The organism is Streptomyces sp. NPDC060000, from assembly GCF_042737375.1.
Taxonomy (GTDB): domain Bacteria; phylum Actinomycetota; class Actinomycetes; order Streptomycetales; family Streptomycetaceae; genus Streptomyces.
In genome coordinates, this window is the sequence record NZ_JBHWUU010000004.1 from 1 (window position 1) to 57,236 (window position 57,236).

General features: G+C 69.8%; 49 protein-coding genes and 2 pseudogenes (1 of these 51 running past the window's edge). 28 read left to right on the plus strand and 23 right to left on the minus strand.

The window, feature by feature from the left end:
* Positions 1–79 precede the first annotated feature (79 nt).
* On the minus strand, positions 80–445 hold the full coding sequence (locus ACFWBB_RS03685) for a DUF6479 family protein (protein WP_385266453.1): 366 nt from the start codon (positions 443–445) through the stop codon (positions 80–82).
* 147 nt (positions 446–592) lie between these two features.
* On the opposite strand from ACFWBB_RS03685, the gene ACFWBB_RS03690 reads away from it, so the two are divergent.
* Together ACFWBB_RS03690 and ACFWBB_RS03695 are read left to right on the plus strand one after the other, a co-directional pair.
* Positions 593–1,021 carry a four-helix bundle copper-binding protein gene (locus ACFWBB_RS03690; RefSeq protein WP_385266455.1) on the plus strand — a complete coding sequence of 143 codons (429 nt, stop codon included), beginning with the start codon at positions 593–595 and terminating at the stop codon, positions 1,019–1,021.
* 198 nt (positions 1,022–1,219) lie between these two features.
* The gene (locus ACFWBB_RS03695) at positions 1,220–2,398 is read left to right on the plus strand and encodes an acyl-CoA dehydrogenase family protein (RefSeq protein ID WP_385266457.1); all 1,179 of its coding nucleotides are present in this window, start codon (positions 1,220–1,222) and stop codon (positions 2,396–2,398) included.
* Positions 2,399–3,050: 652 nt separating this feature from the next.
* On the opposite strand, the gene ACFWBB_RS03700 is transcribed toward ACFWBB_RS03695, so the two are convergent.
* From ACFWBB_RS03700 to ACFWBB_RS03720, 5 genes are all read right to left on the minus strand, one after another.
* Positions 3,051–4,160 carry an NADH:flavin oxidoreductase/NADH oxidase gene (locus ACFWBB_RS03700; protein WP_385266459.1) on the minus strand — a complete coding sequence of 370 codons (1,110 nt, stop codon included), beginning with the start codon at positions 4,158–4,160 and terminating at the stop codon, positions 3,051–3,053.
* A gap of 75 nt (positions 4,161–4,235) precedes the next feature.
* The gene (locus ACFWBB_RS03705; protein WP_385266799.1) at positions 4,236–4,493 is read right to left on the minus strand and encodes a hypothetical protein; all 258 of its coding nucleotides are present in this window, start codon (positions 4,491–4,493) and stop codon (positions 4,236–4,238) included.
* Positions 4,494–4,807: 314 nt separating this feature from the next.
* Positions 4,808–5,209, minus strand: coding sequence for a RidA family protein (locus ACFWBB_RS03710; RefSeq protein ID WP_385266462.1), 402 nt, complete (start codon positions 5,207–5,209; stop codon positions 4,808–4,810).
* 46 nt (positions 5,210–5,255) lie between these two features.
* Positions 5,256–5,909, minus strand: coding sequence for an SDR family oxidoreductase (locus ACFWBB_RS03715; RefSeq protein WP_385266465.1), 654 nt, complete (start codon positions 5,907–5,909; stop codon positions 5,256–5,258).
* Between the two features lie 52 nt (positions 5,910–5,961).
* Positions 5,962–6,393 (minus strand): VOC family protein, encoded by a 432-nt coding sequence (locus ACFWBB_RS03720; RefSeq protein WP_385266468.1) that lies wholly within the window; start codon positions 6,391–6,393, stop codon positions 5,962–5,964.
* Between the two features lie 119 nt (positions 6,394–6,512).
* Between ACFWBB_RS03720 and ACFWBB_RS03725 the strand changes: the two genes are divergently transcribed.
* From ACFWBB_RS03725 to ACFWBB_RS03735, 3 genes are all read left to right on the plus strand, one after another.
* Positions 6,513–7,181, plus strand: a complete 669-nt coding sequence (locus ACFWBB_RS03725) for a GntR family transcriptional regulator (RefSeq protein WP_385266470.1) — start codon at positions 6,513–6,515, stop codon at positions 7,179–7,181.
* 196 nt (positions 7,182–7,377) lie between these two features.
* A complete protein-coding gene (locus tag ACFWBB_RS03730) occupies positions 7,378–8,007 on the plus strand; it encodes a hypothetical protein (protein WP_385266473.1) in 630 nt (209 codons plus the stop codon).
* Between the two features lie 175 nt (positions 8,008–8,182).
* Positions 8,183–8,722 carry an enoyl-CoA hydratase/isomerase family protein gene (locus ACFWBB_RS03735; protein ID WP_385266476.1) on the plus strand — a complete coding sequence of 180 codons (540 nt, stop codon included), beginning with the start codon at positions 8,183–8,185 and terminating at the stop codon, positions 8,720–8,722.
* A gap of 259 nt (positions 8,723–8,981) precedes the next feature.
* Here ACFWBB_RS03735 and ACFWBB_RS03740 read toward each other — a convergent pair whose 3' ends face one another.
* From ACFWBB_RS03740 to ACFWBB_RS03750, 3 genes are all read right to left on the minus strand, one after another.
* Complete coding sequence (locus ACFWBB_RS03740) at positions 8,982–9,995, minus strand: NADP-dependent oxidoreductase (protein WP_385266479.1); 1,014 nt, start codon at positions 9,993–9,995, stop codon at positions 8,982–8,984.
* Positions 9,996–10,653: 658 nt separating this feature from the next.
* On the minus strand, positions 10,654–11,079 hold the full coding sequence (locus ACFWBB_RS03745; RefSeq protein ID WP_385266482.1) for a TetR/AcrR family transcriptional regulator: 426 nt from the start codon (positions 11,077–11,079) through the stop codon (positions 10,654–10,656).
* A gap of 146 nt (positions 11,080–11,225) precedes the next feature.
* Positions 11,226–11,693 carry a winged helix-turn-helix transcriptional regulator gene (locus tag ACFWBB_RS03750; RefSeq protein WP_385266485.1) on the minus strand — a complete coding sequence of 156 codons (468 nt, stop codon included), beginning with the start codon at positions 11,691–11,693 and terminating at the stop codon, positions 11,226–11,228.
* Positions 11,694–11,797: 104 nt separating this feature from the next.
* On the opposite strand from ACFWBB_RS03750, the gene ACFWBB_RS03755 reads away from it, so the two are divergent.
* Complete coding sequence (locus ACFWBB_RS03755; RefSeq protein WP_385266487.1) at positions 11,798–12,298, plus strand: PaaI family thioesterase; 501 nt, start codon at positions 11,798–11,800, stop codon at positions 12,296–12,298.
* A gap of 219 nt (positions 12,299–12,517) precedes the next feature.
* Here ACFWBB_RS03755 and ACFWBB_RS03760 read toward each other — a convergent pair whose 3' ends face one another.
* The gene (locus ACFWBB_RS03760) at positions 12,518–13,198 is read right to left on the minus strand and encodes a CGNR zinc finger domain-containing protein (RefSeq protein ID WP_385266490.1); all 681 of its coding nucleotides are present in this window, start codon (positions 13,196–13,198) and stop codon (positions 12,518–12,520) included.
* Here ACFWBB_RS03760 and ACFWBB_RS03765 point away from each other — a divergent pair.
* The 4 genes from ACFWBB_RS03765 (at position 13,086) to ACFWBB_RS03780 (ending at position 17,147) form a co-directional block, all read left to right on the plus strand.
* Positions 13,086–13,676 (plus strand): TetR/AcrR family transcriptional regulator, encoded by a 591-nt coding sequence (locus ACFWBB_RS03765; protein WP_385266493.1) that lies wholly within the window; start codon positions 13,086–13,088, stop codon positions 13,674–13,676. The two genes, ACFWBB_RS03760 and ACFWBB_RS03765, sit on opposite strands and share 113 nt — an antisense overlap.
* 976 nt (positions 13,677–14,652) lie before the next feature.
* A complete protein-coding gene (locus ACFWBB_RS03770; protein ID WP_385266495.1) occupies positions 14,653–15,468 on the plus strand; it encodes an oxidoreductase in 816 nt (271 codons plus the stop codon).
* 74 nt (positions 15,469–15,542) lie between these two features.
* Positions 15,543–15,890 carry a hypothetical protein gene (locus ACFWBB_RS03775; RefSeq protein ID WP_385266498.1) on the plus strand — a complete coding sequence of 116 codons (348 nt, stop codon included), beginning with the start codon at positions 15,543–15,545 and terminating at the stop codon, positions 15,888–15,890.
* 423 nt (positions 15,891–16,313) lie between these two features.
* On the plus strand, positions 16,314–17,147 hold the full coding sequence (locus ACFWBB_RS03780) for an alpha/beta fold hydrolase (protein WP_385266500.1): 834 nt from the start codon (positions 16,314–16,316) through the stop codon (positions 17,145–17,147).
* Between the two features lie 113 nt (positions 17,148–17,260).
* Here the strand turns inward: ACFWBB_RS03780 and ACFWBB_RS03785 are convergent.
* Together ACFWBB_RS03785 and ACFWBB_RS03790 are read right to left on the minus strand one after the other, a co-directional pair.
* Positions 17,261–17,332 (minus strand): annotated as a pseudogene (locus ACFWBB_RS03785) (TetR/AcrR family transcriptional regulator); the annotation flags it as partial.
* A 130-nt stretch (positions 17,333–17,462) separates the two neighbouring features.
* Entirely contained in the window at positions 17,463–17,588 is a 126-nt protein-coding gene (locus ACFWBB_RS03790; protein WP_385266503.1) for a hypothetical protein, read from the minus strand.
* A gap of 267 nt (positions 17,589–17,855) precedes the next feature.
* Between ACFWBB_RS03790 and ACFWBB_RS03795 the strand changes: the two genes are divergently transcribed.
* From ACFWBB_RS03795 to ACFWBB_RS03805, 3 genes and pseudogenes are all read left to right on the plus strand, one after another.
* Positions 17,856–18,329 (plus strand): winged helix-turn-helix transcriptional regulator, encoded by a 474-nt coding sequence (locus tag ACFWBB_RS03795; protein WP_385266802.1) that lies wholly within the window; start codon positions 17,856–17,858, stop codon positions 18,327–18,329.
* 97 nt (positions 18,330–18,426) lie between these two features.
* Positions 18,427–18,654, plus strand: a pseudogene (locus ACFWBB_RS03800) (DUF2236 domain-containing protein); the annotation flags it as partial.
* Positions 18,655–18,708: 54 nt separating this feature from the next.
* Positions 18,709–20,940 carry a tetratricopeptide repeat protein gene (locus ACFWBB_RS03805; RefSeq protein ID WP_385266506.1) on the plus strand — a complete coding sequence of 744 codons (2,232 nt, stop codon included), beginning with the start codon at positions 18,709–18,711 and terminating at the stop codon, positions 20,938–20,940.
* 138 nt (positions 20,941–21,078) lie between these two features.
* On the opposite strand, the gene ACFWBB_RS03810 is transcribed toward ACFWBB_RS03805, so the two are convergent.
* The gene (locus tag ACFWBB_RS03810; protein ID WP_385266805.1) at positions 21,079–21,435 is read right to left on the minus strand and encodes an NUDIX domain-containing protein; all 357 of its coding nucleotides are present in this window, start codon (positions 21,433–21,435) and stop codon (positions 21,079–21,081) included.
* 364 nt (positions 21,436–21,799) lie between these two features.
* On the opposite strand from ACFWBB_RS03810, the gene ACFWBB_RS03815 reads away from it, so the two are divergent.
* The gene (locus ACFWBB_RS03815) at positions 21,800–22,936 is read left to right on the plus strand and encodes a hypothetical protein (RefSeq protein ID WP_385266508.1); all 1,137 of its coding nucleotides are present in this window, start codon (positions 21,800–21,802) and stop codon (positions 22,934–22,936) included.
* A 44-nt stretch (positions 22,937–22,980) separates the two neighbouring features.
* A complete protein-coding gene (locus ACFWBB_RS03820) occupies positions 22,981–23,988 on the plus strand; it encodes a TauD/TfdA family dioxygenase (protein WP_385266511.1) in 1,008 nt (335 codons plus the stop codon).
* A 262-nt stretch (positions 23,989–24,250) separates the two neighbouring features.
* Here the strand turns inward: ACFWBB_RS03820 and ACFWBB_RS03825 are convergent, their stop codons facing one another.
* The 7 genes from ACFWBB_RS03825 to ACFWBB_RS03855 all read right to left on the minus strand — a co-directional run bounded on the left by ACFWBB_RS03825 (position 24,251) and on the right by ACFWBB_RS03855 (position 38,197).
* A complete protein-coding gene (locus ACFWBB_RS03825; RefSeq protein WP_385266514.1) occupies positions 24,251–25,993 on the minus strand; it encodes a hypothetical protein in 1,743 nt (580 codons plus the stop codon).
* Positions 25,994–26,039: 46 nt separating this feature from the next.
* Positions 26,040–27,767, minus strand: coding sequence for a hypothetical protein (locus ACFWBB_RS03830; protein ID WP_385266517.1), 1,728 nt, complete (start codon positions 27,765–27,767; stop codon positions 26,040–26,042).
* A complete protein-coding gene (locus ACFWBB_RS03835) occupies positions 27,767–28,678 on the minus strand; it encodes a hypothetical protein (protein ID WP_385266520.1) in 912 nt (303 codons plus the stop codon). Before ACFWBB_RS03835 ends, ACFWBB_RS03830 begins: the two co-directional genes overlap by 1 nt.
* Positions 28,679–28,735: 57 nt before the next feature.
* Positions 28,736–32,164 carry a hypothetical protein gene (locus tag ACFWBB_RS03840; RefSeq protein ID WP_385266523.1) on the minus strand — a complete coding sequence of 1,143 codons (3,429 nt, stop codon included), beginning with the start codon at positions 32,162–32,164 and terminating at the stop codon, positions 28,736–28,738.
* Between the two features lie 3 nt (positions 32,165–32,167).
* Entirely contained in the window at positions 32,168–34,351 is a 2,184-nt protein-coding gene (locus tag ACFWBB_RS03845; RefSeq protein WP_385266525.1) for a hypothetical protein, read from the minus strand.
* Positions 34,351–36,903, minus strand: a complete 2,553-nt coding sequence (locus tag ACFWBB_RS03850; protein WP_385266528.1) for a DUF6603 domain-containing protein — start codon at positions 36,901–36,903, stop codon at positions 34,351–34,353. Before ACFWBB_RS03850 ends, ACFWBB_RS03845 begins: the two co-directional genes overlap by 1 nt.
* 736 nt (positions 36,904–37,639) lie before the next feature.
* Entirely contained in the window at positions 37,640–38,197 is a 558-nt protein-coding gene (locus ACFWBB_RS03855) for an NUDIX domain-containing protein (protein ID WP_385266531.1), read from the minus strand.
* 90 nt (positions 38,198–38,287) lie between these two features.
* Here ACFWBB_RS03855 and ACFWBB_RS03860 point away from each other — a divergent pair, with 90 nt between their 5' ends.
* From ACFWBB_RS03860 to ACFWBB_RS03880, 5 genes are all read left to right on the plus strand, one after another.
* Positions 38,288–38,983, plus strand: a complete 696-nt coding sequence (locus ACFWBB_RS03860) for a class I SAM-dependent methyltransferase (protein ID WP_385266533.1) — start codon at positions 38,288–38,290, stop codon at positions 38,981–38,983.
* A 22-nt stretch (positions 38,984–39,005) separates the two neighbouring features.
* A complete protein-coding gene (locus ACFWBB_RS03865) occupies positions 39,006–40,658 on the plus strand; it encodes a phytoene desaturase family protein (protein ID WP_385266536.1) in 1,653 nt (550 codons plus the stop codon).
* 54 nt (positions 40,659–40,712) lie between these two features.
* The gene (locus ACFWBB_RS03870) at positions 40,713–41,822 is read left to right on the plus strand and encodes an NAD(P)H-dependent flavin oxidoreductase (protein WP_385266538.1); all 1,110 of its coding nucleotides are present in this window, start codon (positions 40,713–40,715) and stop codon (positions 41,820–41,822) included.
* Positions 41,819–43,372 carry an acyl-CoA synthetase gene (locus ACFWBB_RS03875; RefSeq protein WP_385266541.1) on the plus strand — a complete coding sequence of 518 codons (1,554 nt, stop codon included), beginning with the start codon at positions 41,819–41,821 and terminating at the stop codon, positions 43,370–43,372. The genes ACFWBB_RS03870 and ACFWBB_RS03875 overlap by 4 nt, the downstream gene beginning before the upstream one ends.
* 140 nt (positions 43,373–43,512) lie before the next feature.
* Entirely contained in the window at positions 43,513–45,009 is a 1,497-nt protein-coding gene (locus tag ACFWBB_RS03880; RefSeq protein WP_385266543.1) for an acyl-CoA synthetase, read from the plus strand.
* A 115-nt stretch (positions 45,010–45,124) separates the two neighbouring features.
* Here ACFWBB_RS03880 and paaK read toward each other — a convergent pair whose 3' ends face one another.
* Positions 45,125–46,426, minus strand: a complete 1,302-nt coding sequence (paaK, locus tag ACFWBB_RS03885; RefSeq protein WP_385266545.1) for a phenylacetate--CoA ligase PaaK — start codon at positions 46,424–46,426, stop codon at positions 45,125–45,127.
* A 178-nt stretch (positions 46,427–46,604) separates the two neighbouring features.
* On the opposite strand from paaK, the gene ACFWBB_RS03890 reads away from it, so the two are divergent.
* On the plus strand, positions 46,605–47,474 hold the full coding sequence (locus ACFWBB_RS03890; RefSeq protein WP_385266548.1) for an alpha/beta fold hydrolase: 870 nt from the start codon (positions 46,605–46,607) through the stop codon (positions 47,472–47,474).
* A 62-nt stretch (positions 47,475–47,536) separates the two neighbouring features.
* On the plus strand, positions 47,537–49,045 hold the full coding sequence (locus tag ACFWBB_RS03895; RefSeq protein WP_385266550.1) for an esterase/lipase family protein: 1,509 nt from the start codon (positions 47,537–47,539) through the stop codon (positions 49,043–49,045).
* Positions 49,046–49,100: 55 nt separating this feature from the next.
* Here the strand turns inward: ACFWBB_RS03895 and ACFWBB_RS03900 are convergent, their stop codons facing one another.
* Positions 49,101–50,705, minus strand: coding sequence for an acyl-CoA synthetase (locus tag ACFWBB_RS03900; protein ID WP_385266553.1), 1,605 nt, complete (start codon positions 50,703–50,705; stop codon positions 49,101–49,103).
* Positions 50,706–50,878: 173 nt separating this feature from the next.
* On the opposite strand from ACFWBB_RS03900, the gene ACFWBB_RS03905 reads away from it, so the two are divergent.
* The 6 genes from ACFWBB_RS03905 (at position 50,879) to ACFWBB_RS03930 (ending at position 56,160) form a co-directional block, all read left to right on the plus strand.
* The gene (locus tag ACFWBB_RS03905) at positions 50,879–51,679 is read left to right on the plus strand and encodes a crotonase/enoyl-CoA hydratase family protein (RefSeq protein WP_385266556.1); all 801 of its coding nucleotides are present in this window, start codon (positions 50,879–50,881) and stop codon (positions 51,677–51,679) included.
* A gap of 152 nt (positions 51,680–51,831) precedes the next feature.
* A complete protein-coding gene (locus ACFWBB_RS03910; RefSeq protein WP_385266558.1) occupies positions 51,832–52,773 on the plus strand; it encodes a Zn-ribbon domain-containing OB-fold protein in 942 nt (313 codons plus the stop codon).
* On the plus strand, positions 52,770–53,819 hold the full coding sequence (locus ACFWBB_RS03915; RefSeq protein ID WP_385266561.1) for a thiolase domain-containing protein: 1,050 nt from the start codon (positions 52,770–52,772) through the stop codon (positions 53,817–53,819). The genes ACFWBB_RS03910 and ACFWBB_RS03915 overlap by 4 nt, the downstream gene beginning before the upstream one ends.
* A complete protein-coding gene (locus tag ACFWBB_RS03920; protein ID WP_385266563.1) occupies positions 53,816–54,982 on the plus strand; it encodes a thiolase domain-containing protein in 1,167 nt (388 codons plus the stop codon). Before ACFWBB_RS03915 ends, ACFWBB_RS03920 begins: the two co-directional genes overlap by 4 nt.
* A gap of 83 nt (positions 54,983–55,065) precedes the next feature.
* Positions 55,066–55,308, plus strand: coding sequence for a DUF397 domain-containing protein (locus ACFWBB_RS03925; RefSeq protein WP_328483758.1), 243 nt, complete (start codon positions 55,066–55,068; stop codon positions 55,306–55,308).
* 354 nt (positions 55,309–55,662) lie between these two features.
* Entirely contained in the window at positions 55,663–56,160 is a 498-nt protein-coding gene (locus ACFWBB_RS03930; protein ID WP_062646030.1) for a hypothetical protein, read from the plus strand.
* Positions 56,161–56,167: 7 nt separating this feature from the next.
* Here the strand turns inward: ACFWBB_RS03930 and ACFWBB_RS03935 are convergent, their stop codons facing one another.
* Positions 56,168–57,236 carry the 3' portion of an N-acetylmuramoyl-L-alanine amidase gene (locus ACFWBB_RS03935; protein ID WP_385266566.1) on the minus strand. It continues 863 nt past the right edge of the window, so 1,069 of the gene's 1,932 nt are visible here — the last part of the coding sequence; its start codon lies off the right edge, out of view; the stop codon is at positions 56,168–56,170.

A 57,236-nucleotide genomic window follows, 5' to 3' on the forward strand; every position in this document is an offset into this window, starting at 1 on the left:
GGCTCGCCCCGCTCGGCTCCTCCCGTGTGGCGCGCCGCCGACCGGATCCGGTCGCCCTCGGCCTGCCCGCTGGTCCGGGTCAATGAGAACCCAGGCCGCCTCCGCCGAAGGAACCGCTGCTGCCGGGGCTCCAGCGCCGCCGTTTCTTGTCCGCACTGGACCGGGTCTGCATGTTGGTCAGTTCGTACGGTGTGAGGGGACGGCCGCCCTCCGGCATTCGGGGCACCTCGTCGGGTTCCCGGTTCTCCCGTATCTCGTGCACCGCGCCGCCCGGCGGCAGGTGCGGCTGCTCTTCGGGGCGCGGCCGGGCCGGCTCGCGCGACTTCACCCGCGTGCCCAGCCAGAAGCTGCCGCCCAGCACGGCCACGAGGGCCATCCCGACCGCGAACATTCCGAGACTGAGCAGACCGCTCGCGGCGGCCAACTCCATGCTTGGGCTACTCATATCACCTCAATACCCCACCAATGGGTCACGAATCGGCCCTGCATGGTCCGTGACTCTCCGTCGGCGGCTTCTCGCGCGGGGCGACCGGTGATACGCCTGGCGCGGCTCGACGGGTTTCGTGCCGCCATGCCCGGCTACCCGTCGGATATGACTTCGGCGACATCTCAGACGTATCAGGGGCATCAGGCGTATCAGGGGCATCAGACGTATCAGACATCGCAGCAGGAGCTCTTCCGGTTCCTGGAGGACCGTTTCGCATGCGCCCAGGCGTGCACGGAGTGTGCGCGAGAGTGTGCGCTGCGCGCCGGACTCGTGGAACCGGGCGGGACCGCGCAGCAGGAACTGCTGCGCCGCAAGGGCATCATGTGCGCGGAGGTGTGTGACGCGACCTGTCGTGTGCTGTCCGAGGACAACCGCCTGGACGAGGCCGGCATCCGCGCCCAGCTCGAGTGGTGCCGGACCGTATGCCTGGAGTGCGCCCACGTCTTCGACAAGCACCCCGGAGCCGAGAGGAGCGCGGCCGCCTGCCGTGCCTGTGCCGAGGCCTGCACGGAATTCATGGCGACGCTGGCCTGAGGTGGCCGACCTGGGACGGTCGGACAGGACGCCGGCCTGAGGTGGCCGACCCGAGACGCTCGGACAGCCGGGGCTCTCCGTCCAGCGCCGCTCGCCCTGCTCGCCGTCCAGCCGATAGGGCCTCCGGCATTCCCAATTACTGGAACACGTTCTACCGTGTGCGCCGTCAGGACCGGCCTTGGGGAGCCAGGAGGCGCCGTGCACCTCGACCACACGCCCGAGCAGCTGCGGCTGCGCACCGAACTGCGTGCCTACTTCGCCGAGTTGGTGCCGCACAATGCCTACGCCCGGCACATCGACCCGGTCGCCGCGAAGCGCTTCTACCGCAAGGCGATCCGCCGGCTCGGAGCCGACGGCTGGCTCGGCGTCGGCTGGCCCAAGGAGTACGGCGGCCGCGGCCTCACCCCGACCGAGCAGTTCGTCTTCTTCGACGAGGCCGCCCAGGCCGGCGTGCCACTGCCCCTGATGGCGCTGAACACCGTAGGGCCGACGATCATGCGGTACGGCACCGACGAGCAGAAGGCGTACTTCCTGCCGAAGATCCTCGCCGGGGAGATCGACTTCGCCATCGGCTACAGCGAACCCGACGCGGGCACCGACCTCGCCGCCCTCAGGACGCGCGCGGTACGGGACGGCGACACCTACGTCGTCGACGGACAGAAGATCTGGACGACCAACGGCGACACCGCCGACTGGGTGTGGCTCGCCGTGCGCACCGACCCCGGGGCCCCGCCGCACAAGGGCATCACCATGCTCCTCGTGCCGACCGACGACCCGGGATACTCCTGCACGGTCATCCGCACCCTCGCCTCCCACGACACCACCGCCAGCTACTACGAGAACGTACGCGTCCCCGTCTCGCGGCGCGTCGGCGCCGAGAACCAGGGCTGGCGGCTGATCACCAACCAGCTCAACCACGAGCGCGTGACCCTCGCCGCGCACGGCACGATGGCGATCCGCGCCCTGCACGACGTGCAGCGCTGGGCCACGGAGACCAAGCTCGCCGACGGCCGCCGCGTCGTCGACCTGCCCTGGGTGCGCCGCCTGCTCGCCCGGACGCACGTCAGGCTCGACGCGCTCAAACTCCTCAACTGGCAGATGGTGGGCGCCCTCCAGAACGGCACCCTCACCCCGCAGGACGCCTCCGCCGTCAAGGTCTACGGCTCCGAGGCCCGCCGGGACGCATACGCCTGGCTGATGGAGGTCGTCGCCGCCCCCGGCGCACTCCAGGAGGGCTCGGCGGGAGCCGTACTGCACGGCGAACTCGAACGCGGCTACCGCTCCGCCGTGATCTTCACCTTCGGCGGCGGGAACAACGAGATCCAGCGGGAGATCATCTCGTGGATAGGCCTGGGGATGCCCCGGGTACGGCGTTAGCCTGTGTGACCACCGACGCTGGTTTGTCACATGCCGGGGATAGTTGGCACCCGAGATGCCCGGCAGCAGACCAGGCCTCGTGCCTGGTGTCCTGTCGCACTGAGGTTGTCGGATTCTCACCGCTTCTCGTTTGCGCTGTCGGGTTCTCGCTGCGTCGTGCGGTAAGCGACGGTGTTTACCCGTACGTAGGGTTTGATCTCATTTTGCTGGTCCGGTTCTCGCTGTACCTGTCACGGTCGTTTTCGGCAGGTACGCGGAGCCGGGGGTGGCGATGGATCTGGGTCTGGTCGATGTCGAGTGGGCTGACGGTGAGGGTGGCGGGCTGCGGAAGTCCGTACTGGAGGCGGTGTCCCGGGTTCCGTTCGAGTCGGTGCTCCCGGTACGGCGGTTCACGTCGTACCGCGGGCAGCGGCACTTCACGGGTTGGTACTGGGCGGCAACGAGGGGTCGCTGGTGGGGCTGGCCTCGCAGCCGTTCCGGGTGACATGGCAGGGGGCGACGCGCCGGATCTCGCATACGCCGGACTGCTTCGCACGGCTGGAGGACGGCTCGGGCCTGGTCGTCGATGTCCGGCCGGCGGACCGGGTCGGCATATGTGCGCACGCATCAGTGCGCCTTAACAGGGCGGCAGAGACTGTAGGGGGTGGGGAGGTCAGCGCTTGCGGCGCTTGACGACGTAGGCGTACTGGTCGGGCCAGCGGGGCTCGGCGTCGAGTTCGAGTGCGGCGTGCTGGGCCCAGTAGGGGTTGCGGAGCAGTTCGCGGCCGAGGAAGACCGCGTCGGCCTGCCCGCTGGTGAGGATCTCCTCCGCCTGCCGCGGCTCGGTGATGATGCCGACGGCCGCCGTGGGGATGCCGGTGGCCTGGCGGGCCCGGGTGGCGAACGGCACCTGGTAGTTCGGTCCGGTGACGATCTTGGCATCGCGGACCATGCCGCCGGTGGACACGTCGAGCAGGTCGACGCCGCGGGCCTGGAGTTCCTTGGCGAGGCGGACGGTGTCTTCACCGGTCCAGCCCTCACGCTCGTCCTCGGGATTCTCGGTCAGCCAGTCGGTGGCCGAGGTGCGGAAGAAGACCGGCAAATCCTCGGGCCACACCGTCCGGACGGCGTCGACGACCTCCAGGGCGAAGCGGATCCGGTTCTCGAAGCTGCCGCCGTAGGCATCGGTGCGGTGGTTGGACGCGGGGGAGAGGAAGGAGTTGATCAGGTAGCCGTGGGCGCCGTGCACCTCGGCGACCTGGAAGCCGGCGGCCAGCGCGCGCCGCGCGGAGTCGGCGAAGTCGCGTACGAGCTGCTGGATCTCCTCCACGGTCAGCTCGTGCGGGACAGCCAGTCCGTCGTACGCGATCGCGCTGGGAGCGACGGGCTGCCAGCCGCCCTCGGTCTCGGGCACGTACCGGTCGGACAGCCAGGGTTTGTCCACGGAAGCCTTGCGGCCGGCATGGGCGAGCTGGACGGCCGGGACTGCACCGTGCGCCTTGATGGCCTGGGTGATGCGGGTGAACGCCTCCTGCTGGCGGTCGTTCCACAGGCCCAGGTCCCAGGGGCTGATGCGCCCGTCGGGCCGGACACCGGTGGCCTCGGCCATGACCAGGCCCGCGCCGCCCGCAGCACGGGAGGCCAGGTGGGCGAGGTGGAAGTCGGTCGGCACACCGGTCTCCGAACCCTCTGTGGCGGCGGAGTACATGCACATCGGGGACATCCAGACCCGGTTGGGTATCTCAAGGGATCGAAGGGTGAGGGGGGTGAACAGCACGCTCACGGTGATTCTCTTTCGGGTGGGGGATTGGCAGGCCGTAGGAAGGCCGACGTTTTAAGGGAGAGTGGTGGGAAGCGTTCAGCGGGCGGCAAGGGAGGCCGCGGCATCCGCGATCGGGATGTCGGCACCGATGACTTCGACGGTCCGGCGGCCAAGGCGCGGTTCGTCGAGCAGGGCGAGCAGCGCGGCCGCGATGCCCGGGCGTGAGATGGAACCGGCGGCGTTCCGCTCGGCCGGCGTCACCCGGCCGGTGCCGGGCTCGTCGCTGAGCAGGCCGGGGCGCAGGATGGCCGTCCGGAACGCGGTCCGTGCGCGGAGGGCGTTCTCGGCAGCGATCTCGGCTCACAGGTAGGCGCGGAAGATCGGGTCGAGGGTGTTGTCCTCAACGGCCCTTGCGGGCCGCCGTACTGCCCAGCCCGGTCTCTGCGGCGAACACCACCGCAGCGGCTGCCCGTCGGGTGCCGTGGGATCTCGTCGCCCGTGGCCTTCTCCAGGTCCACGACGATGACCTTCGTCCCGTCCTCGGCCAGACCCGCAGCCTGCGACGTGTTCCGGATGAGGCCCGCGACCGAGTCACCGCGCTTCGTCAAGAGCCGCTTCCAGGATGAGGGCGATCTTGCCTCGCCAACCGGCTATGACGGCATCCATGATCAGGTCGGCAGGCGGGTGTCGAGGACGAAGTTGACCTCGATGAGCTGACCGGGGAAGAACAGCGAGGCGACGCCGATGGTGGAGCTGGTGGGGCGGTGGTCACCGAAATAGGCCAGGTTCGCCGCGGCCATCGCCATGTTGTACTTCGGCAGGTCCACGATGAACTGGGTCTCCGAGACGACCTGGTTGCGGGTGGCGCCGTAGTGGGCGAGCACCTTCTCGAAGTTGGCGTAGGCCTGCTGGAGCTGAGCGTCGAAGTCGTCCGCGTGGAGGAAGTTGCCCTCGTCGTCGTGGGAGAGCTGCCCGGAGACGTAGATCGTGTCGCCGACCTTGATGGCCTGGGCGAAACCGAACTCCTTCTCACCCAAGACGTCGTGGCTGTAGGAATCGATGACGGTCATGGTGCTACTCCTTGCTGGTGGTGCGGTTGTTGCGTGAGGTGGGAGGTCACGCGGTCGCGAGCTGTGCTGCGGCGTCGGCGACGGGGGTGTCGCCGGAGGTGAGCTCGACGATCACGCGGTTCAGGGCGGGCTCGTGGAGGGCGGCGGCGATGAACGCGGCGACGTCGTCGCGGTGCACGTCGCCGTACTCGATGGCGGGGCCCGCCGTGACCCGGCCGCTGCCGGGGGTGTCCAGAAGGGTTCCGGGACGGACGATCAGCCAGTCGAGATCCGTGCGCGTCAGGTACACGTCGGCGGTCTTCTTGACCTTGACGTAGTGCTCGAAGCCCTCGCCGCCCTCGCCGCCGCGCAGCGCGTCGGGGAACACCGAGACGAGGACGAACCGCGACACGCCGGCGAGCGTGGCCGCGTCGGCGGCCTTCTGGAGGCCCTTGCCGTCGATGAGGGTCGTCTTGTCCATTCCGGTACCGTGTGCACCGGCCGAGAAGACCACCGCGTCATGGCCCCGCATCTTCTGCGCGAGGTCGTCGACCGAGTCGGTGATGAGATCACCGATCACCGGATTCCCACCGGCCTCCCGCACGGATTCGCCCTGCGCGGGCCCGCGATGCATGCCGGTCACCGAGTCCCCGCGGGCGGTGAGGAGTTGGGTGAGGCGGCGGCCGACTCCTCCGGCGGCGCCGATCTGGAACACCTTCATGAACTCGTCCCGTCTTTCGAGTGGTGAGAGGGAGGGGCGCGGTGTCCGCCGGTCAGGCGGCGAACACCTGGGAGTCGTCGGCGAATGCCTTGAACTCCAGCGCGTTGCCGGCCGGGTCGAGGAGGAACATCGTCCACTGCTCGCCCTTCTGGCCCGCGAAGCGCACGTATGGCTCGATGACGAACCCGGTGCCCGCCGCGCGCAACCGCTCGGCAAGCTGCTGGAAGGCCGGAATCGTCAGGATCAGCCCGAAGTGCGGCACCGGGACGTCGTGACCGTCGACCGGGTTGTGTATGCGCTGCGCGCGCTCCGGTGCCAGATGTGTGACGAACTGGTGGCCGTGCAGATTCCAGTCCACCCAGGTGTCCGCGCTGCGGCCCTGCTCCAGGCCCAGGACGTCGCCGTAGAAGCGGCGCGCGGCGGCCAGGTCGTCGACCGGCATGGCCAGGTGGAACCGGGGGATCGGGGAGTCGAAAACAGTCACGGCACTGCCTTTTCGTGGGAGCGGGTCCAGAGCGTCCTTCGATGCTGTCCTAATGTTGACATTGCGACAACAAACGAATGTTAACATTAGGACGTAGCTTGAGGAGGTGCAAGTCAGACATGAGTGATCAGGGCAAGGTGTCCCCGGCTCGCCGTCGCGGACTGTCGGACGAGGTCGCAGACCGGATCCGGGAAGCGATCTTCAGCGGGGCCTACCCCCCCGGTGCCCAGCTGCGCGAGGTGGAACTGTCCGCGGTGATGGACGTCAGTCGCGGCCCGGTGCGTGAAGCACTGCGCGTACTGGAGCGCGAGGGCCTGGTCCACTGCGCGTGGCATCGCGGGACGACGGTGACGACACTGTCTCCCGACGATGTAACGGAGCTCGACAGCCTGCGTGGTGCACTGGAAGACCTGGCCGTCCGCCAGGTGATCACGCGCGCCTCGGACGAGGATCTCGCGTCCCTCGCCAAGGCAGCCGAGGTCATGGAGCGCGTCACGGACGCCCACGAGATGGTCCGACTGGACATCGCCTTCCACGACGCGGTCTTCGCCGCCGCCTGCCACCACCGCCTCGCCGACGCGTGGGACGGCATACGGTGCCAGGTCCACCTGTTCCTGCTGACCCGGATCAACGTCAGCACCGCGGGATACCTCGGCTGCATCCCGCGGGAGCACCACGAGCTCGTCACCGCGCTGCGCTCCCGCGACACCGAAACCGCGCTCCATCTCTTCGCCGCGCACCGTCGCCACGCCGTCGACGTGGTGACCGGGAACGCCGACCCGAACTGAGTGCCGCGGGCCGCCGTCCACAGTCAGTGGGCCTGGCCAGTGAGTATGACCGTGACCTGGTTTGACGGGTCGGAAACGGTCGGCATTCCGACCCTCGAGCCACGCCCCCGCAGGCGCCCCCTTCGCCCGAGCGGGCGTGGCTTCCTTGCGTAGTTGACCAGCACCGCTTGGCATGGACGCAACAATGATGCGCTTGATGCAACGACGGGCATGGTCGCTGAAGCACCCGGTTCAACTTCAACGGTTCGAGGAGTTCACGGGGTTGTACCCGTGGCAGTGGACTCCCGCCGATGGCGAGGCGTTCATCGTCCACCTTCGCAGCGGGTCCAAGCCGATCCAGTTGTCTACGGCTCGGTCGTACGAGGTGGTGATCGAGCTGTTCGTTGAGTACTTGCTGGACCGCCGGTACGGGTGGGTTGAGACGTGCCAGGAACGGTTCGGCCGGTCACCGCAGGTGGTCTTCCACGAAGGCAACTCCGTCCTGCACTCGGTGGAGTACGAGGGCGATCCCCGGCGTCGGCCTCTGACCTACGACGAGGTCCAGACGCTGTTCGACGCCGCCGATGCCCGACCTCGACGCATTCACGGGCAGGGCCGGAAGGGCACACTCACCGCACTGCGCGATGCTGCCGCACTCAAGACCGTCTACGCCTACGGCACCCGGCGGACCGAGTCCTCGAAGGTCGACCTGGTGGATCTGCGACGGCACAGGAAGGCGCCGCAGTTCGGGCAAGTCGGCAGCATGACCGTCGGGTACGGCAAGTCCTCCAAGGGCACACCGCCGAAGCGACGGACCGTGCTTCTGGTCCCCGAGATGGACTGGTAGTCGACGTCCTCGACGAGTGGGTGTACGAGATTCGCCCGCGGCTCTCGCCGGACCGGCATCCGGCCTTGTGGGTGACAGAGCGGGCCGGCCGGATGTCTCCCCGCTCGATCAACGAGGCGTTCGTGACGGCACGCCAGGACGCCGGCCGCGACGAGGACCTCGACCTGCACTGTCTGTGCCACAGCTGCATCACGCATCTGACCGAGTTCGGCTACTCTGCCCGCACGCGGCCGACGCCCTGTACACGGGTCTGGCCACGCACTTCGTCCCCGCGGACGGGCTCGACGCGCTCGGCGATGCCCTGGCCGACAAGCCCGGCGACCCGGTGGACGTCGTCCTGAACCGCCTCGCCGGCCGTTCCGCGGTGGCGGAGAGCGGACTGGCGGCGGTACGCGGGGAAGTGGACTGGGCGTTCTGCGCGCCCACCCTCGGCGAGATCGAGAAACGCCTGCGCCACCTCGACACCCCCTGGGCGGCAGAGGTGCTGGTCGCCCTGGAGTCCGCCTCGCCGCAGAGCCTGGAGATCACTCACGCCCTGCTGGCCCGCGGCAGGCAGCACACGTTGCGCGAGTGCCTCGGCCACGAACTGGCCCTCACGCGCACGACCATCCGCACGCCGGACTTCCTGGAGGGCGTCCGGGCGGCCCTGGTCGACAAGGACCGCACTCCCGACTGGCAACGTGCGTCGCTCGGCGGACGGATGCTGCCGTCCTGAGCATGTCTGCCCACGCATGCGTGGCGGTCCGTCCGCCGTGATCACACTTCTGACACGCAACGGGTGCGAGGACTTGACCACGGCTCGGGGCGGCGTAGAGCCGTGTGTGCGCTGTGTCGAAAGCCATGGCGTGCGAAATGGCACGGAGACGACGCCTACAGCGGCGGCTCTGCGCGAGCGTAGTCGCCATCGGATCGCCGACGGCGTCGTCGCACCTCCGGTGACCGTGCCGGACGGAGGGTCTGTGGTCGGCACGGTCTCAGACGTTGTCGGGCACCATCGAGACCACGACCTTGCCGGCCTTGGTGCGGCCCTGCTCGACGTGCGCCATCGCCTCGAGCGTCTGGTCGAACGGGAAGGTGCTGTCGATGACCGGGCGGAGCTTCCCGCTGTCGTAGAGGGCGCCGAGTTTGCGCAACTGGGAGCCGTTGGCCTGCATGAAGAAGAACTGGTAGCGCACGCCCAGCGCCTTCGCCTGCTTACGGATCTTGCGACTGAGCGTGTTCATGACCAGGCCCATGAAGGATGGGGCGCCGAGTTGCTTGGCGAACCCGGCGTCCGGCGGGCCGACGACACTGATGGCCAGGCCGCCGGGCTTCAGCACGGTCAGTGATTTCTCGAGGTTGGCTCCGCCCACAGAGTCCAGCACCAGGTCGTAGCCGGACAGTACAGTCGAGAAGTCTTCCTTGGTGTAGTCGACGACGACGTCGGCGCCGAGGCTCCTGACCAGCTTCTCGGTGTCGGTGTTCGTGGTCGTCGCCACGGTGGCGCCGAGGTGCTTGGCGAGCTGGATGACTGTCGAGCCGAGGCCGCCGGCACCGGCGTGGATGAGCACCTTCTGACCCGGCTTCACGTGGGCACGGTCGACGAGAACCTGCCAGGCGGCCAGGGCCACCAGTGGCACTGCGGCTGCCTCTTGGAGGGTGAGTGAGGCCGGCTTGGGCGCGACGTCGTCCATGTCGATCGCGATGAACTCCGCGAAGGCTCCGATCCGCAGGTCGCGCGGACGGGCGTAGACCTCGTCGCCGACTTCGAGGCCGTGTACGGCGGAGCCGACCCGCGTCACGACGCCGGCTACGTCGTGGCCGAGCACGAAGGGAAGCTTGTACTTCAGGAGCTGCTTGAACTCCCCATTTCGGACCATTTTGTCCAGCGGGTTGATGCTGGCGGCGCTCACTCTGACCAGGATGTCGCGGTCCCCGACTCTGGGCTCGGGTACCTCTCCGGCGCGCGCGCCGTCCTTGCCGTACTTCTCGACGACGAATGCCTTCATGCCGGCCGCCTTTCTGTGTGGGTGTTCCGGTGGTCCCGTGTGATTCTTCGCGCAGGTCCCCCCGCGCGCCCGTTTCTCGCCTGCGGCCGGGTTGATGTGCTGGTCATGACGCTACCGACTGGGTATAGAAAAGTAAACTCAGCTGGACTGGGATCACCCAGGGCGCACATGTCCGCGCCGCAGACGCAAACGAGCCGGATCTCGGCGGGCAGGAGCAGATCGGCGGCGTCCTGGGTGATCAGTGCCGGCGCGGCTTGCGGGAGCGGTGGTGATGCTCGTGTGCCGGCAGGCTCCGCGCGTCCGTCCGTGATGGCTATGTGCAGGGTGGGTCGGAGGCCTCGGCTGCTGCTCGGTTGACGTTGTGACGTCGCTGGACGCGGGTAGCCGGTCGTCGGCGGCCGTGAGTACGGCTCGGTCGACCCTCTCGCGCAGTCGTCGACCCTCTCGCGCAGTCGTCGACCCTCTCGCGCAGTCGTCGACCGGCCCGACGCCGGGCGGCGGTAGCGGCGGGGCTCCACGAGATGGTTACTGGAAGTGCGTCCTTGCCGACGCATGGAGACCCGTCCCGTTGACGGGCCCAACGGGCCCAATGGACCCAACTACCGCTCAACTATGCGCCGTTGGGCGCCGATCGTATGCCCGCCTCCTTGAATCCGGGTCAAGGCCCGTGTGGTGCGGTCAGGGCTTTGTGCGTCGACTCCAGGATCTTCTCCGACAGTTCCGTGCCCGCCGTGGCCCGGGCAAGCAGGATTGCGCCGACCAGAGTGGCCACCTTGGGAAGGCCGTCGTCGGCGTCGGTGGACAGCCACGCGGCGAATTCCGCTACACCGGCTGCGTACGTTTCCCGCACCTCCCCGGCTGTGGGCTGGCGAGCCATGTCCCCTGCGAATCCCGCGGTGGGACAACCGGTGCCGGGCTGGTCACGGTGCTCGGCCGACAGGTAGAAGTCGACGAGGGTACCGCGTGCGGTGTCGTGATCGCCGTGGGCCGTGTCGAACTCCGCCAGGAGTAGGTCAAGGTCCCCGAAAGCCGCTTGAGCCGCTTCGGCTACCAGAGCCTCCTTGGGGCGACATCGGTGTGCCATGCCAAGGCACCCGTCCCCGCCGAAGGACAACCACCATGACCTCCATGCCCGACCATTTGACCCGTCCCATCCGTCGGGTGCTGCCGAACCGGATCACTCGGCTGATGTCTCACCTCTGTCTGGCCCGCGACCGCGAGGTCGATGGCTCACGACCGGAGGCGGGCGCCTGTTCCCAGCCGGGCGGTGACGTCACGGGGGGTGAGGGTGGAGTGTTCAGTGGTGCACTCGACGACGACGCGGACCGGGGCGTCGCACGCGGTGTGGCGGACGTCCAGTAGAGGACCCTCGGAGCCGAGGGTGTATGCCTCGCCCCACTGGCTCAGTGCCATCAGGACGGGCCAAAGGTCCCAGCCCTTGCGGGTCAGGCGGTATTCGTTGCGGGAGCGGGTGCCGGGCTCCTGATAGGGGACGGTCTTCAGGATGCCGGCCGAGGTCAGCTTGCGCAGGCGGTCGCTGAGGACGGCCTCCGACAGGCCGATGTGGCGGTGGAAGTCGTCGAAGCGGCGGACTCCGTTGACGGCGTCACGCAGGATCAGCAGCGTCCATTTCTCCCCGATCACGTCGAGCGTGCGCTGGACGGGGCAGTTCTCCGTGCTCGCCTCAAGCCACTCCATCCCGTCATCGTAAGGGTCTGCCTTCGCCATTGACAGTCAGGTGAACAGAAGTCTAGCTTCACTTGAAAAAGTCAGCTGACAGTCAGAGGGAAGGGCGCTGGACCGTGGGGCGAACGCGTACGTATCACTGGGAAGATCCCGCGATCTCGGCGGAGGCCGCCGGGCGCATGGCCGGCATCGACTTCCTGCGCGAGGTGCAAGCGGGGCGGCTGCCGAGGGCGCCGATCAGCCACACCGTCGACTTCGCCCTGGACGAGGTGGAGCCCGGCAGGGCGGTCTTCTCGCTGACGCCGGGCGAGGAGCACTACAACCCGATCGGCAGCGTGCACGGCGGTATCTTCGCCACCCTGCTCGACTCGGCGGCGGGCTGCGCCGTCCAGTCCACCCTCCCGCAGGGCATGGGGTACACCTCGCTCGACCTGACGGTGAAGTTCCTGCGGCGGGTCACCGTGGACACGGGCCCGGTGCGCGCCATCGGAACGGTCGTCAGCAAAGGTCGCCAAACCGCCCTCGCTCAGGCCCAGTTGGTCGACGCGAAGGACCGTCTCCTCGCCCACGCCACCAGTAGCTGCATGCTCTTCCCGGTGCCCGCCCCTCCGGTGTGACTCCGCGGGCAGGGCCCTCGGTCTGTGGGGGCAGCCGGGACAACAGGGGTGCATCGATATTCCACTCGGCGGCGGCCCGCTGCCCCTTGGTGACTCGTCGGCTGGGAGGCTGGCGTGTGTCGCATCCGTGCCTGGGCGCCCGGGGGAGGCGTTTCCCTCGGGCGTCGGGCGTCGGGCGTCGGGCGTCGGGCGTCGGGCGTCGGGCGTCGGGTGCTCTGCTCAGGCGACGTGGACGGGGTGGTCGGGATGGTCGGTGTAGCCGGCCTCGCCGGCGCCGTAGAAGGTGTTGGGGTCAGGGGCGTTGAGGGGGCGTTGGTGTGTACGCGCTCGACGAGGTCGGAGTCGGCGAGGGCCATGGTGCGGACGGTGATGACGTCGGCGAGGCGTGGAACACCAGCGGCGGTTGTGAGCGGGGGAGTGGCCCAAGAAGCGCAGGGCGCAGTGACCTGCTCCGCAGACCCTTACGCGCCGGATCCCGGCGGACGGGGGGCGGGCCGACGGCGTCCTGGGCGACGGGCGCGAGCTTGCCTGTGGGCCGGCAGGCGAGCCGTATGGTGACAGCCGGCACCATACGGCTCGCCCACAAGCGAGTTCAGATGGTGGGTCCGTGTCCGCCCTCACTGATGAAAGCCCGACGCTAGTCCGTCGTCCTTGCCGCAGAGGGCACTGGCGACGAGGCGGCCGACCGTCGCTACTGTCGAATCTTTGGATTACGTTCACAATACCATAGACTGGTGAAGTCGGTGAAGGGCAGCCGGTCCTTCCGACCGGCGAAGGAGCGTGCGCTGTGGTGCGGTACGGAAAAGAGCACAAGTCGGAGACGAGGCGGCGGATCATCGAGACGGCGGGCCGCCGGTTCAAGCAAGACGGTATCGACGGCTCCGGGGTCTCGACGCTCATGAAGGACGCGGGGCTGACCAACGGAGCCTTCTACGCTCATTTCGAATCCAAAGACGACCTCGTCACCACGGCAATCGCCGACCAGTTGAAGGCGCAGGCCGAGAGTGTCGTCGCGCGGGCCGCGCCTGGCCGTGCCGGACTCGAGCAGATTGTGCGCGCGTACCTGTCGCCCCTGCACCGCGACAGCCTTGGCGACGGCTGCCCCAACGCCGCTCTGCTCGACGAGATCGGGCGCTGCACCGACACAACCAGGCAGGCGTACACCGACGGCGTGCTGGTCCTCGTCGACGGCATTGCCGCCCGCATGGCGCCCGAGGCCCCGTCCTCCGCTCGTGTGAAGGCGCTCAGCCTCCTCGGCCTGATGGCCGGGACACTGCAGCTCTCCCGCGCCTTGACCGACAGCCAACTCGCCACTGAACTCCTCGATCAGGGGATAGACAACGCCCTCGCCCTGCTGGACGCCGGGCAGCGCGTCTGACGCACCACATCCCCCGGCACTGTGAGCGAACCGTCCGACAGGAACCGTCCGACAGTGCCTCCCTCGCCCATGACCGCCGACTCCAGTGGGGCCCGGAGGTCCCGGCCGTCTTCGGTATCTTCCGCTTCCAGGACGGGAAGATCGCCGAGGACTGGGACATCCTCCACGAGGTGCCGGCGACCACGGCCAACGGCAATGAGATGTTCTCCACCCTCGGCCGGCCGCAGACCGAGGCGCCGGAGCAGCGGTGGTTCACCGCGTACAACACAAGGAGCTGGTCACCGGGTTCGTCGACCAGCTCATGGTCCGCAGGGGCTGGCAGCCATCGACGCCTACGTGGCCCCCGAGTACCACCAGCACAACCCGAACGGCCCCGACGGCGTGGCAGGCGTGAAGGCCGGACTGGGCGCGTGCTTCGAGTGAGTCTCATGACGCCGTCCTCGTCGACCCGTCCTGCACCACGGACACCACGCACGAGGTGCTCGCCCGGTTGGACGATACCGGCCGGGACATCACGGAGATTCATCCACGACCACGGCGATCACTGGCTCAACGCTCCCGAACTGCCCGAACGGTTCCCTGACGGCGTGGTCCGTGCGACGGCCGGATCCAAGGCCCACATGGCCGCCCTGGCCACTGTGCAGTCCCGTGCGGAGTTCTGGGACGCGCTGTTCCCCGGTCAGATGCCGACGACCCCGTCGACGTCCAGGTCGTCGCAGTCGTACCCGGTGGTGCCTGGTGCCCCCAGGGGCACCCGTTGTGATCCCGAACCGTTCGCTTGCCGTCCCGGGTGATGCGAGGGCCGGCTGTCTCGGTCGACTGCTCGTCGCGCTCGTGCTCTTTCCCGTAAACGCACCCCATGTTTCCCGGATTTTTCTCGGATCGCCGGAAGTGACCCCTTGCCATCGACCAACGATCCCCATATGTTCGTACGAACGTAAGACATACGAACATAATTCAAAGAAGGGAGTTCGTGATGGCGACAACTCGGCCAGTGGCGCTCGTGACAGGTGCCTCATCGGGGATCGGCAAGGAGACGGCCCGCGCCTTCGTCGCGGCGGGTTTCGAGGTGATCGGAACCGGCCGCAAGACCTCCGGACTCACCCCGCCCGCCGGTGTGACGTACCTCGATCTCGACGTGGCCAGTGACGACTCGGCCACCGCCGCGGTCGCAGAGGTGATCGACCGGTTCGGGCGCATCGACGTCCTGGTCAACAACGCGGGCATCGGCTCGGCGGGCGCCGTCGAGGAGAACTCCGTCAGCCAGGCCCAGAACGTCCTGAACATCAACGTCCTCGGTGTCATCCGCATGACGAAGGCCGTCCTACCGCACATGCGCACCCAGGGTGGCGGACGCGTCATCAACATCTCGTCGGTCCTCGGGGTCACCCCCCAGCCCTTCATGGCCATCTACGTCGCCGCGAAACACGCCGTCGAGGGCTACTCCGAGTCGCTGGACCACGAGGTCCGCGAGTACGGCGTCCGGGTCCTCCTCGTCCAGCCCGCCTATACCAAGACCAGCTTCGACACCAACGCCGCGCAGCCCGACACCCCGCTGCCTCTGTACGCGGAGCGACGGCGCATCTTCGACGAGGTGATCGCGGACGCGATGAAGGACGGCGACGATCCCGCCGTCGTCGCCAAGGTGATCGTCACCGCGGCCACCGACAAGAAGCCGAAACTGCGCTACACCGCCGGCCCGCTGGCCTCACGCGTCACCAAGGCGCGCCGCCTCGTCCCCGCCGGCGTGTTCGACAAGCAGATCCGCAAGAACAATCGCCTGCCCACCTGACCTCCCGGTCCGGCTTCAAGGGCGTCGATTCCGCCCGAATGTCTCCGCTGTACCCGATGTACGCGACATCTCCGATGTCTCCGAAAGTCCATGAATCAGTCAGGTACTTCTCCGCCGAGCAGCGCGACAGCATTGAGGACGGCTGCCCCAACGCCGCCCTGCTCGACGAGATCGGACGCTCCACGGATCCCACCAGGCAGGCCTACACCGACGGCGCGCTGGTCCTCATCGACGGCTTCGCCGCCCGCCCGGCACCCCACGATCCGCCGTCGGCGCGTCTGAAGTCACTCGGCCTCCTCGGCATGTTGGCCGGGACGCTGCAGCTCTCCCGTACCCTGACCGACCGGCAGCTCGCCGACCAACTCCTCGAACAGGGCATCCGCAACGCCCTCGCACTGCTGGATGCCGAGCAGCACAACTGAGACGCCATCCGCGTATCGATCACGGGCTGGTCCGGTCGAGCAGGGTTCCTGATCGGGTGATCGCGCGAGAGCCGGCGCATGACAGCAGGGCCTCTTGGTAGCTCGGGGTTGCGATCCCGACCGAGCAGCACCAGGAGACTCTGTCGTCACATGTCTTTCGCGCTCGCGTGCGTGGAGTCCAACTCGCCGTCCCTGTCGTCGCTGTCGCGGTCCCACCGCCATCGTGTGCGGCGCATCTCTTGTGGAACACATTGGATTATGGTCATAATGTAATAGTCGGCGTGATGCTGAGGGACTCGACCGAACAGGATTCCGACTCCTACGGGCCTTCTGTCGTCGACCGAACGGACTGCAGTCGCAGTCCGGACCCCTATGCAGAAGGGCACGGCCGTGAACGACGCGCAAGGAGTACGAGGCGACGTGGTGACGTCGTACAGGAAGGCACCCACCCGCACCCTCGCCGCCGGGGGAGTGACCTTCGCCTACCGTGACCTCGGCCCCCGGGCCGGCGTCCCGGTGGTCTTCATCACCCACCTTGCCGCGGTCCTCGACAACTGGGACCCCCGGGTCGTCGACGGCATCGCCGCAAAGCACCGGGTCATCACCTTCGACAACAGGGGCGTCGGCGCTTCCAGCGGCTCGACGCCGAAGACCATCGAGGAGATGGCGAGGGATGCCGTCACCTTCATCCGGGGACTCGGGCTCGAGCAGGTCGACATTCACGGCTTCTCGATGGGCGGCATGATCGCCCAGGTGATCGCGCAGGACGAACCGCGGCTCGTCCGCAAGCTGATCCTCACGGGCACCGGCCCCGCGGGCGGTGAGGGCATCAAGAACGTGAGCCGGCTGTCCCATCTCGACACCGTCCGGGCCCTGTTCACTCTCCAGGACCCGAAGCAGTTCCTCTTCTTCACCCGCACCGCGGGCGGGCGCCGAGCCGGAAAGCAGTTCCTGGCCCGTCTCAAGGAGCGCACCCACGACCGGGACAAGGCGATCTCCCTCACGTCGTACTTCGCCCAGCTCAAGGCCATCCACCGTTGGGGACTCGCACAGTCCCAGGACCTCTCCGTCATCCGTCAGCCCGTGTTCATCGCCAACGGCGAGAGCGACAGGATGGTGCCGACGAAGAACTCGTTCGAACTGGCCCGGCGACTGCCGAACGCCGACCTGGTCGTCTACCCCGACGCCGGCCACGGAGGCATCTTCCAGTTCCACGAGCAGTTCGTGGCGGAAGCCCTCGACTTCCTTGAGCGGTAGTGGGTGTCAGGGGCTGGCGGTACGTGCGCCGAGGGCGTTGGGGGCTTCTCCGGCCCAGGTGGTCAACGCCCGTCAATCGGTCATGCGTCGAGGAGGGAGAGGCCACTTCACCAGACGCTCGAGCCGTCTATCCCGTCCTGCTTGAGTCGGCGGCCGGCCCTCTCGATGATCCGTTGCCGCGTCACCTACTTGTGCTCCTTGGCGTAGCGCGCCACAAGCTTCCCCCGTCGCAATGTAGGGCCGTTGCCCTGCAATCCGAGCCTGGTTCATGGTCTGACGCATATAATATTATGCCCGTGAGGCAATATGTATGGCTTACGACCCGAGGTGGGTGTCCCGCCCCAGGTGGGCCGTGACTTCCTCGTCGGTGAGGGGTGTGTGCTCGGCGGGGCGCTGGGCGACATCACGGACCGGAGCCGCCGCGGTCGGGGTGGCGGACATCCGTCGCGGGATCCTCGGCGTCGAGGGTGTGGGCCTTGCCCCAGTGGCTCAACGTCGTCAGGGCGGGTCGCGGGTTCCGGCCCTGCGCTCGGGTCGGTCCGGCGGATGGGCCCGATGAAGGACCGGCGGGAGGCCCTGACGTTTGTCGCATCCGGCCAGGTCGAGTGGCCGATCGCGACACGAATAGCTGAGTACCTAAAAGTAAACTCAAATACGGTTAGAATCGCTCGCATGGATGCGTGGACCGAAGTACTTCAGGACGCCGGCATGGACCACCGACTCGACCGGGACACGTCCAACTGCTCGATCGCGCGGACTCTTGAGATCGTGGGCGAGAAGTGGACGATTCTGATCCTGCGCGAGGTCTGGTACGGCTCGTCCCGGTTCGGTGACTTCGAACGCGTCCTCGGCTGTCCTCGCAACCTCCTCGCGGCGCGGCTCCGGATGCTGGTGGAGGAAGGGATCCTGGCGACCGAGACGTACAAGGAGCCCGGTTCGCGGAGTCGGCCGAAGTATGTGATCACCTCCAAGGGCATGGATCTGGTGCCGGCCGTGATGGGGCTGCTGCAGTGGGGTGACCGTTACCGCGCCGACCCCGAGGGGCCGGCGGTACTGGCGCGACACCGCGAGTGCGGCGCGCACGTCGACGTCCGGATTTGCTGCGAACGGGGCCACTCGGTGCAAGCGAAGGACATCGAGAGCGTCCCCGGCCCAGCCTTTCGTATGAGGCCGCCCGAGTGAGCTGAGGAGTCGTCCGTCAGCTTCACGTAATCCCGGCCGCTCTGTCGTGTACGCGCCTGATGTACGCGCCGGCCCGAGGGACGCGCTGTCGGAGGCACGCGGGGCACGCCTGGCGTACGCCTCCCTGCCGCCGTACGCCCATGAGCTGTACGGCAGAGAGGCCCCGCAACCCACCACCGTCACAAGGGAGTTGCGGGCCATGGGTACCCTGCTGCGCTGCGTTCCCGCACGTCTGCGATGGCAACTTCCGCCCAAGCACATCCTGCGGGCCATGGCGAGACTCGGCCCCGAAGCTCGCCCGGCCCCGTTCAAAGTCGGACGATAGACAGCCATACTGGACCGGCCAGGGAGGGCCGGAAAGCAACGGGGGCGGCGCACTATGGCGGAGAGCAGGCTGATCCAGGGCCGGTACCGGCTGCTGGACCTGATCGGGCGCGGCGGCATGGGCGAGGTGTGGCGGGCCCGTGACGAGTCCCTCGGCCGGCAGGTCGCCGTGAAGTGCCTCAAACCGATCGCCCCGCACCACGACCCCTCCACCGGGCGCGTCCTGCGTGAGCGGTTCCGGCGCGAGGGCCGGGTCGCCGCCGGGCTCCAGCACCGCGGGGTGACCGTCGTCCACGACTTCGGCGACAGCGACGGCGTCCTCTACCTGGTCATGGAGCTGCTCGACGGCAGCAACCTGTGCCAGCTGCTGGACGACAACGAGCGTCGGCCGCTGCCGGTCCCCGACGTCGTGGAGATCGCCGACCAGGTCGCCGCGGCCCTCGGCTACACGCACCGGCAGGGCATCGTGCACCGCGACCTGAAACCCGCGAACATCGTGCGGCTCGCCGACGGCACGGTGAAGATCTGCGACTTCGGGATCGCCCGTCTCGGCCACGACATCGGCTTCACCTCCCGCCTCACCGGCACCGGTATCGCCATGGGCACCCCGCACTACATGTCGCCGGAGCAGATCGGCGGGGAGGAGGTCGACCAGCGCAGCGACCTGTACTCGCTGGGGTGCGTGCTGTACGAGGTGGCCACCGGGGCCCCGCCGTTCGACCTGGAGGACCCCTGGTCGATCCTTGTCGGCCACCGGGACACCCCGCCCGTGCCGCCCCGCGAACACCGCTCCGACCTGCCCGAACACCTCGAGCGGATCATCCTGGACCTGCTGGCGAAACGACCTGAGGAGCGCCCCCAGGACGCCCGTGACATCGTCCTGCGCATCGCCGCCGCCCGCACCACGCCCGGGTACGTGCCGACCCTGGTGACCCCCCGGCCGGAGCTCCGGCCGTCCGGGCCCGCCGGCCGCGAGTCGCGGCTGCCGTCCTGGACACAGGGCATGACCACCGGCCACAAGGCCACCGGCGCCGGACTCCGGGCCATGCCCCCGGACGCGGGGGCGGCCCTGACCGGCGAGTGGATCCCCCGGCCGGCGCTCGGCGCGGTCCCCGCTCCGGCGGCGCCGGACACGTCGGCCCCGCAGGCGCTCACCGCGCTCGCCGCACGGCACGGCGCCGGCCTCAGTCTGGGGCGGCTCGGCCGCTGGGCGGAGGCCGGTGAGCTGCACCGCGCCGTCGCCGCCGAACGCGCGCATCTCCTCGGCGCGGACCACCCCGAGACGCTCGCCAGCCGCTACGAGGTCGCCTTCACCCTGAGCCGCACCGGCCGCGCCGCCGACGCCCTGCGCGAGTACCAGCACGTGGCCGCCGCCCGGACCCGGGTGCTCGGGGCCGAGCACGCCGACACCCTCGCCACCCGCCAGGAAATGGCCTATGTGCTCGGCCGGCTGGGCCGCCACTTCGACGCCCACCAGGTGTACACCTCGGTCCTCGCCGCCCGGGTGCGTACGGCGGGCGCCGACCACCCCGACACCCTGCGCTGCCGCCACAACCTCGCCTTCAACCTCAGCAGACTCGGCCGGCTCGAGGAGTCCCACCGGATGGCGACCGAGGTGGCCGCCGCCCGCGCCCGTGTCCTGGGGCCGGCCCATCCGGAGACGCTGGTCACCCGCTATGAAGTCGCCTACACCCTGGGCCAGCTGGGGCGATGGCCGGAAGCTCTCCAGACCTACCGCGAGGTCGCTACGGCCCGCGCGCAGGCCCTCGGCCCCGACCACCCCGACACCCTCGCCGCCCGCTACGAGACCGGCATCAGCCTGGGCCGCCTCGGCCGCAGCGCGGAGGCACTCGAGCTCTACCGCGACCTCGTGGACGACCGCACCCGCATCCACGGCCCGGCCGACCCCGAGACCCTGCGGGCCCGCCACGGTCAGGGCGTCAACCTCGGCCGGCTGGGGCGCTGGGAGGAGGCGCTGGCCGAGTCCCGGGACGTGTGCGCGATCCGTGAGCGGGTCCTCGGCGCCGACCACCCCGACACGCTGGTCAGCCGCCGTGAGGTGGCCGTCGGCCTGGGCTGGCTGGGCCGCTGGACCGATGCCCTGACCGAGTACCGACGGGTGTCGGCGGCCCGGGAGCAGGTGCTGGGCGCCGACCACCCCGACACCCTCGCCAGCCGCAACGACGAGGCCCACTGTCTGGAACAGCTCGGCCGGGGACCGGAGGCGGTCGAGCTGTACCGCAGGGTCGCGGTGCTGCGCCAGCAGCGGGCGGCCGGCGGGGCATAGACCTCCGCACCCCCGGACGGTCCGGGGCGTAGGCCTCCTCACGCCAGGACGGTCCGGGGCGTAGGCCTCCTCACGCCAGGACGGTTCGGGGGGCGACGGCCTCCTCAGGCCAAGGCGGACGGCGGAGCGCACGCCTCCTCAGGTCCAGCCCAGCTCCGTGTACGGCTGCCCGGCACGGATCCCGGTGATCGCCGCCCGCGCGTACGCCACCATCGGCTCGGGCAGCCCGTCCAGGGGCCACCAGTCCCAGCCGAGACACTTGTCCGGCTCCAGCAGCCGTGGCTCGCCCTTCCACCGCCGGGCGCGGAAGACGAGCTGGAGGCGCGGCTGCGTACCGGGCGCGTCGACGACGTGGACGACATGCGCCAGTTCGACGTCCCCCGCGGCGATCTCCAGGCCGGCCTCCTCCCGGGCCTCCCGGATCAGACAGGCGACGGCGGACTCCTGCTCGCAGTGCCCGGCGATTCTCTGGGCTCCTCCGAGTTGTCGGTTCAGGCTGTCTCAGGAGGGACATATGAACGCACTCGAGCACTGGTGTGGACTTCTATGACTTCACGGTCCCGCTCCCACCCACCGACGATTCCGACATTCTGAGGTTCGGTGATCGGATCTCCCGAGCGGCCCGCAACGGGGCACGCCATGGAACCCCTGGGCTCATCTCTCCCTCGGGTCGGCCGGACCCTCGCATCAACCTGTTCTTCCGTACGGGGTGCATCGGTCTGCGCGGATTCGACTTCGATGGTCTGCGTCGGAACGGATGGCGGGGGTTCAACGAGGACCGGGACTGCGCCTTCGTAGATGAACGGCAATTCTCCCACGCTGACCGTCCACGTAGATCAGGGTTTCGGGTGGAGCGTTCTTGGCGAAGTACCTGTCCATGGGCTTATCACCGGTTGCCGGTCATCCCGCTGTCGCTGTCTTCCGTGAGCCCCGAGGCGGGCGCCCCGACCCGCGGCTGGGCCCGCGGGTCGATGCTGAGGCGAAGCGAACCGGGCGCATGCTGGCCGGGGTGGCTACTCATGCCACACCTCTCGAACGGACCCTCACGCTGCGGCAGGCCAACGCAGCCGCCGGTGAGTTGGTGGCCTCGCTGTCGGATCTGGCGCCAGCCCTGGCCGGAGAGGAACTGCCGGCAGAGACGATCAGTCAGTCCTTCTTCCGGGTCCGTGAGTGCGAGCTGTCCGATCAGCAGGCCGCCCTGCACGGCATCCTGGTCGTCCAGCGCGGCCTGGAAGACCTGTGTGAGGCTCCGCTGTCGGGCGCCGACCTGGCCTTGGAGGTGGCCGGGATGCGTCAGTCGGTGCTCGACCTCACCGGTGCAGCGCCGGGCGCCGACCGTGACGTGGTCGGGTCGGTGGCGGTTCGCGAGCCTGGGGTGGGGGCGTCGCTGGAGGACGTGTGGAGCGCTCGGTGGCTCATCGGTCACCAGGTCCATGTCCTGTTCAACGTCTGCGCCGCGGTCGCCGTGGCCGATGCTGTTGGTCATGTGCGGCGCGGTGACAGCGATGCCGCGCTGGTGCGGCTGGCGGACGCGACGGTGTATGTGCGGGGTTTCCCGGCGGCCATGACTCATGCCAGTACGATCCCGGCCGACTACTACATGGCGGCGATACGCCAGACCATGGCGCCTCCGTCGGTGGACGTCCCGTTGAGTGGGCGCCAGCATCGCGGATACAAGCTGTTCCGGGCGGCGATGAAGGACCTGCTGTCCGTCGTTCCCGACTCCTACGAGCGCCTGGCGGCTCGCGCCCCGGAGCTGGCCGAGGCGCGGGGTGCTCTCCTGGAGGCCGACATCGTCGACGGTGAACGACACGTAACCCTCGCGTATTCGATGGTGCATCTGCATCGTTCCATCGCTCAGAAACCCGAAGGCCCCGACAACGCCGTCGCCGAACTACGGCTCATGCGCCATCGCCGGGCTGCCCAGTACGCCTCGCTGATCCGGTTCGGGGACCACTACATCGCCGACGCCGTGGCCGGTCTGCGCCACTCGTGAGTCCGCGCGTCCGCCGCCCACATCACCCACGGTAGGAGATGCTGATGCCCGAGTTGACGCCCGACACCACCCGAAGCACCGTGGTTGCCGACCGGGTACTTGATTCGGCCGATGCCGAGGCGTGCGGGCGGGTGGCCCGCGCCCTGTGCACCGGTGGGCACGACCAGGTCGACAGTCTCGAGTGGGTGGCACGGGCCCGGGACGCCTGGGAGGATCTTCCCCTACTGCTGCGCCGCGAGATACGCCGGTTTCGAAGGCATTCCGGCCCGCACGGCACGTTGGTGATCGGCGGCCTGCCCGTCGACGAGGCGGCCCTGCCTGCGACACCGGCCGTGCCCGGCTCGGTCCAGCGCCATGCCACGGTTCCGGCCGCAGTGCTCACCATGGTGGCCTGCGGGCTCGGGGAGCCTCTCGCCTACCTGGCTGAGAAATCCGGAGCCCTCGTGCAGGACGTCGTGCCCGTGCCCGGGCAGGAGACCTTCCACGGGAACGCCGGATCAGTACGGCTGTCCTTCCACACCGAGAACGGCTTCCACCCCCACCCGCCCGACTATGTGATCTTCCTGTGCCTGCGCGCCGACCACGATCAGATCGCCGGGATGCGCGTCGCCAGCCTCCGCCAAGTGCTGCCGCGCCTCACCCCGGCCAGCCGCCAGGCCCTGTTCGCACCGGAGTTCATCACCACCCCGCCGCCCTCCTTCGCCTCCGAGGCCGGCGCGAGCCAGCCCGATGCCGAGCCCCGGCCGGTGCTGTCCGGAGCAGTCGAGGATCCCGACATACGCATGGCCCAACTCGTCACCACCCCGCTCACCCTCCGGGCCACCACCGCCCTTGCCGAGTTCGGCCGCGCCTGCGAGGCGACCGCCCACACCCTGCGCCTGACACCCGGCGACCTGGTCATCATCGACAACCGCGTCACGGTCCACGGCCGCACCGCGTTCCACCCCCGATACGACGGAGCAGACCGCTGGCTCCAACGCACCTACGTCACCACCGACCTGCGCCCCTCCCGCGACCACCGCCCCGACGACGGGCACATACTCGCCCGGTGACCAGCCTGCAAGAACGACGGCGCCCGTCCCGTCCACCGGCTTGGCGTGCCGTTCTCTGCTGGGCTTCGCCCCGACAAAGATCGAGGAGTTTCGCGATCCGTTCAATGAGTGGGTACGGCGGTACGGATATGTGCGCCGGTTTCGCCAACCTGCCTGGGCTCATCGACCGCGGCGCTTTCCAGCGGGTTCTGCTGATCCGCTGGAACGCAGCCAACAACGCCCGTAACGCGATGTGGGCACGAGCTCGTTAGAGGACCCTCCGTCAGAGGGGAGCGGCGCCGCCGCGGCCGATGGCGATGATCTGGTCTCGGTACCAGGCCAGGGTCGGGGTTTCCGAGGTGCGGTACTCATCGACAGGAGCGGGTGGCGACCATACCGGGGGAGCATCTGTCGGCTCCGTGCCGTCGGAGGACATGGCATACAGCACGCCCTCGGAGTCGGGGAAGAGGGCGAACACTCCTCGTCCGCAGGCGACGGCCCGCACGTTGTCCGAGGCGCGTACGTTGAGGTATTCCGAGTCTTCGTTGTCCGAATCCTTGTAGCGCCAAGTCACCCCGATCCTGCCTCGCATGAAGCGGTAGAACTTCAGCAGGTTCTCGCCCCGCATGGCGAGTTCACGCGAGCCGTCCATAATCGCCATAAATTGGAGCATGTGCCACTGCTGCTCGGCGTCGCGACGGTAAAAGGCTGGATATCCGTCCAATTCCTCTGCATTCAGCGCTGCGTACAGGGCGGATCCGTCCCAGCAGAGCGATACGATCCCGCCGACGGGTGTCGGCATCTGCGAGGCGGTTCCCCAGGTTGTGCCGTCGGTGCTGGTGCGCGTCACATGGTGACCGCCCGGTGTGCCGTAGGCGCACACCAGCGAGGTGCCGACGGCGGTGAGCGAGACGGGTGCGGGCGTGGCAGGGCCCGGGGGATTGGGCATCGTCTGCCAGGTGCTGCCGTCGAACGAGGCCCAGGTCAGTTGGTCATTGCCGTACGGTCGGAACAGCATATGGAGTTTCCCGCCGTGGACAGCGAGGGCGGGCAGAGAGGCGGCCGGCCCGAACGGCAGCCGTGCAGGTGGCGTCCAGCTGCGGAGCAATGGATTGTAGGTGCGCATGGACAGTTCCGGCCGGTGTTCCATGGTGTGGGCGTGGAATACCGGCTCGGAGTGGTCTGCGTATCTTGCGAGCCGGTCCGTGGTGACGCCCCGGGTCGCGGTCAGGGAGTGCGTGACGATATCGGGGACGGCCACGGTCACCCATGTCGAGCGCACCGCTTCCAGATCGCCGGATGCGGACGAAGAGGTCCCGCGCAGTTGGAAGAGAGTGTCGCTGGTGATGTTGTGGGCGGTGTGGGTGCTGCGGTCGGTGACGGAGATATCCGTCTTGCCGTAGAGGAGCCGGAAGCTGCCGCCTGATGCCTGCCAGGTGAGGGTCACGCTGCCGCCGTGTGCGATCTGGCCGGGTGAGGCATGCAGTTCGCCGAGGCTGAAGGCGGCCGGGAATTTCGTTACCGGAAGCTCGACGGTCTCCGTACTCCAGGAGTCCGACCCGGTCTCGCCGGGGCGCCGCCAGGGCACGTGCACGGTCAGCGCGGCGCGGCCGACCGTGCGGTTGACGGATACGGTACTCACCGAGAGCGCGAGCCCGTTCTCTTTCCCGATCTCGGCTGTGCCGCCGGGTGGGGTGAAAGTCACCTGGCCCGAGGCGGCGACGGTGGCGTTCCAGCCGGGCGGGTCGGTGGATGCCGTCATTCCGGCGGTCTCGGCGGCCAGTTCGGTGGCACCGCTGCCGACGGGCACGGAGACGGTGATGGCACCGCATTCGATCGCCGTGGCGGCACGACGGCTGAGGACGATCGTCAGATCCGCTTTCAGGTAGGCACCGGAGGGCGGGGACGACGGTACGGGGAAAGGGTCGGCAGTGAACGCATACCGTAGTTCGACGCCGACCTCGGGTGGAGCGCCCCGGGGGGCGGCTGCGGCGGGGGCGGTGTGGGGTGTGGTGTCGGTGCTCACGGCTGATCCTTTTCTGGGTGGACCGTTGTAGGGGCAGGTGTGCGGGTCACACCACGCACAGCTGGCTGTTGAACATCGCCAGTGTCGGGTGGTGGCCGAGATACCGGTCGGGGACATGGTGGGGCGCATGGGTCCAGGACGTGCCGTCGTAACTGACCAGGCGGACTCGGTCCGGGCCGTTGTTCTTGACGGCGCAGTACACCCGGTTGTTGAAGACGCGGAGCGAGAGAGAGTCGATGGCGTCGCCTCCCCACCCGTCGAGCAGTGGACCCACCACCCAGTTCTCCGTGGCGGCGTTCAGGGAGCGTTCGTACAGCACTTGAATTTTTGCCCCGGTCACGTAGAGGCAGACCAGTTCGTTGTTGAGTACGGCCATTGCCGTTACGGTGTCGGTTCCCCAATTTCCCGGCGGCTGCCGCAGCGGGGACCAGCCCTGCGGGCCTTGTACCGTGTAGGTGAGAGGCCGTACCTGCGGATCGGCTCCGCTGGCGAAGAACGCGAGGAACAGCTGCTCCCCGCGACTGGCGAGGGCCGGAGGGCAGGAGGTGATTGCCTCCGGGACCGGGGTGGGCTCTTCCCAGGACGCGGCACCAGGCCAGGATTTACGCAGCATCACCTGCTGGTCCTCGCGGTACGCACAGCAGATGCTGCTGTATCGCTCCGCGATCGCCGGATCGGCCCCTCGGGTGGCGAAGGGCTCTTCCCATCCGGGCCAGCCATAGCTGTCGTAGCGCGACACCACCAGACCGGATGATCGGGGCGGCTGGAAAATGAGGATCTCGTACCTGGACACGGTCTCTGCAGCCGGGTTGCTCTGCGGTCCCATGAGTGAGTTCCGGTTCCAACGGCTTTCTCTCCACGTTTGTGTCCCGAGGTAGTAGAGCGCGCTGGGGGTGGTGGGTAGTCGCTGTGGGAAGACCAGCGGATCGTTGTCGGACAGTGGTGTGACATGCGTTGTCTGTACGGTGCCGTGGACGGTGAGCCGGCCGACCGTCCGGGTGGCATCGGGCACGTGCACCATCAGGCTGAGGGTGCGTTCCACGCTGCCCGCGCCGTCTTGGGCGACCGCCCGCAGGTGGAAGGAGGTCGTCTGGGCCATGGCGTCGATGGTGACGGAGGACTTACCGGTCACGGGGTGAGCGTGGCCGTCGTAGTGCAGTGAGAGGTGGGTGGCGGCGCTGGCGTCCCAGCGCAGGGTGACCGAGCCGCCGCTCGGAACACTCAGCGGTTCGGCCGTGAAGGACCGCAGGTGGAATCCGAGGGGGAACTTGCCGACCTCCATGCGCGTGGTTTGTTGTTGCCAGCCGGGGGCGTCGAGCGGCCGCCAGGAGGCGCTGATGTCCACCGGGGTGGGGCCGACGCGCCGGTTCACGGGCAGGCCCATCACTTGGAAGGTCAGCCCGGTGTCGGTGTCGAAGGTCAGCTGTGCGGGGGTGCCGGGCCTGGGGGCGAAGGTGACGGTGCCGGCTGTCGCGTTCACCGTCCCCTGCCAGTCCTCCTGGCTGATGCGTGCGGTGACGCCGGACATGCTTGAGCACAGGTCTTGCTCGCCCTCCCCGACCCGGACGGCGACGGTGAACGACTTGCATTCAACCGGCGTCTGGGCGGCGAGCGAGGCGACCACGATCAGGTCGCCTGTGGCGGGGTCGTCGCCGCTGGAGGGGGAGATCCGCAGCGGGTCCGGGTTCACCAGCAGGTCGAGAGCGAGCGGGTCGGTGGCCGTGGTGATGGTGCGGCCCGGGGGCGGGGCCACCACGTGACGGACGAGCGACATCACGCCTCCTCGACGTTGGGTGCGGGGGCGGCCGCTGGTGCGAGTGGATGGGCCGATGCGGACGGCCTTTGTTCCGTCTGGTCCGCGATCTCCAGGTCCGATGGAGGCACGATCTGGATCCGGTCCAGGGTCATGGTTTCCATCCGGTTGGTGTAAAGCGTGTCCGTGAGAATCAGGTTGTTCACTTCGAGATCCGGGTCGGGGACGCTGACGACCGTGCCCAGGGTCTGCTCGGCCGTCCCGTGGGAGGCGCGGAGGTAGAACACGGTGGTGTGTCGCAGTGCGTGCACGGTGAACTCGCTGCGTCCTGTGACATCGTGCTGCTCGCCCTCCCACATCAGGTGCAGTGTCGCGTCCGCGGACGCGTGCCAGCGCAGTTCGACGTCCCCGCCGTTGTTCACCTGGACGGGCGAGGCGGTGAAGTCCCTGACATAGAAGCCGGGGGGGAATTTGGCGACTTCGAAAATGGTGCGGCTGCTGCCTGAGTCGTCGTTCCAGTGGGCGGTGGCGGTCACCTGGGAGGAGCCGATGGCCCGGTTGACGGGGATGCGGTCGAGGGTGATGGACAGGCTCGTGCCGGGATCGACCGTCTCGCCGCCGGTGGAGGGCATGAAGGAGAAGGTGGACTGCTGCATGCCGGTGTAGGTCCAGCCGGATCGGTCGATGAACGGCTCCACGCCGCTGAGCGAGGAGGCGAGGTGAGGTGAGTCGGTTCCGGAGAGGACTTTGACCGTGACTTCGCTGAGGGTGATCTGGTCTGTGCCGGTCACCGTGGCGAGGAGGGTGATCCTCGCGTACTCGGCGTCGCCCGTGCTGGGTGAGACGCGCACCGGCTCGGGGATGGTGTGCAGTTGGAAGGCGACGCGGTCGTCGGCGGCGAGGGGCGCGCCGGCCGGGACGTACTCGGTCATGCGGGTGCTCCTGGTGGGGGCGAGGAAAGGGACAGGCAGAGCCGGAGCTGCGCGCGGTCAGCCCGCGCCCTCCCGGCTTGCTCCCGCCGCGTCGTCGAGCACCATGAATCCGGTGCGGATCCGGGGCCGGGTTCCCTGGGGCCAAGTGGTGGGGTCGGGTGCGGACATGGGTGAACGGGGCCAGTTGTCGCCCTCCCGTTCGGTCCATGACCAGGCGCCGATGGCCGTTGCCGGGTGCGGGGCCAGCACGGTGTCCGGTCCGGAGGTTCCCGGCTCGACCGGGGCGAGCATGGGGCCCGCTCGGAAGGCCACCGCCATGGCTGCGAGCGCCTTGTCGGTGAATTCCTGCGGTACGAATACCGAGCGCACCGGTAGGAGGTCGGTCGTCGCGTGCACCGCCGCCCGCGTGTCCAGCAGCAGCGTCACCCCGGTGCGGGTCCCGTCGAACGACAGCTTCAGCCGTTCCCCCGTACCGATCGACCTGAGGTAACCGTCCTCGTTGGTTTCCAGAGCGGTCTCGATATGGTCGTAGCCGTCTCCGCGCACATATCCGATCAGACCGTCGTCGGTCTGGGCGGCTTCCCCGAGCCGTACCCGCCACTGGTAGCTGCCCAGTTGCGGTGTGGGCTGGTCGAAGATGGTGCGCCAGTGCACGTCCTTTCGGGCGGGACCACTCAGTTCCAGGGCGATCTCAGCCCGTACGAGGGCGATGGGGCGTCCGAAGAGGTAGGCCAGGGAGGTGTCGTCCGGGCCGTCCGGGTCGATCACGGCGAGCGCGTGGTCCAGGTATTTGCGCAGCGCGTCGAAGCCGGACGGCCCCTGCCTGCGCACTCCGCAGAGGAAGCCGTGGGTGTGGGGGGAGAGAGGGGCGAGGTCGTCGAGGTGGAGGATGGGTGAGCCGGGCAGAGGGTTCCATTCGATGGTTCGCCGGCCGCCCGCGCCGACCACCTCCCGGATGTCGCCGAGCGCCGCGCCTTCGGGTCCGTAGCAGGCGATCGACTGGTCGAGCCGGTTGTGGATCAGCCAGGAGCACACCGGGTTCGCTCCGGGCGTGACATCGACGTCCTGGCCGGTCTTGTCGTCCACGAAGTGGAAGGTGAGCCGGCCGGGTTGCAGCAGCCGTGGTGACAGCTGCGCGAAACGGTCCTGTTCGATCTCCCCGACCTCTGCGTCGGGGACGAACGTATTGGGCCTGGCGTAGTCGAAGTGGCGCGGATTGTCGATGAGATTGACAGCGCGCCCGAACCGGTCGACGACGGCGAGGCGGGTGAACTCCATCTGCCCGGAGCGCAGTTCCTGGAAGGCGCTGTCCTCCCAGTCCTCCCATTCCTCCTCGGGGTAGTTGCCGGGCCGTGGCCTTCCCTGGTCACCGTCGCCGATGAGCGCGCCGAGCGTGCCGTCGGGCCGCAGCCCCGAGCCGGTGATCCGCTGGCTGATCTGTGCGGACAGCCCGTCCAGGCGCTGCGACAGTTGGTCAACCGTGCGCAGCTGGGAGCGCAGGGAGCGGATCATCTCCGGGTCCAGGTCGGTGCGGCCGTTGGCGTACGTGGCGAGCCGGCCCTCCAGCTGGTGGCCGCTGGTGGGGGTGAGGACCTGCCGGCCGGAGACCTCGATACGTTGCGTGATGGTGCCGTTGCCCGTCCAGCGGTAACGCCCCTCACAGTCGAACCACCAGTTCTCGGTGCCGTCCGGCTCCTGGAAGGGAATCGCCACGTAGTTGGCCTTCCAGGTCAGATACAGCGGCTGCCAGGGCTGACTCCAAGGTTCGGTGCCGTACTCGGGCAGTGCTCCCTGTGCCCCGCCCAGGTCGACGCCTTGGGCCAGGGCGCGGTCCAGGATGAAGAACTCGGCCAGCAGTCTGGGGACGAGCGCGGGCAGCCCGGCCGTGTTGACCCGGTCGACGTCCCCGGCCACGGTCAGCTCGGTGATCGGCCCAACGGCCTTGACCAGGCGTTCTTCGGTACGGCATGGGAGAAGCGTGTCCCGGTCCAAGGGGGCGTGCAGGCGGGCGCCGCGCAGCAGGAGGACCGGGTCGGTGGATTCCTCGTACGGGTCGAGGGGGACGCGCTGCAGGACCCGGGCCGAGCGCATGCCGTGGCCGGCCGCGTACTGGCGTGCCTGCGTCTCGAGCTCGCCCTGGTCCATTGACCAGGGCAGCTGGGTACGCAAGTGGTTGACGCGGGAAGTGAGGGTGGCGACCTGGTGGGCGGGGGAGTCCGCCACATCGAGGTCGAGCTTGCTGTCGATCTGCTCGGTGAAGAAGGCGGGCTTTTGGTGCAGCTTGTTCAGCGACCAGAGGTGGAAGAGGTACTCCTGGGCGTCCCGCAGTTTGCCTTCCTCCGCGTGCAGCTCACGCTGCTTGATGTTGAGGTCGGCGACGATGTCCGCTTCGGCGCGGCGCTCGCTCGCCGCCTCGACGGCGGAGAGGGAACCTGCGGTGTCTGCTGCACCTCGGTCCACCACGCGCCAGGCGAAGCCGCCGGGTGTCGGGCCGAAGCCCGAATGCTGCGCCGCCCGCTCGGGGAACAGCGCCCCGTCACAGCGGTCAAGCTGCTCCAGGCAGCCCAGCGCGAACGCTTTGAACAGTTCGGTTTCGTCCGCGTCCAGCGCCCCGGTGCCGCCGTAGTGTGCTTCCAGCGCGGCGCACGCCTCGGCTGTGGAGTTCCCGATGGCCACGACCACCTCGTCGGGATGCGGATTTTCCCGCGGGGGGACGGGGCCGGCCGGCTTCCAGTCGATGCCGAGCACCGTGCCCGCGTACAGGGAGCGCGACGGGGTGCCGTAGCCGGAGGGCAGAATCCACTCCAGCTCGTCCATGAGGTCGCCGAACTGCCCCTCGCTCCGCAGGATGTCGCTGTCCTCCTGGGCGTACCAGCCGATCACCCGGTAGCTGACCCGGGCGTCGGCGGTGACATCGTCCAGGGTGTCGTGGAGGGAGAAGACATCGGTGTTGTAGGGCTGGTAGACGGAGAAGGCCAGCAGGCCGGGGCCCAGGGCGGTGAGAAACGGCTCGCGGCGCTCGTCCGGCTCGTGCCAGGGTGCGGTGGCGGTGAGCTCGTGCTTGCGGCCCAGCCGGGTCGGGGTGGCGGTGGAGGTGTGCGGGTCGAGGGAGGAGACGGTGCCGGTGGCGCCGATGTGGTCGCTCTCGACCAGCCAGCTGCGGATGCCGTCGTCCCAGCGGCGGGTGACCAGCCACCTGTTGGGCACCAGTGGGAAGTCACCGATACCGTCATCGGTCTCCCGGCCACGTGCCAGTGCGGACGGCAGCTGCCACATCACATAGGCGCCGAGCCGCTCCGGGCGGTCCCGCCACGGTTCCGGGCTTGTGAACGGGTCGGGCTCCGGTGTGGTGTTGCGGGAGCCGAAGGTGAGGAAGCTGGCCTGCCAGCGGTGCATGACGTAGGAGTCGTCGGTGTCGCGGACCTGGGGGTTCACCGCGAACGCGGCGACCTCGACGGGCACCACCAGGGTGTCGTTCAGGGCCATGGGTTACAGCGTCCCTTCGGTGGGCTCGGCGGATCCGGCGGACGCGAAGGAAGGGTCCGGCCGGAAGTCCTGGAGCAGCGGGGCCTTGACCATCTGGAGCGCGAACTGGGCCGAGGTCAGTTCCGGTACGCCGTGGGCGGCGGCCAGTGCCGGGGCGAGACGGTTCTTGATGTCGAGGACGTCATGTCCGCCGGGGCGCAGGAACTGCCCGTAGCCGCTGCCGTCCGAGGGGAACTCCTCAAGCCCCTGGCCGACCGGGGGAACGATGGAACGCAGTTCTGTGCCGTCGTTGTTCAGCCCGAAGTGCAGGCCCTGCGGCGGCTCGGCGAGGGTGAGCCGGTCCACCACCTCGTCGTACAGCAGGATCAGCAGGTCCTCGCCGAGGATCTGCTGCCGCAGCGGCTGGATCACGTGACCCTGGCTGAACGCGGTGATGATGATGTGGGGCCAGTGGGGCACGAGCTCGGATCGGATCAGCACCCCCGATGCGGGCTGTGGGGTGCCCCGCATCTCCCGCGCCAGGCTGTTGAGGTCCGCGTCCAGGGCGTGCCCGACGCCGACGCTCAGAGCCCCGTCGATTGCCGCGTGGATCCATCCGGCGTCGACGTGGAAGAACTTGAGCGACTCCTGCGGCAGAAACCCCTCGTCGGGCACGAGGTGCCCGAACGGCACCATCTCCAGTTTCGTCAGCCGGGTCAGCCACGCACTCACGGGCTCCAGCTGTGACCGGACGGCTCCGGCCAGCACCGTACGGATGGAGGTGTCAGCGACGCCGCTGCGCAGCCGGGTCGAGCTCAGCTGCGCGGGCGCCGCGGCGCGTGGCGCCGGCCGCCGGCCTGCGGCCTTGACCTCGCTGCCCGGCCGGGCGAGCGTCCGGGCGAGTGGGCCGTTCTCCCCCAGCAGCCGGTCGAAGGCGCGCTGCGCGACACGGGTGCCGGCCACAGCGGCAGCATCCGGCTCGGCGACGGTGCTGAGCTCGGGGAAGGCCAGCAGCCTGCGTGTCGTCTGCCGCGCCGCCTTGCGGAACGCCAGCAGCGCGCTGCGGAACTCGCTGTCGGCCAGGGCGAGCCCCCGCCCCAGGCTGAACGCGGCCGCGTACGCCGTGTCGTACAGGCCCAGGTCCTCCACGTACACCAGACCCTCGCCCGCAGAGTCCAGCCGGACGCCCCTGCCCTGCGGCAACGGGTGGGCGGGGGCGGCCGTGAAGGGGCCCCGGTAGAAGCCGACCGTGGCCTCCCCGGACTCGAGGTTCTGCGGCAGCACGGTGCCGCCCTGTTTCAGCAGGGCCAGCGCGAGCGGCACGTCGGAGGAGCCAGGCAGCGGGCCGTGGCGCAGCAGCGGATCGGGGTCTGCCGCCAACCGTCTGGCGATCGCTCCGAATCCGATTCTCCCGTTGTCGGTCGAGGTGAACGCCCAGGAGTGCAACGAGATCAGCCGCAGCCCCTCACTGGGGGGCGGAGTCCTGTTGTCCAGATAGTCCTCGAAGCCGTCGAGCGAGACGAGGTGTGCGACCTGCATGCCGCTGGTGCTGGGGAAACGGCCGGCAACCAGCACCGCCTTGAGGTCGTTCTCGTCGGGCGGCGGGTCGGCGCCCACTACGCGGGTGGCGTCCGGCGGGCCGCCTTCGCGAATGTGTGACAGCATGCCCAGTTCGTATGTGGCCGGGCAGATCGCGGTGAACAGTGGGCCCGGCACCAGGATGCTGGTGACGGTCATCTCCCGCTCATCGTCATACAGCTGCGGGTCGAAGACGGGCGGGCGGCCTTCACCGGCCTGACCGGCGGCGAGTTGGGCGGCTGTGGAGACCTTCACCTGGCCCACGGCCGAAGGGTCCTCAGGCAGTTCGCCGGCCCTGAAGACCAGCAGTGCCAGCCAGGGGGCACCCTTGACGGCCCCGCGCAGCATGTAGAGCCAGGGGAAAGCGGCCCGGGTGAGGGTGATGTGCGGCAGCAGCTGCGCGTACTCGCCTTCCGCACCCGGCAGCGGGTAGCAGGCTGCGACATCCCCGGGCAGCAGCTGAAGCCGCGGCTGACGCACCTCGAAGACCTGCTCCAGATTCGGCAGCAGGTCGTCGCCGACCCGGTCGTCACCGGTGACGGTGTGGTCGACCGTGATGGTGTGCCGCCCTGCGTACAGCGGGGGCAGCCGGTAGTCGAAGAACCGTGTCCGGTGTCCGGGCTCCGCCATCAGATCTCTCCCTCAGGTGTCGTGGCGCCTGCAGCGATCAGCAGCGGCTCCGCGGTGAAGAGGCTGGTCACCGCCTCGGCGTAGCCGGGCAATTCGGCCTGGGCGCCGCCGGTGGCCAGGCCCAGGCTGTTCATCAGCGCGTGCACCTTGGTGCGGGCGGCTTGTCGTTCGACGGAGTTCACGGTCGCCGCGATCCGGCCGACGACCCCGCCGGGCCGCGTCGCCCCCGGGACCAGCGGCCGGTCGTCGACGCTCATCGGTGCCACACCGTCCGGGTGGTTGGGGTCGAATTGGAAGGTTTCCTCGCCGATGTAGCCGGTCGATGTGCCGTAGTCGGTCTCGGGCGAGGTGAGGGTCACTCCGGTGAGGTGCTTCTCCAGCCCCTCGCCGTGCTCGGGGTCGCCGCTGTCGTCCCACAGCTGCGGCGGCAGCACGGTGTACTGCGGCACGGGCTTCCAGCCCGTGAGGTCGACCCGCTGGTCCTCCAGGGTGACCTGGACGCGCTGGCGGACGCTGAGTCCTCGCACCCCCATCGGGTGGACGCCGAAGGTCCGCCCGTCGATGGTCTCGTCGCTTCCGGGGGTGGCGAGTTCGATGCGGCTGAGCGGCACCTGGGTGTCGGTGCCGAAGGTGAACCCGGACGCCTTCACCAGCCAGTCACCGTTCCCCGGGCTGTCGGTGTCGCCTTCGGTGATCAGGCCGTCGCCGGGCCGCAGCCGTGCCCGGGCACCCGGCTCGGGCAGCATCCGGCGGGTTTCGGGCCAGTCCAGTTCCTTGTCGCCGGATCCGCGCCGTGACTTGCCGAAGCCGATGGTGAAGGAGATGAACCACACCTTCACCCGGGCCTCGCCGCCGGTCGGCGGCCCCCAGATTCTGAGTGTCACGCCGACTTCCAGACGTACGGTAATCCGTACGAAAAGCACCTTGACCGAGCCTTCGACCCCGATGGACAGCGACATGCCCACATCGATGTAAAAGGGATTCCACTCGATGAGTACGTCGACCGTTGCGGTGCACCAGGCTTTGACGACCCCGGACTTGTAGCGCACATCGAGACCGCCGCCGGCCATCGCGGCACGTGGGGTGAGGGCGAAGTAGGCGTTCCCGGAAATGGTGACCGCGCCACCGAGCGACCAGTCGAAGCCGATCCTGGGCAACTGCGGATAGTGCGCGGGGGTGTGGTAACTGGGGCCGTATCCGCCCGCGCTGAAGACGAAGTCACCGGCCTTCGGGCTGTTGCCGAACCAGATCTTGAGGCCGACGCCACCACGCAGTCTGCAGTTCTCATCGATGAGGAAGGAACTCGGGCTGAGGGCGGTCGCCAGGGTCAGCTCACCGGCATTCGGCTTGACCACCAGCTGAAGGCCGGCTTCGATCCGGGCGTACTTCTTGTCACCGCTCTTCGGGAACGACGTCCCGGCCGTGCCCAGCAGCGCGACAGTGAGGTCCGCACCGGCCTGCACCAACGCCATCGCACTGCCGTCGATCAGTTCGCCGATGGTGAAGGCGAGCCCGGCGGCCGCCCACAGCTCACCCTGCCGCGGGGTGATCCACGGATCGGCGCCGCCGGTCAGCGTGGTCAGGATGCGCACCGGGTCGGTCTCGTCCCCGCCGATCGCCGAAGGGTCGTGGAGCGCCTGCAGGAACGGGAAGGTGGACAGATCTCCGAGCCCCGGTGTACGCAGGCGGCTGTTCCAGCCGAACCCGGCCGCGACCCCGCGCAGACGGAACGCCGGGATGCCGATGCCCGGTTCCGCGCCGAGCGCGGCGAAACCGAAGAACGAGGCGTCGGTTCCGGAGCGAGGGAAGACCACGGCGCCCGTACCCATGCCGTACAGCCCGCGCTTTCCGCTCGTTCCCCCGCCCAGAGCGAAGGTCAGCAGTCCGCCGACCACTGCTCGATAAGGGTCTGCGTGCGGCTGTACCTGCAGCGCGCCCGCAATCGTCAACGGGTCCTTCTCGTAGACGACCTCGATGCCGCTCTCGCCATCCAGCGACCCGCCCGGCAGCCACGCCACTCCCGGCCCAGTGGGCTTCGGCGGATTGAGCACCGCGAAGCCGTCCTTCACAGGCACCGCCCGGCTGCGCGGGGACAGCCGGGGATAGGCGTGCTGCGTATACGGCACGGGCGCGGAAACCATCTTGGGGCGGCCGAGCCCGTCGGCAGCACCGGACGCATCGGTAGTCATGGGGAGGGGCGCGCTGACCGGCACCACGCTCCCACCCGGCAGCACCAGCCAGAGGCCGGCGGGCAAGGAACCCGTGCACGGCAGGCCCAGTGCCTCGACCTGGCCGGCCGCCAGGTCCGAGAGCGTGGCAAGGACACATCCGCCGGGAACAGGCACGACGAGAGCCTGCGCTCCGTTCCGGTCCAGAACGCCGCCGTCCGCGGACAGACCTCCCAGCGCCAGGGTGAACCCCTCGTGGTTCCCCCGGAAGGAGAGACCGGTCACCGGCGGGGTGGGCAGCGTGGGCAGGGCATATCCGTACAGCCGGGCGATCTCGTTCACCTCGATGCCCGGCAAGGCGACGGCCAGGGCGAACCCGGCCACCTGTCCATCCGGACACTCGAACTCAGCCCGTCCTATGGCGGGTTCGGTTCCGAGCTTGAGCGGCAGCCGTCCGGAGACCCACAGCCGGGCCGTGTCCCCGTCCTCCCGGGCCAACCGCAATGTGCCGTCAGGGAGGAGCGGCTCAGCGCCGCCGGCCGGTCCCAGCCCGCTCAGCGGAAGGGTGATCAACCCCGTGGCGTCGCCTTCCAGTACCTCGTGTAGAGCACTTTTTTGCATGGCGATGGACCTGCCCCTCATAGGTGGTCAATAGGTTCCAGCGGCAACTGCGAACGGGGCGGCGCATGCGCGGGAGCCGTCCCACCTGGGCTTCATGACTGAAAGTACTTGACTCAACACCTTGAGTGACAAACCAGGGGTTGAATCCAGCCGAATCACCAACGTCCGCCGTGCACCGGAACGACCGCGCCGGGTGCCGGTGCCGCAGCCCGCTCCAGCTGGGCCGGTTCGATCGGCAGCTCATCCGCCAGCGCCGCTAATGGCCAAGGTTCGCTGCCCGGAATACCCGAACGGGTGAGTCGTCTTGCCAGGCCGTATCGGGAAGCCTTAACTGCAGCTCGCGGCGGGCCGGGAGTACTCGCGACCTGCTCGCTCCGAACAGACAGCTCCAAAGCCAGGGCCATCGCAGTGACCGAACGGAGCATGGACGACCCCCGACGCGGGCAGAAGCTGCTCTTGTTCGGCCTAACGACAACTGCTGTGCCGACAGCCGGCTTGCCTAATGAACGGCGAGGAAGTGGTGGTGCAGGGGCGCGAAGGGCGAGTCGGGGTGGCGCAGGCCGAGCAGGATCCTGCCGTCGTGCTCCAGATAGAGGTGGACGCCGACGACGTTGAGGACGGTCTGCCGGGCGGGCGGCCGCGCCGGGGGGACGACGGGTGCGGCGCGGTGCCGGGCGAGCACCTCGGCCGCCCACGGCGCCATCGTCAGGTGAGCGGTGGTGGCCGCGTCGAAGAAGGCGAACATGATGCCCTCGGTGACGGGCAGCCGGGCGGGATCGCCGTCCCAACCGCCGATGAACACCTGGATGGTGTCGTCGACGACCGTGTACCGCGTCAGCCCGTCGAGAACGAGCCCCGTCTCCTCCAGCAGCTCGCGGGCGACGGCCTCCTCGGGTGTCTCGTCCCCCTCGCGGGCGCCCCCGGGCAGCGACCAGGTGCCCGGATCGCAGATCGGTCTGTGCGCGTCACGCAGATGGAGCAGGTACTGACCACGCCGGTTGAGCAGCAGCGCCGCTGTCCGACGAGGTTCGGGCCCGGGCTCCGGTTCGATGGTCATGCGTTCCACCTCGGATTCAACATGCGTGCACCGCCACGTACTTGAGGCCATCATGATCGTATGGGAGCCGGGAGCGCGTATCACGGGAAAATGGGTGAGGAGTTCGCCGCCCAGGTCACGAGGAGCGTCTACAACAGCTACACGGACCGTCCGGCCGTGCTGGGGCTGGCAGGTGACGTGAGCGGCCTGCGGGTGCTGGACCTGGGCTGCGGCGCGGGGCACTACGCAGCCGAGTTGCTGGAGCGGGGCGCGGCGACGGTCGTCGGCGTGGACGGCAGCGAGAGCCTGCTCCGCGCGGCGCGGGAGCGGCTCGGTGACCGGGCCGAGCTGCACCGCCACGACCTGGAGGAGCCGCTGGCCTTCCTGGCGGACGGGGCCTTCGACCTGGCCGTGCTGGCGCTGGTCTATCACCACGTCGAAGGCCGGGAACGACTGCTCGCCGAGATCCGGCGCGTGCTGCGGCCGGGCGGCGCCCTGCTCGTGTCCACCACCCATCCCACCGGCGACTGGCGGTACTGCGGAGGCTCGTACTTCACGGAGGACCGTGTCACCCTGCCGTTCGGCACCGGGCACGCCCTCAGCTACCGGCGGATGACGCTGGAGACGTTCCTCGGGGAGCTGCTCGGGGCCGGGTACGTGCTGGAGGCGCTGGTGGAGCCGCGGGCCACCGAGGAGGCGCGGGCGGTGGATTCCCGTCGGTACGAGAAGACCCACCGCACGCCGACCTTCCTCGCGGTTCGGCTGCGGTGGCCGGGAGTGGCCGTGACCGCCTCTGGCCGACCTTGATCGGCCCGTGTTACGAAGAACCATGCCTGCACACGAGGGACACCAGGGTCACCAGGGTCACCAGGGATACCAGGGACACGAGGATCGACCAGGACGACGTGCCTACGACGCCGTGATCGTCGGTGGTGGACACAACGGTCTGGTCGCCGCCGCCTATCTGGCCCGGGCCGGCCGGTCCGTGCTGGTTCTGGAACGGCTCGACCACACCGGGGGAGCCGCCGTCTCCACCCGGCCGTTCAGCGGCGTCGACGCCCGGCTCTCACGCTACTCGTACCTGGTCAGCCTGCTGCCGAGGAAGATCCTGCGGGACCTGGGGCTGGACTTCCGGCTCCAGGGCCGCACCATCTCCTCGTACACCCCCGTCGAGCGCGGCGGGCGGTCCACCGGGCTGCTCGTGGGCGGCGGCGAGGAGCGCACCCGCCGGGCGTTCGCCCGGCTGACCGGAAGCGAGCGCGAGTACGCGGCCTGGGAGCGCTTCTACGGCATGACAGGGCGCGTCGCCCAGCGGGTCTTCCCCACCCTCACCGAACCCCTGCCCACCCGGGACGAGCTGCGCCGCCGCGTCGACGACGAGGAGGCCTGGCGGACCCTGTTCGAGGAGCCCGTCGGTATCGCCGTCGAGGAGCGCTTCGCGGACGACCTGGTGCGGGGCGTGGTCCTGACCGACGCCCTCATCGGCACCTTCGCCGACGCCCACGACCCCTCCCTGAAGCAGAACCGCTGCTTCCTCTACCACGTGATCGGCGGCGGCACCGGCGGCTGGGACGTCCCGGTCGGCGGGATGGGCGCCCTGACCGACGCCCTCGCCACCGCCGCCCGGGACGCGGGCGCCGTCCTGGCCACCGGGCACGAGGCGGTACGCATCGACACGGACGGCCGCACGGCGGAGGTCAGCTACCGCACCGCCGAGGGTGAGGGCGTCGCCGAGGCCCGGCACGTCCTGGTGAACGCCTCCCCGCAAGCGCTCGCCGCCCTCACCGGCGACGAGCCGCCCACCCCCGCCGAGGGCGCCCAGCTCAAGGTGAACATGCTGCTCACCCGACTGCCGAGGCTGCGGGACAGCTCCGTCGACCCGCGCGAGGCGTTCGCCGGCACCTTCCACATCGCCGAGGGCTACGAGCAGCTCGCCGCCGCCCACGCCCAGGCGGCCGCCGGTGAGCTGCCCGCCGCCCCGCCCTCCGAGATCTACTGCCACTCCCTGACCGACCCCACCATCCTCGGACCGGACCTGGTGGCGCGGGGCTACCAGACGCTGACCCTGTTCGGCCTGCACACGCCCGCCCGGCTGTTCGCGCGGGACAACGACGCCGTGCGAGAGGAGCTCCTGCGGACGACCCTCGCCCAGCTCGAGGCCCACCTCGCCGAACCTCTCGCCGACTGCCTGGCCACCGACGCCGAAGGCCGCCCCTGCATCGAGGCGAGGACCCCGCTGGACCTGGAACGCGACCTCGGGCTGCCCGGCGGCAACATCTTCCACCGCGACCTGGCCTGGCCGTACGCCCAGGAGGGCACCGGCCGCTGGGGAGTGGAGACCCGGCACCCCAACGTGCTGCTGTGCGGGGCGGGCGCGGTGCGCGGGGGAGGGGTGAGCGGGGTGCCGGGCCACAACGCGGCGATGGCGGTGCTGGAGCGCCCGGCCGACGGCACGTCACCACGACGCACCCAAGGAATCTGACGGAGTATCAGAAAGAGGCTTCCGTCGTCGCACCGGCTGCGGCATCCTGCGCCCATGCAGACGGAGCTGAGCAAGCAACTGGGAGTCGAGCACGCCGTCTTCGGCTTCACGCCGTTTCCCGCCGTCGCCGCGGCCATCAGCCGCGCCGGCGGCTTCGGTGTGCTCGGCGCGGTCCGCTACACCGCACCCGACGACCTCAAACGCGACCTCGACTGGATCGAGGCCCATGTCGACGGCAGGCCCTACGGGCTCGACGTCGTCATGCCCGCCAAGAAGGTCGAGGGCGTCACCGAGGCCGACGTCGAGGCGATGATCCCCGAGGGTCACCGGCAGTTCGTGCGGGACACCCTCGCCAAGTACGGGGTGCCCGAGCTGGCCGAGGGCGAGGCGTCCGGCTGGCGGATCACCGGCTGGATGGAACAGGTCGCCCGCAGTCAGCTGGACGTCGCCTTCGACTACCCGATCCGGCTGCTGGCCAACGCCCTCGGCTCGCCGCCCGCCGACATCGTCGCCCGGGCCCACGAGCGGAACGTGCTCGTCGCCGCGCTCGCAGGGAGCGCGCGGCACGCGCTGAAGCACAAGGAGGCGGGCATCGACATCGTGGTCGCACAGGGCTACGAGGCCGGCGGCCACACCGGTGAGATCGCGTCCATGGTGCTCACCCCGGAAGCCGTGGACGCCGTCGCCCCCCTGCCCGTCCTCGCCGCCGGCGGCATCGGCAGCGGACGGCAGGTCGCCGCCGCCTTCGCGCTCGGCGCCCAGGGCGTATGGCTCGGCTCCCTCTGGCTGACCACCGCCGAGGCCGACCTGCACTCGCCCGCCCTCACCCGCAAGCTCCTCGCGGCCGGCTCCGGCGACACGGTCCGCTCCCGCGCCCTCACCGGGAAACCCGCACGTCAGCTGCGTACCGAGTGGACCGACGCGTGGGACGCCGGGGACGGGCCCGGCACCCTCCCCATGCCGCTCCAGGGCCTGCTCGTCGCCGAGGCCGTCTCGCGCATCCAGAAGTACGAGGTCGACCCCCTGCTCGGCACGCCCGTCGGCCAGATCGTCGGCCGGATGAACGAGGTCCGCAGCGTCCAGGCCGTGTTCGACGATCTCACCCGCGGCTTCGAGCAGGCCGTGGACCGCGTCAACCGCATCGCCGGAAGGAGCGGAATGTGACCAGCACACCCCCCGCGGGCTTCTGGGCCCAGGCGGCCCAGGATCCCGACCGCACGGTCCTGATCGCGCCGGACGGAGAGGAATGGACCGCCGGACGCCTGCACGCCGCCGCCAACCGGCTCGTGCACGGCCTGCGCGCCGCAGGTCTGGAACGCGGCGACGCCTTCGCCGTCGTCCTGCCGAACTCGGCCGAGTTCTTCACCGCCCACCTGGCCGCCACCCAGGCCGGTTTCTATCTCGTCCCGGTCAACCACCACCTGGTGGGCCCCGAGATCGCCTGGATCGTCTCCGACTCCGGCGCCAAGGTCCTCCTCGCGCACGAGCGGTTCGCCGACCAGGCGCGCCGGGCCGCCGACGAGGCCGCTCTGCCCGCCACCCACCGGTACGCCGTCGGCCAGGTCGAGGGCTTCCGGCCGTACGCCGAACTCCTCGACGGGCAACCGGAGTCGGCGCCCGCCGACCGCACCCTCGGCTGGGTCATGAACTACACCTCGGGCACCACCGGCCGCCCACGCGGCATTCGCCGTCCGCTGCCCGGCAAGCTGCCCGAAGAGGCCTACCTCGGCGGATTCCTCGGCATCTTCGGCGTCCGGCCGTTCGACGGAAACGTACATCTCGTCTGTTCGCCGCTCTACCACACGGCGGTGCTCCAGTTCGCGGCCGCGGCCCTGCACATCGGCCATCCGCTGGTCCTGATGGACAAGTGGACGCCGGAGGAGATGCTCCGCCTCATCGACACCCACCGGTGCACGCACACCCACATGGTGCCGACCCAGTTCCACCGCCTGCTGGCCCTCCCGGCGGACGTCCGGGCCCGCTACGACGTGTCGTCCATGCGGCACGCCATCCACGGCGCCGCGCCCTGCCCCGACCATGTGAAGCGGGCGATGATCGACTGGTGGGGCACCTGTGTGGAGGAGTACTACGCGGCCAGCGAGGGCGGCGGAGCCTTCGCCACGGCCGAGGACTGGCTGAAGAAGCCCGGCACGGTCGGGAAGGCCTGGCCCATCAGCGAGCTGGCGATCTTCGACGACGAGGGCGAACGGCTGCCGGCCGGTGAACTCGGCACCGTCTACATGAAGATGACGACCGGCGGCTTCGCCTACCACAAGGACGAGGACAAGACGCGGAAGAACCGCATCGGCGACTTCTTCACCGTCGGCGACCTCGGTGTGCTCGACGAGGAGGGCTACCTCTTCCTCCGCGACCGCAAGATCGACCTGATCATCTCGGGTGGCGTCAACATCTACCCCGCCGAGATCGAGTCCGCGCTGCTCGCCCACCCCGCCGTCGCCGACGCCGCAGCCTTCGGCATCCCGCACGACGACTGGGGCGAGCAGGTGAAGGCCGTGGTCGAACCGGCCCCCGGTCACGAGCCGGGACCCGCCCTCGCCGCCGCCCTCCTCGACCACTGCGCCGACCGGCTGGCCGGTTACAAGCGTCCCAGGAGCATCGACTTCATCACCGACATGCCCCGTGACCCCAACGGCAAGCTCTACAAGCGGCGGCTGCGGGAGCCGTACTGGGAGGGCCGCACGCGCCCCGTGTGAGCGCGGTCCACGAGCACCCGCCGCCGGCGCCGCGCCGGCGGCGGGTACGCCGGACAGCGGATACGCCGGCGGCGGGTGGTCCGCGGGCCCCGCGCCGGGCGACTTGACCTGCCCCGTTCGCCACCCGAGGATCATTGGTCATGACGCCCGGACATGGCAGCACGGTCGACGGGGTGCTGCGGCGCAGCGCCCGCCGCACCCCCGCGCGGGTCGCGGTGGAGTACCGCGACCGCACCTGGACCTACGAGGAACTCGACGAGGCCGTCTCGCGCGCGGCGGGCGTCCTGCTCGGCGAGGGTCTCGCGCCCGGCGACCGGGTCGGCGCCTACGGGCACAACTCCGACGCCTACCTCATCGCCTTCCTCGCCTGCGCCCGCGCGGGCCTGGTGCACGTCCCCGTCAACCAGAACCTGACCGGCGAGGACCTGGCGTACATCGTCCGCCAGTCGGGCAGCGCCCTGGTCCTCGCCGACCCGGACCTGGCCGGACGACTTCCCGGGGGTACGCGGCAGTTGGCCCTGCGCGACACCGACGGCTCACTCCTCGCCCGACTGCCCGCCACCCCCGCGTACGACGGCCCCGAGCCGCGCGCCGAGGACCTGGTCCAGCTGCTCTACACCTCGGGCACCACCGCTCTGCCCAAGGGCGCGATGATGACCCACCGAGCCCTGGTGCACGAGTACCTGAGCGCGATCACCGCCCTCGACCTGAGCGCCGGAGACCGTCCCGCGCACTCCCTCCCGCTGTACCACTCGGCGCAGCTGCACGTGTTCCTGCTGCCGTACCTCGCGATCGGCGCCACGAACATCATTCTGGACGCGCCCGACGGCGACCGTCTCTTCGACCTCGTCGAGGCGGACCGCGTCGACAGCCTCTTCGCACCGCCGACCGTGTGGATCGCCCTCGCCAACCGCGCCGACTTCGCGACCCGCGACCTGAGCGGGCTGCGCAAGGCGTACTACGGGGCGTCGGTCATGCCGGTGCCCGTCCTGGAGCGGCTGCGCGAACGCCTGCCCGGGCTGGGCTTCTACAACTGCTTCGGCCAGAGCGAGATCGGCCCGCTGGCCACGGTCCTCGCCCCCGACGAGCACAAGGGCCGGCTGGACTCCTGCGGGCGCACGGTCCTGTTCGTGGACGCCCGGGTCGTCGACGAGAACGGCGAGGACGTCCCCGACGGCACGTCCGGCGAGATCGTCTACCGGTCCCCGCAGTTGTGCGAGGGCTACTGGGACAAGCCCGAGGAGACCGCCGCGGCCTTCCGCGACGGCTGGTTCCACTCCGGGGACCTCGCCGTGCGCGACACCCACGGCTACTTCACGATCGTCGACCGGGTGAAGGACGTCATCAACTCCGGTGGCGTACTGGTCGCCTCCCGTCAGGTCGAGGACGCGCTGTACACCCATGACGGCGTGGCCGAGGCCGCCGTGATCGGCCTGCCCGACGAGAAGTGGATCGAGGCGATCACGGCCGTCGTCGTCCCGCGCGGCGAGGTCACCGAGGAGCAACTCATCGCCCACGCCCGCGAGAACCTCCCCCACTTCAAGGCACCGAAGCGGGTTCTGTTCGTGGACGAGCTGCCACGCAACGCCAGCGGCAAGATCCTGAAGCGGGAACTGCGCGAGCGGTTCGCCTCATGACGGCACGGACTTCATGACTGCCGATACCTCATGACTCCAGGTACCTCATGACTTCAGGTACCTCTTGGCTTTCGGTACCTCATGACCTCCGCGGCCGTCCTGCTCCCCGCCGCCGTCATGATTCCCGCGGGCGCAGGTCCGCGATCCGCTTGATCTTGCCCACCGAACGCTCCAGCGACTCCGGGTCGACGATCTCGACGGCCACCGACACACCGATGCCGTCCTTCACGGCCACCGCGATGGCGCGTGCGGCCGTGTCGCGGTCCTCGGGGGTGGCGTCGGGGCGGGCCTCCGCGCGGACCGTGAGGGCGTCGAGGCGGCCCTCACGGGTCAGCCGGAGCTGGAAGTGGGGCGCCACGCCCGGGGTGCGGAGCACGATCTCCTCGATCTGGGTGGGGAAGAGGTTCACTCCGCGCAGGATGACCAGGTCGTCGCTGCGGCCGGTCACCTTCCGCATCCGCCGGAAGACGCGTGCCGTGCCCGGCAGCAGACGGGTCAGGTCACGGGTGCGGTAGCGGACGACCGGCATCGCCTCCTTGGTGAGCGAGGTGAAGACCAGCTCGCCCTCCTCGCCCTCCGGGAGCACCTCGCCGGTGATCGGGTCGACGATCTCGGGAAGGAAGTGGTCCTCCCAGATGTGCAGGCCGTCCTTCGTCTCCACGCACTCCTGCGCCACCCCGGGACCGATCACCTCCGACAGTCCGTAGATGTCGACGGCGTCGATCGCGAACCGTTCCTCGATCTCCTGGCGCATCCGTTCGGTCCACGGCTCCGCGCCGAAGACGCCCACCCGCAGCGAGGTGGAGCGCGGATCGACGCCCTGGCGTTCGAACTCGTCGAGCAGTGTGAGCATGTAGGACGGGGTGACCATGATGATCCGCGGCCCGAGGTCCTGGATCAGCTGGACCTGACGGGACGTCATGCCGCCGGACGCGGGGATCACCGTACAGCCGAGGCGTTCGGCGCCGTAGTGGGCGCCGAGGCCGCCGGTGAACAGGCCGTAGCCGTAGCCGACATGGACGGTGTCACCGGGACGGCCGCCCGCGGCGCGGATCGAACGGGCCACCATGTCCGCCCACATGGACAGGTCGGCGTCCGTGTAGCCGACGATCGTCGGTCGGCCGGTGGTGCCGCTGGAGGCGTGGATGCGACGGACGCGGTCCCGGGGAACGGCGAACATCCCGTACGGGTAGTGCGCGCGCAGGTCGTCCTTGGTGGTGAAGGGGAAGCGGGACAGGTCGCCGAGGTCGCGGCAGTCGTCGGGGTGGACGCCGGCCTTGTCGAAGGACTCGCGGTAGAACGGCACGTTGGCGTAGGCGTGGCGCAGCGAGGCCCGCAGACGCTCCCGTTGCAGGGCGCGTAGGGCGTCCTCGTCCAGGCGCTCGCCCTCGTCCAGCGGATTCCTCGCGTCCGTCATGGGGCTTTCTCCCTCGTCACCCTCGCCGAACCGTGCCAATACGGGCGACCGGTCATTCGGTCGATCTTCCTCGGGATCAGTAATCCAGGCCCACGGGCCGCGGGCAAGAGGGCGGTCTCGCATTTCGCCCGGGAGAACCCTGTTGCGGGCCGGCGTGGCCGCCGCCGAAGATCGGGGCATGCCGACCTTCACCGCGCCGGACGGGACTCAACTCGCCTACCACGTGTGGGGAGAGGGCGAGCCGCTCGTCGTGCTGCCCGGCGGTCCCATGCGCGCCTCCGCCTACCTCGGCGACCTCGGCGGTCTCGCCGCCCACCGCCGGCTGGTACTCCTCGACCTGCGCGGCACCGGGGACTCCGCCGTCCCGGTCGACCCGGCGACGTACCGCTGCGACCGCCAGGTCGACGACGTCGAGGCACTGCGCGTCCGTCTCGGACGGGAGCGGATCGACGTGCTGGCCCACTCGGCGGGCGGCAGCCTCGCACTGCTGTACGCGGCCCGGTTTCCGCACCGGGTGTCCCGGCTCGCGCTGATCACCGCGACGCCGTGGGCGCTGGGCCGGCCGGCCCCGGTCGGGGACCGGCTGACGGCGGCGCGGCTGCGCGAGGACGAACCGTGGTTCGCCGCCGCGTTCCCCGCGTTCGAGGCGTGGCTCGCGGGCGAGGGCGATCCCGACTGGTCCGTCGTCGCGGCCTTCTTCCACGGCCGGTGGGACGACACCGCCCGCGCCCTCGAAGCCGCCACGGACGAGCAGACCAACGCCGAGGCGGAGGAACGCTTCTTCGGCCCTGACACCTTCGACCCGCCTGCCTTGCGCACCGCCCTCGCGAAGGTGACCGCCCCCGTGTTCGTGCTGGCCGGCGAGGTGGACGGCGGACCCCGGCCCGAACTGGCCCGGCTCGTCGCCGACGCGTTCCCGAACGCCGAGTTCGCCGTACAGCCCGGTGCCGGCCACTATCCGTGGCTGGACGACCCGCGGTGGTTCGCCGGACGCACCCTCGCCTTCCTCGACGGCGTCCCGGTCGCCGGTTCGAAGCCGCCCGAATAAACTGAGGGTGCCTCCACCAGCGAACCGTTGCCTTCCGACCCGTACGAGCCGCGGAGTGGGCCATGCCCGACCAGCCGAAGCTCCCCATCGTGTACGTGAGGGGATACGCGGGCGACACCTCGGGGATCAACAACGCCGTCCAGGACCCCTTCTACGGGTTCAACGAGGGTTCGACGCATGTGCGCGTCGGACCGGACGACAAGCCCGCGTTCCACCAGTTCGAGAGCCCGTTGCTGCGACTGCATCTCGACGAGGGCTACCAGATCCTGGTGCGGGGCGGCCAGGAGACGTACCTGGACACCCATGACGAGATCCCGTCCGGCAGCATCTGGATCCACCGCTTCTACGACGCCTCGGCGAGCACCTGGACCACGAAACCCAGGGAGTTCCGCCTGGAGGACGCGGCCCGGGACCTGCTCCGCCTCGTCAGGAGACTCAAGGAGAAGAGCGGCGCGCCACGGGTCCACCTCGTGGCCCACTCGATGGGCGGCCTCGTCTGCCGCTGCCTGATCCAGAAGATCCTCTCCGACGAGGGCGAGGACCCGGCGGACCACGTGGACAAGTTCTTCACCTACGGCACCCCGCACGGAGGCATCGCCTTCGACGTCGGGTCCGGCCTCTTCGAGCGGCTGATGGACGTCACCGGCATCAGCGGCGCCGACATCTTCGCCCCCCGGCGCATGTACGAGTACCTCACCCCGGACGCCCTGCGCAAGGACGGCGGCCCCCCTGGGAACTGGGACCCGCGGGAGATGCCCGAGGACACCTTCCCGCTGCACCGGGTCTTCTGTCTGGTGGGCACGGACCCCGCCGACTACGACGTCGCCCACGGCCTGTCCGCGCGAGCCGTCGGCGTGCGCAGCGACGGGCTGGTGCAGATCGACAACGCCCAGGTGCCGGGCGCGCAGCGGGCGTTCGTGCACCGCAGTCACAGCGGGGGCTACGGACTCGTCAACTCCGAGGAGGGCTACCAGAACCTGCAGCGCTTCCTCTTCGGGGACCTGCGGGTCCAGGCCGACCTGGTCGGCCTGCGGTTGCCCGGCGACGGCCGTGGAACCAGCTGGCAGGCCGAGGTGCGACTCGCCGTGCGCGGCCTGCCCAGTGTGATGCACGAACAGCTGGCCGCCCACTGGTGCCCGATCCAGCTGCCGGAGCCGCGCGGCGACGGCACGGCCGCGGATCCCGTCCCGCTGGCGGTGACGTTCCTCAACAGCGAGGCGCCCCGGCCCCCGGACAGTCCCACGCTGCGTTACGCACTGCACCTGCGGGTCCTGTCCCTGCAGGAGCGGGGCGGGATACTGCGCTTCGCCGACCACCTCGAACAGACCGCGGACTTCGCCGACGTCCTGGTCGTCGACGTCGGCCCCGCACAAGCGGGCCCGGGCGTCTGGGCCGTCTGGAACTCGGACCTCCCCGGCGCCATCTGGGAGCACCGGCCCACCGGCACGCCGTGCGGCGACGAGGACCCTGCCAGCGGCGTCTGGCAGGCCCACATCGCCCTTCCCGGGACGGCGGCGCCGATCCTGGGCCAGGGGGCGAGCGTCCGGCTGACGGTCACACCCTGGAGCTGATCCCCTGGCACCGAAGCCCCGGGAACGGCGTCCGGGCAGGTCGGGTCACGTCAGGTCACCGGTCCTCGGCGACCGCCACCTCCCGCGCCCACCGGTAGTCCGCCTTCCCGCTCGGCGAGCGGCGGATGGACTCGGTGACGACCAGTTGACGCGGGATCTTGTAGCCGGCCAGCCGGGAGCGGCAGTGACTGCGGATGTCCTCGAGCGAGGGCGCCGCGGCACCGTCGCGCACCTGCACGACCGCCGCCACATGACTGCCCCACGTCGGGTCCGGAACCCCGGCCACCAGGGCGTCGTACACGTCCGGATGGGACTTCAGCGCCTGCTCGACCTCCTCGGGGTAGACCTTCTCGCCCCCGGTGTTGATGCACTGCGAGCCGCGCCCGAGGACGACGACCACGCCCTCCTCGTCGACGGTCGCCATGTCACCGAGCAGCACCCAGCGTTCGCCGTCCTTGCGGAAGAAGGTCTCGGCCGTCTTCGCGGGGTCGTTGTAGTAGCCGAGGGGGACGTGACCGCGCTGGGCCACCCGTCCGACCTCACCCGCGGCGACCGGCTCGTGGGTGGCCGGATCGACCACCCGGGTCCGGGAGTTGACGCGCACGCGGAAGCCGCGCTCGGGCCCCGAGTCCTCCGTCGCCGTGCCGTTGAAACCGGACTCCGAGGAGCCGAAGTTGTTCAGCAGCATCGCGTTCGGCATCAGCGCCCGGAACTGCCGGCGGACGGTGTCCGACATGATCGCCCCGGACGAGGACACACTGAACACCGACGAGCAGTCGGTGCCGCGCAGCGGGCCCTCCAGGGCGTCGATCAACGGCCGCAGCATCGCGTCGCCCACCAGGGAGATGCTGGTGACCTTCTCCTTCTCGATCGTCCTCAGTACCTCCTCGGGCACGAACTTGCGGTGGATCACCACACGCTGACCGAAGTTGAAGCCGATGAAGGCGGTGAGGGTGGAGGTGCCGTGCATCAGCGGAGGGGTGGGGAAGAAGGTGATTCCCGTACCGCCGGCGGCGACCCGCTCGGCGATCTCCTCCGGCTTCTTCACCGGCTCTCCGGTCGGTGATCCGCCCCCGAGGCCCGAGAAGAACAGGTCCTCCTGACGCCACATCACGCCCTTGGGCAGGCCGGTCGTGCCGCCGGTGTAGATGATGAACTGGTCGTCGCCCGAGCGGGCCGGGAACCCGCGCTCGGGGGAGCCGCTCGCCTCGGCCTCCGCGAAGGAGGTGGTGCCCTCACCCGGCGGCCCCACCCGGATCAGGTGCCGCAGCGCCGGTGTCTGCGGCAGGGCCGCCGCCACCCGGTCCGTGAACTCCGCGTCGAAGACCAGTGCCACCAGGTCCGCGTCCCGGTAGAGGTAGACCAACTCCTCTTCCACGTAGCGGTAGTTGACGTTGACCGGCACGATCCGTGCCTTGAGGCAGCCCAGTACGGTCTGCAGGTACTCGACGCCGTTGTACAGATGCAGGCCGAGGTGCTCGCCGGGGCGGATCCCGCTGTCGAGGAGGTGGTGGCCGATGCGGTTGGCCGCGGCGTCCAGTTCCGCGTACGTCAGACGGCGCTCCGCGCCCGTGCCGGGGTGGTCGACGTACACGAGCGCCTCGCGGTCCGCCGCCACGTCGACGACCGACTCGAACAGGTCGGCAATGTTGTACTCCACCGCTCCTCCTGACCGGGGACCTGGTTCCCTGACGGTTCGTCGGTCATCTGAGCAAAGGGCGCGGCAAGTGGGAAGGGCTCACGCCAATAAATCTGACTGACTGTCAGAAAACCCTTGAACTGCCATCACGCCTCCTGCAACCTGTTCTCGTTCTTTCCGAGGGGAGATCTGTGATGGGCGGTACCGAACACCTCACCGTGCGGCGCGAGGGCGCCACACTGGTGCTCACGCTCAACAGGCCGGAGGCCAGGAACGCGCTCTCGATCGCCATGCTCGTCGGCCTGTACGACGGCTGGCTCGAGGCCGACGAGGACGACTCGGTCCGCTCGATCGTGTTCACCGGCGCGGGCGGCTCCTTCTGTGCCGGAATGGACCTCAAGGCCCTGGCCGGCCGGGGCATGGAGGGCGAGCAGTACCGCGACCGGCTCAAGGCCGACCCCGACCTGCACTGGAAGGCGATGCTGCGCCACCACCGCCCCCGCAAGCCGGTGATCGCAGCCGTCGAGGGGTACTGCGTGGCGGGCGGCACGGAGATGCTCCAGGGCACCGACATCCGCGTCGCAGGCGAGTCCGCCACCTTCGGCCTCTTCGAGGTGAAACGCGGTCTCTTCCCGATCGGCGGCTCGACGGTCCGGCTGCAACGCCAGATCCCGCGCACCCACGCCCTGGAGATGCTGCTCACCGGCCGGTCCTACACCGCCCGCGAGGCGGCCGGCGTCGGGCTGGTCGGGCATGTCGTCCCCGACGGCACGGCACTGGAGAAGGCGCTGGAGATCGCCGAACGGGTCAACGCGTGCGGACCGCTCGCCGTGGAGGCCGTGAAAGCGTCCGTGTACGAGACCGCCGAGCTGACCGAGACCGAGGGGCTCGCCGCCGAACTCGCCCGAGGCTGGCCGGTGTTCGACACCGCCGACGCCAGGGAGGGTGCCCGCGCCTTCGCGGAGAAACGACCGCCGCTGTACAAACGCGCGTAGCGCACCGCCGGGTGAGCGGTGACAAGCGCCGTTCGCCGTACCGCGGGTCCGTCGTGGCTGGTCGCGCCCACGCGGTGGAGCCGCACAGGTATCCGCCCCGCGCCCATGCCGGGCGCTTCCGCCGACGTCGGCTTCCCGAGGAGGCAGCCCCGATGCCCGAAGTCCTGAAAGCACCCCTCGTCGTCGAGTTCCCCTTCACCCGTTCCCTCGGTCCCGTGCAGAGCGCCTTTCTCACCGGTCTGCGGGAGCGGGTCGTCCTCGGGGTGCGGGCCTCCGACGGCCGCACCCTGGTACCGCCCGTCGAGTACGACCCCGTCACCGCCGACGAGATCCACGATGTGGTCGAGGTCGCCGCCACCGGCACGGTCACCACCTGGGCCTGGAACCACGCGCCCCGCCGCGGCCAGCCCCTCACCACCCCCTTCGCCTGGGTCCTGGTCCGCCTCGACGGCGCCGACACCGCCCTCCTGCACGCCCTCGACGCCCCCGGCCCCGACGCCGTCCGCACCGGAATGCGGGTCCGGATCCGCTGGGCCGGGGAACGCACCGGCGCCATCACCGACATCGCCTGCTTCGAGCCGTACGACGGTGAACCGGGCGAACCCACGGGCGGCGCCGCCGAGTTCGCGGACCCGGTCACCGGCATCGTCGCCCACGCCCGGCTCGACTACACCTACTCGCCCGGCCGTGCCCAGTCCGCCTACATCGCCGGGCTCTCCACCCGGCGCACCGTCGGCGAGCGCTGCCCCTCCTGCCGCAAGGTGTACGTCCCGCCCCGCGGGGCCTGCCCCACCTGCGGCCTCCCGACCGCCGAGCAGGTCGAGGTCGGACCGCGCGGGACCGTCACCACCTTCTGCATCGTCAACATCAAGGCGAAGAACCTCGACATCGAGGTGCCCTACGTCTATGCCCACATCGCCCTGGACGGCGCCGGCCTCGCGCTGCACGGACGCATCGGCGGCATCCCCTACGACCAGGTGCGCATGGGACTGCGCGTCGAACCCGTGTGGACGGAAGGCGCCCGCTACCCCGACCACTACCGGCCGACCGGCGAACCCGACGCGGACTACGACGCCTACAAGGAGCTGCTATGACCAGGGACATCGCGGTGGTGGCCTTCGCGCAGACCGACGTCCTGCGCACCACCGACGAGCTCTCCGAGGTCGAGATGCTCATGCCGGTCCTGCACAGCGTCCTGGACCGGACCGGCCTGAAGACCGCCGACATAGGCTTCACCTGCTCCGGCTCCAGCGACTACCTCGCCGGCCGCGCCTTCTCCTTCACCCTCGCCCTCGACGGCGTCGGCGCCTGGCCCCCCATCTCCGAGTCCCACGTCGAGACGGACGGCGCCTGGGCCCTCTACGAGGCGTGGACCAAGCTGCTCGCCGGCGACGCGGACACCGCGCTCGTCTACTCGTACGGCAAGTCCTCGCCCGGCTCCCTGCGCGACGTGCTCACCCGCCAGCTGGACCCGTACTACGTCGCCCCGCTGTGGCCCGACTCCGTCGCCCTCGCCGCCCTCCAGGCGCAGGCACTGATCGACGCGGGCGCCACCGACGAGAGCGCCCTCGCCACGATCGGGGCCCGCAGCCGGCAGGACGCCACCGCCAACTCCCATGCGCAGCTGCGCGGTTCGGTGCCGCAAGGGGACTATGTCGTACGGCCGCTGCGCACCGGAGACTGCCCGCCGATCGGCGACGGCGCCGCCGCCGTGATCCTCGCCGCGGGGGAGCGGGCCCGGGAGCTGTGCGAGCGGCCCGCCTGGATCCGGGGCATCGACCACCGGATCGAGGCCCACGCCCTCGGCGTGCGCGACCTGACCGAGTCGCCGTCCACCCGGCTGGCCGCCGAGAAGGCCGGCGCGTTCGAACGGCCCGTGGACACCGCCGAGCTGCACGCGCCGTTCAGCGCGCAGGAGGTCGTCCTGCGCACCGCGCTGAAGCTCGGCGACGACGTCCGCGTCAATCCGTCCGGCGGCGCCCTCGCCGCCAACCCGATGATGGCCGCCGGCCTCATCCGCATCGGCGAGGCCGCCGCCCGCATCCACCGGGGCGAGTCCGACCGCGCCCTCGCCCACGCCACCTCCGGCCCGTGTCTGCAGCAGAACCTGGTCGCCGTACTCGAAGGGGAACCGCGATGAGCAAGGAGCCCGTGGCCGTCGTCGGCATCGGCCAGACCAAGCACGTCGCGGCCCGGCGGGACGTCTCGATCGCCGGACTGGTCCGGGAAGCCGCCCGCAGCGCGCTGCGGGACGCGGAGCTGACATGGGCCGACATCGACGCCGTCGTCATCGGCAAGGCCCCCGACTTCTTCGAGGGCGTCATGATGCCCGAGCTGTACCTCGCCGACGCGCTCGGCGCGGTGGGCAAGCCGATGCTGCGGGTGCACACGGCGGGCTCCGTCGGCGGGTCCACCGCGCTCGTCGCCGCCAATCTCGTGGCGGCCCGGGTGCACGGCACCGTGCTGACCCTCGCCTTCGAGAAGCAGTCCGAGTCCAACGCCATGTGGGGACTGTCCCTGCCGGTCCCCTTCCAGCAGCCCCTGCTCGCCGGGGCGGGCGGATTCTTCGCGCCGCACGTACGGGCGTACATGCGGCGCAGCGGCGCCCCCGACACCGTCGGCTCGCTGGTGGCGTACAAGGACCGGCGCAACGCGCTGAAGAACCCCTACGCCCACCTCCACGAGCACGACATCACCCTGGAGAAGGTCCAGGCCTCGCCCATGCTCTGGGACCCGATCCGCTACTCGGAGACCTGCCCCTCCTCCGACGGCGCCTGCGCGATGATCCTCACCGACCGGGCCGGAGCCGCCCGCGCGCCCCGGCCGCCCGCCTGGATGCTCGGCGGAGCGATGCGCAGCGAGCCGACCCTGTTCGCCGGCAAGGACGCCGTGTCGCCGCAGGCCGGCAAGGACTGCGCCGCCGACGTCTACCGGCAGGCCGGGATCACCGACCCGCGCCGGGACATCGACGCCGTCGAGATGTACGTACCGTTCTCCTGGTACGAGCCGATGTGGCTGGAGAACCTCGGCTTCGCCGACGAGGGCGAGGGCTGGAAGCTGACCGAGGCCGGAGTGACCGAGCTCGACGGAGACCTGCCCGTCAACATGTCGGGAGGCGTCCTTTCCACCAACCCCATCGGCGCCTCCGGCATGATCCGCTTCGCGGAGGCGGCGCTCCAGGTGCGCGGCCAGGCAGGGGAACACCAGGTGGAGAGGGCGGGGAAGGTCCTTGGGCACGCCTACGGAGGTGGCTCGCAGTTCTTCTCCATGTGGCTCGTGGGAGCGCGGCCCCCGGAGTCCTGAAAGGTCCCCCTCACGTGCTCTGTCGGCGTTCGGAACCGCTCGCTAGGCTGACCCGCGGACGACGAACCGGGAGGAGCACGGACGTGGCCGAGAGCACCATCCAGCAGCAGCCGCTCACGGGCTGGGACAAGCCGGAGCTGGACCTCAGCAGCGCCGAGTGGCAGTCCACCAGCCGGGGGCGGGGGGATGTCCAGATCGCCTTCGTCGAGGGATTCATCGCGATGCGCAACAGTGGCCGCCCACAGAGCCCTTCCCTGATCTTCACGCCCGCCGAGTGGGGCGCGTTCGTATCGGGGGCGCGGGAGGGGGAGTTCGATCTGACCTGAGCCCGGTGTCGGCCGGGGTGGCCGGTACCGGAACCGGGGGTCGCGTCCGGGACCGGACGCGCGAACGCGTACGCCTTCCGGGGCCATGCCCCGGGGAGGCGCCCCGGACGGCGTCGGGCACTCTCCCCGGTCCGGTCAGGGCCGTACCCGGGAGCCCGGCGAAGCGCCGCCGTCGGCCGCCATCGGCCGGCACCGGCCGAGGCGTGACGGGGGCCGGGGCCGGCGCCGCGTCCGCGGTGGCGGGAGAACCGGTCGTCGTCGGCCGCGCGACAGCCGGCCGCGAAGCGCGTCCTGAGGGCGAACCGTGTCCCTCCCGGCGGTCGCCGGACGGCGCTGTCCACGTACCATGGCCGCATGTCGTTCCTCCGCCGCCGCAGCGCCACGCCCGCCGGGCCCGACTTCGACGTCCTGGCCATGGATCCGGGCGACTGGCCCGGCAATCTGGGTGCCGGGCTGCTGCCCGCCCCCGACGGCAGCTGCCAGGGTGTCTTCCTGCGCTACGACCTCTTCGGCGGCCGTGGCCCCGCGATGATCATCGGCAATCTGCCCGAGGGCTCCCCGGCTCGTGAGGTGGAGGAGGGCGAGGTCCCCTTCGAGGTGGCCCAGCTGCTGCTCGCGCTGGAGAACGACGAGGAGGTGACCGTCGTCGGCACCGAGGACATGCCGGTCATGCAGGGGGACAACCTCCTGATCGTGCGCCGCCTCAAGCTCTCCGAGGGCCGGATCTCCTGCGTGCAGTTCGACCGCAGCGACAACGTCCTGGTGACCATCGCCGCCTGGGACCGCCCCATCACCGACGACCTGTACGCCCTGCTGAAGCCGCTCCCGGCGGAACTGTTCCAGCAGGGCTGAGGCGCGGCTACTTCTGCGACGGCACCAGCCGCACGTCCGCGGCCCGCACGAACGCGACGCGGTGGCCGTACTGGATCTCGTAGTACAGGTCCTTGCCGGTCACGACCCGGTGCGAGTCGGTGGCGAAGGTGACCGCGTAGTAGTACTCGCCCGGCACCTTGTCACCGACCACGTACTTCTGCCCCTTCGGCAGCGTGTACGGGAGCGGCGACACCGCCTGCGCCGGTACGCCCGCCGGGTAGGCGGACGCCTCCGGACAGGCGCGCCCGTAGACCGGAACGCTGTCGCGGCCGTCCCTCGGGGTGATCACCTGGCCCGCCGCGGGTACCGCCGTCGGCTGCTCCTCCGGGTTCCTGAACCACGCCTTCTGCCCCAGGTACCAGATGGCCGTCCAGTCGCCCCACCGGTCGGCGACCGCGTACTGCTGGCCCGTGGACACCCGCGAGGAGAGGTCGTTCACGCCGGTGGTCGGGGCCGAACCCTGCCCGATGTCCTTGATCAGGGCCGACTTCTCGTCGTGGTCGGAGTACAGCCGCACCGCGCTGGATCCGTGCGCCGCGCACGGCTCGCCCTTGGCCACGCAGCTCGTGTACACCGGCTGGTTGGCGTTGTAGTCCGGCCGGATCGTCACCAGGCCGCCGCCGCCCCTGCGGGCCGTCGCCGTGAGGGGCCGGTCCAGCAGCTCGAAGTAGTGCCGCCAGTCCCAGTACGGGCCCGGGTCGGTGTGCATCCCGGAGACGGACGCGGTGGTCGGCCCGGGCACGGTGTCATGGCCCAAGATGTGCTGCCTGTCCAGCGGGATGCCGTACCGCGCGGCCAGGTACTTCACCAGGCGCGCCGACGACCGGTACATCGCCTCCGTGTACCAGGCGTCCGGCTGGGCGAGGAAGCCCTCGTGCTCCAGGCCGATCGACTTGGCGTTGACGTACCAGTTGCCCGCGTGCCAGGACACGTCCTTGGCCTTCACGTGCTGGGCGACATGGCCGTCGGTGGAGCGCAGCGAGTAGTTCCAGGAGACGTAGGTGGGGTCCTGGACCAGATCCAGCGTCCCTTCCCAGCCGCCCTCGGTGTCGTGC

Bases quoted from the DNA above. Each gene is read 5' to 3' on its own strand.
- ACFWBB_RS03930 (WP_062646030.1), top strand. From the start codon at position 55,663: ATGTCGTTCCTCCGCCGCCGCAGCGCCACGCCCGCCGGGCCCGACTTC.
- ACFWBB_RS03835 (WP_385266520.1), bottom strand. From the start codon at position 28,678: ATGACCGAGTACGTCCCGGCCGGCGCGCCCCTCGCCGCCGACGACCGC.
- ACFWBB_RS03740 (WP_385266479.1), bottom strand. From the start codon at position 9,995: ATGAAGGCATTCGTCGTCGAGAAGTACGGCAAGGACGGCGCGCGCGCC.
- ACFWBB_RS03750 (WP_385266485.1), bottom strand. From the start codon at position 11,693: ATGGAGTGGCTTGAGGCGAGCACGGAGAACTGCCCCGTCCAGCGCACG.
- ACFWBB_RS03895 (WP_385266550.1), top strand. From the start codon at position 47,537: ATGCCCGACCAGCCGAAGCTCCCCATCGTGTACGTGAGGGGATACGCG.
- ACFWBB_RS03775 (WP_385266498.1), top strand. From the start codon at position 15,543: ATGTCTCCGAAAGTCCATGAATCAGTCAGGTACTTCTCCGCCGAGCAG.
- ACFWBB_RS03870 (WP_385266538.1), top strand. From the start codon at position 40,713: ATGCAGACGGAGCTGAGCAAGCAACTGGGAGTCGAGCACGCCGTCTTC.
- ACFWBB_RS03715 (WP_385266465.1), bottom strand. From the start codon at position 5,909: ATGAAGGTGTTCCAGATCGGCGCCGCCGGAGGAGTCGGCCGCCGCCTC.
- ACFWBB_RS03745 (WP_385266482.1), bottom strand. From the start codon at position 11,079: ATGGCACACCGATGTCGCCCCAAGGAGGCTCTGGTAGCCGAAGCGGCT.
- ACFWBB_RS03860 (WP_385266533.1), top strand. From the start codon at position 38,288: ATGGGTGAGGAGTTCGCCGCCCAGGTCACGAGGAGCGTCTACAACAGC.
- ACFWBB_RS03710 (WP_385266462.1), bottom strand. From the start codon at position 5,209: ATGACCGTCATCGATTCCTACAGCCACGACGTCTTGGGTGAGAAGGAG.
- ACFWBB_RS03880 (WP_385266543.1), top strand. From the start codon at position 43,513: ATGACGCCCGGACATGGCAGCACGGTCGACGGGGTGCTGCGGCGCAGC.
- ACFWBB_RS03790 (WP_385266503.1), bottom strand. From the start codon at position 17,588: ATGTCCGCCACCCCGACCGCGGCGGCTCCGGTCCGTGATGTCGCCCAG.
- ACFWBB_RS03865 (WP_385266536.1), top strand. From the start codon at position 39,006: ATGCCTGCACACGAGGGACACCAGGGTCACCAGGGTCACCAGGGATAC.
- ACFWBB_RS03920 (WP_385266563.1), top strand. From the start codon at position 53,816: ATGAGCAAGGAGCCCGTGGCCGTCGTCGGCATCGGCCAGACCAAGCAC.
- ACFWBB_RS03840 (WP_385266523.1), bottom strand. From the start codon at position 32,164: ATGGCCCTGAACGACACCCTGGTGGTGCCCGTCGAGGTCGCCGCGTTC.
- ACFWBB_RS03760 (WP_385266490.1), bottom strand. From the start codon at position 13,198: ATGAGCGTCGAGACCCCGGAGCCGTCGATACCGTCTTGCTTGAACCGG.
- ACFWBB_RS03855 (WP_385266531.1), bottom strand. From the start codon at position 38,197: ATGACCATCGAACCGGAGCCCGGGCCCGAACCTCGTCGGACAGCGGCG.
- ACFWBB_RS03890 (WP_385266548.1), top strand. From the start codon at position 46,605: ATGCCGACCTTCACCGCGCCGGACGGGACTCAACTCGCCTACCACGTG.
- ACFWBB_RS03690 (WP_385266455.1), top strand. From the start codon at position 593: ATGACTTCGGCGACATCTCAGACGTATCAGGGGCATCAGGCGTATCAG.
- ACFWBB_RS03905 (WP_385266556.1), top strand. From the start codon at position 50,879: ATGGGCGGTACCGAACACCTCACCGTGCGGCGCGAGGGCGCCACACTG.
- ACFWBB_RS03725 (WP_385266470.1), top strand. From the start codon at position 6,513: ATGAGTGATCAGGGCAAGGTGTCCCCGGCTCGCCGTCGCGGACTGTCG.
- ACFWBB_RS03915 (WP_385266561.1), top strand. From the start codon at position 52,770: ATGACCAGGGACATCGCGGTGGTGGCCTTCGCGCAGACCGACGTCCTG.
- ACFWBB_RS03910 (WP_385266558.1), top strand. From the start codon at position 51,832: ATGCCCGAAGTCCTGAAAGCACCCCTCGTCGTCGAGTTCCCCTTCACC.
- ACFWBB_RS03845 (WP_385266525.1), bottom strand. From the start codon at position 34,351: ATGGCGGAGCCCGGACACCGGACACGGTTCTTCGACTACCGGCTGCCC.
- ACFWBB_RS03730 (WP_385266473.1), top strand. From the start codon at position 7,378: ATGCAACGACGGGCATGGTCGCTGAAGCACCCGGTTCAACTTCAACGG.
- ACFWBB_RS03805 (WP_385266506.1), top strand. From the start codon at position 18,709: ATGGCGGAGAGCAGGCTGATCCAGGGCCGGTACCGGCTGCTGGACCTG.
- paaK (WP_385266545.1), bottom strand. From the start codon at position 46,426: ATGACGGACGCGAGGAATCCGCTGGACGAGGGCGAGCGCCTGGACGAG.
- ACFWBB_RS03770 (WP_385266495.1), top strand. From the start codon at position 14,653: ATGGCGACAACTCGGCCAGTGGCGCTCGTGACAGGTGCCTCATCGGGG.
- ACFWBB_RS03830 (WP_385266517.1), bottom strand. From the start codon at position 27,767: ATGTCGCTCGTCCGTCACGTGGTGGCCCCGCCCCCGGGCCGCACCATC.
- ACFWBB_RS03795 (WP_385266802.1), top strand. From the start codon at position 17,856: ATGGACCACCGACTCGACCGGGACACGTCCAACTGCTCGATCGCGCGG.
- ACFWBB_RS03685 (WP_385266453.1), bottom strand. From the start codon at position 445: ATGAGTAGCCCAAGCATGGAGTTGGCCGCCGCGAGCGGTCTGCTCAGT.
- ACFWBB_RS03820 (WP_385266511.1), top strand. From the start codon at position 22,981: ATGCCCGAGTTGACGCCCGACACCACCCGAAGCACCGTGGTTGCCGAC.